This window comes from Pedobacter sp. (assembly GCF_045627485.1).
In the GTDB taxonomy this organism is placed as follows: domain Bacteria; phylum Bacteroidota; class Bacteroidia; order Sphingobacteriales; family Sphingobacteriaceae; genus Pedobacter.
Genome location: NZ_JAZQNU010000162.1, coordinates 1 through 46,000 on the forward strand (window position 1 = coordinate 1; position 46,000 = coordinate 46,000).

The 46,000-nt window shown below is 40.9% G+C and carries 38 protein-coding genes; 22 read left to right on the forward strand and 16 right to left on the reverse strand.

Going from position 1 to position 46,000, the window contains the following annotated elements:
- The coding region (locus tag ACR2F3_RS12475; RefSeq protein WP_432710305.1) for a hypothetical protein at positions 1 to 395 on the reverse strand (395 nt) is incomplete at its 3' end.
- Positions 396 to 414: 19 nt separating this feature from the next.
- Here ACR2F3_RS12475 and ACR2F3_RS12480 point away from each other — a divergent pair.
- Positions 415 to 939 carry an alanine racemase C-terminal domain-containing protein gene (locus ACR2F3_RS12480; RefSeq protein ID WP_432710306.1) on the forward strand — a complete coding sequence of 175 codons (525 nt, stop codon included), beginning with the start codon at positions 415 to 417 and terminating at the stop codon, positions 937 to 939.
- 9 nt (positions 940 to 948) lie between these two features.
- The gene (locus ACR2F3_RS12485) at positions 949 to 1,560 is read left to right on the forward strand and encodes a DUF502 domain-containing protein (protein WP_432710307.1); all 612 of its coding nucleotides are present in this window, start codon (positions 949 to 951) and stop codon (positions 1,558 to 1,560) included.
- A 21-nt stretch (positions 1,561 to 1,581) separates the two neighbouring features.
- Here ACR2F3_RS12485 and ACR2F3_RS12490 read toward each other — a convergent pair whose 3' ends face one another.
- Both ACR2F3_RS12490 and ACR2F3_RS12495 read right to left on the reverse strand, forming a co-directional pair.
- Complete coding sequence (locus ACR2F3_RS12490; RefSeq protein WP_432710308.1) at positions 1,582 to 2,289, reverse strand: TIGR00730 family Rossman fold protein; 708 nt, start codon at positions 2,287 to 2,289, stop codon at positions 1,582 to 1,584.
- Positions 2,290 to 2,307: 18 nt separating this feature from the next.
- A complete protein-coding gene (locus ACR2F3_RS12495) occupies positions 2,308 to 3,786 on the reverse strand; it encodes a sodium:solute symporter (protein ID WP_432710309.1) in 1,479 nt (492 codons plus the stop codon).
- Positions 3,787 to 3,871: 85 nt separating this feature from the next.
- Here ACR2F3_RS12495 and recR point away from each other — a divergent pair, with 85 nt between their 5' ends.
- The 6 genes from recR (at position 3,872) to trpA (ending at position 9,197) form a co-directional block, all read left to right on the forward strand.
- On the forward strand, positions 3,872 to 4,486 hold the full coding sequence (gene recR / locus ACR2F3_RS12500; protein WP_432710310.1) for a recombination mediator RecR: 615 nt from the start codon (positions 3,872 to 3,874) through the stop codon (positions 4,484 to 4,486).
- 6 nt (positions 4,487 to 4,492) lie between these two features.
- On the forward strand, positions 4,493 to 5,308 hold the full coding sequence (locus ACR2F3_RS12505) for an SDR family oxidoreductase (protein WP_432710311.1): 816 nt from the start codon (positions 4,493 to 4,495) through the stop codon (positions 5,306 to 5,308).
- Positions 5,309 to 5,577: 269 nt separating this feature from the next.
- Positions 5,578 to 6,564, forward strand: coding sequence for an anthranilate phosphoribosyltransferase (gene trpD / locus ACR2F3_RS12510; protein ID WP_432710312.1), 987 nt, complete (start codon positions 5,578 to 5,580; stop codon positions 6,562 to 6,564).
- A 4-nt stretch (positions 6,565 to 6,568) separates the two neighbouring features.
- Positions 6,569 to 7,222 carry a phosphoribosylanthranilate isomerase gene (locus ACR2F3_RS12515; protein WP_432710313.1) on the forward strand — a complete coding sequence of 218 codons (654 nt, stop codon included), beginning with the start codon at positions 6,569 to 6,571 and terminating at the stop codon, positions 7,220 to 7,222.
- Between the two features lie 10 nt (positions 7,223 to 7,232).
- The gene (trpB, locus tag ACR2F3_RS12520; RefSeq protein WP_432710314.1) at positions 7,233 to 8,414 is read left to right on the forward strand and encodes a tryptophan synthase subunit beta; all 1,182 of its coding nucleotides are present in this window, start codon (positions 7,233 to 7,235) and stop codon (positions 8,412 to 8,414) included.
- A 9-nt stretch (positions 8,415 to 8,423) separates the two neighbouring features.
- Positions 8,424 to 9,197 carry a tryptophan synthase subunit alpha gene (gene trpA, locus ACR2F3_RS12525; protein ID WP_432710315.1) on the forward strand — a complete coding sequence of 258 codons (774 nt, stop codon included), beginning with the start codon at positions 8,424 to 8,426 and terminating at the stop codon, positions 9,195 to 9,197.
- 24 nt (positions 9,198 to 9,221) lie between these two features.
- Here trpA and ACR2F3_RS12530 read toward each other — a convergent pair whose 3' ends face one another.
- Complete coding sequence (locus ACR2F3_RS12530) at positions 9,222 to 9,842, reverse strand: L-threonylcarbamoyladenylate synthase (protein ID WP_432710316.1); 621 nt, start codon at positions 9,840 to 9,842, stop codon at positions 9,222 to 9,224.
- 77 nt (positions 9,843 to 9,919) lie between these two features.
- Between ACR2F3_RS12530 and ACR2F3_RS12535 the strand changes: the two genes are divergently transcribed.
- Complete coding sequence (locus ACR2F3_RS12535; RefSeq protein WP_432710317.1) at positions 9,920 to 11,587, forward strand: FMN-binding glutamate synthase family protein; 1,668 nt, start codon at positions 9,920 to 9,922, stop codon at positions 11,585 to 11,587.
- Positions 11,588 to 11,923: 336 nt separating this feature from the next.
- Here ACR2F3_RS12535 and ACR2F3_RS12540 read toward each other — a convergent pair whose 3' ends face one another.
- From ACR2F3_RS12540 to sucC, 3 genes are all read right to left on the reverse strand, one after another.
- Entirely contained in the window at positions 11,924 to 12,505 is a 582-nt protein-coding gene (locus tag ACR2F3_RS12540; RefSeq protein WP_432710318.1) for a pentapeptide repeat-containing protein, read from the reverse strand.
- 85 nt (positions 12,506 to 12,590) lie between these two features.
- The gene (gene asnS / locus ACR2F3_RS12545) at positions 12,591 to 14,039 is read right to left on the reverse strand and encodes an asparagine--tRNA ligase (protein WP_432710319.1); all 1,449 of its coding nucleotides are present in this window, start codon (positions 14,037 to 14,039) and stop codon (positions 12,591 to 12,593) included.
- A gap of 523 nt (positions 14,040 to 14,562) precedes the next feature.
- Positions 14,563 to 15,753 carry an ADP-forming succinate--CoA ligase subunit beta gene (sucC, locus tag ACR2F3_RS12550; protein ID WP_432710342.1) on the reverse strand — a complete coding sequence of 397 codons (1,191 nt, stop codon included), beginning with the start codon at positions 15,751 to 15,753 and terminating at the stop codon, positions 14,563 to 14,565.
- A gap of 81 nt (positions 15,754 to 15,834) precedes the next feature.
- On the opposite strand from sucC, the gene ACR2F3_RS12555 reads away from it, so the two are divergent.
- Genes ACR2F3_RS12555 through ACR2F3_RS12570 form a run of 4 tightly spaced genes read left to right on the forward strand, consistent with a single transcriptional unit; the run spans position 15,835 to position 19,295 of the window.
- Positions 15,835 to 16,485: an ABC transporter ATP-binding protein gene (locus tag ACR2F3_RS12555; RefSeq protein ID WP_432710320.1), complete on the forward strand. Its 651-nt coding sequence runs from the start codon at positions 15,835 to 15,837 to the stop codon at positions 16,483 to 16,485.
- Between the two features lie 4 nt (positions 16,486 to 16,489).
- On the forward strand, positions 16,490 to 16,996 hold the full coding sequence (locus tag ACR2F3_RS12560; RefSeq protein ID WP_432710321.1) for a hypothetical protein: 507 nt from the start codon (positions 16,490 to 16,492) through the stop codon (positions 16,994 to 16,996).
- Positions 16,993 to 17,604 (forward strand): HAD family hydrolase, encoded by a 612-nt coding sequence (locus ACR2F3_RS12565; protein ID WP_432710322.1) that lies wholly within the window; start codon positions 16,993 to 16,995, stop codon positions 17,602 to 17,604. The genes ACR2F3_RS12560 and ACR2F3_RS12565 overlap by 4 nt, the downstream gene beginning before the upstream one ends.
- A 56-nt stretch (positions 17,605 to 17,660) precedes the next feature.
- A complete protein-coding gene (locus tag ACR2F3_RS12570; RefSeq protein WP_432710323.1) occupies positions 17,661 to 19,295 on the forward strand; it encodes a S41 family peptidase in 1,635 nt (544 codons plus the stop codon).
- Position 19,296: 1 nt separating this feature from the next.
- On the opposite strand, the gene ACR2F3_RS12575 is transcribed toward ACR2F3_RS12570, so the two are convergent.
- The 4 genes from ACR2F3_RS12575 to lpdA form a co-directional block, all read right to left on the reverse strand.
- The gene (locus ACR2F3_RS12575; RefSeq protein WP_432710324.1) at positions 19,297 to 20,241 is read right to left on the reverse strand and encodes a DUF4910 domain-containing protein; all 945 of its coding nucleotides are present in this window, start codon (positions 20,239 to 20,241) and stop codon (positions 19,297 to 19,299) included.
- 242 nt (positions 20,242 to 20,483) lie between these two features.
- Positions 20,484 to 21,344, reverse strand: a complete 861-nt coding sequence (locus ACR2F3_RS12580; RefSeq protein ID WP_196860249.1) for a sigma-70 family RNA polymerase sigma factor — start codon at positions 21,342 to 21,344, stop codon at positions 20,484 to 20,486.
- A gap of 308 nt (positions 21,345 to 21,652) precedes the next feature.
- Positions 21,653 to 22,492 (reverse strand): MBL fold metallo-hydrolase, encoded by an 840-nt coding sequence (locus tag ACR2F3_RS12585; protein WP_432710325.1) that lies wholly within the window; start codon positions 22,490 to 22,492, stop codon positions 21,653 to 21,655.
- A gap of 92 nt (positions 22,493 to 22,584) precedes the next feature.
- On the reverse strand, positions 22,585 to 23,973 hold the full coding sequence (lpdA, locus tag ACR2F3_RS12590; protein WP_432710326.1) for a dihydrolipoyl dehydrogenase: 1,389 nt from the start codon (positions 23,971 to 23,973) through the stop codon (positions 22,585 to 22,587).
- 238 nt (positions 23,974 to 24,211) lie between these two features.
- Between lpdA and ACR2F3_RS12595 the strand changes: the two genes are divergently transcribed.
- Positions 24,212 to 27,370, forward strand: coding sequence for a TonB-dependent receptor (locus ACR2F3_RS12595; RefSeq protein WP_432710327.1), 3,159 nt, complete (start codon positions 24,212 to 24,214; stop codon positions 27,368 to 27,370).
- Between the two features lie 154 nt (positions 27,371 to 27,524).
- On the opposite strand, the gene ACR2F3_RS12600 is transcribed toward ACR2F3_RS12595, so the two are convergent.
- Positions 27,525 to 28,706, reverse strand: coding sequence for an AIR synthase related protein (locus tag ACR2F3_RS12600; RefSeq protein ID WP_432710328.1), 1,182 nt, complete (start codon positions 28,704 to 28,706; stop codon positions 27,525 to 27,527).
- Positions 28,707 to 28,784: 78 nt separating this feature from the next.
- Positions 28,785 to 30,971 (reverse strand): glutamine synthetase III, encoded by a 2,187-nt coding sequence (locus ACR2F3_RS12605; RefSeq protein WP_432710329.1) that lies wholly within the window; start codon positions 30,969 to 30,971, stop codon positions 28,785 to 28,787.
- A 218-nt stretch (positions 30,972 to 31,189) separates the two neighbouring features.
- Here ACR2F3_RS12605 and gloA2 point away from each other — a divergent pair, with 218 nt between their 5' ends.
- From gloA2 to fbp, 4 genes are read left to right on the forward strand one after another with little or no spacing between them, the layout of a single operon-like run.
- Positions 31,190 to 31,573, forward strand: a complete 384-nt coding sequence (gene gloA2 / locus ACR2F3_RS12610; protein ID WP_432710330.1) for an SMU1112c/YaeR family gloxylase I-like metalloprotein — start codon at positions 31,190 to 31,192, stop codon at positions 31,571 to 31,573.
- Between the two features lie 3 nt (positions 31,574 to 31,576).
- Complete coding sequence (locus tag ACR2F3_RS12615) at positions 31,577 to 32,281, forward strand: tRNA1(Val) (adenine(37)-N6)-methyltransferase (protein ID WP_432710331.1); 705 nt, start codon at positions 31,577 to 31,579, stop codon at positions 32,279 to 32,281.
- A 10-nt stretch (positions 32,282 to 32,291) separates the two neighbouring features.
- Entirely contained in the window at positions 32,292 to 32,783 is a 492-nt protein-coding gene (locus tag ACR2F3_RS12620) for a metallophosphoesterase family protein (RefSeq protein WP_432710332.1), read from the forward strand.
- Positions 32,784 to 32,803: 20 nt separating this feature from the next.
- Positions 32,804 to 33,823: a class 1 fructose-bisphosphatase gene (fbp, locus tag ACR2F3_RS12625; protein ID WP_432710334.1), complete on the forward strand. Its 1,020-nt coding sequence runs from the start codon at positions 32,804 to 32,806 to the stop codon at positions 33,821 to 33,823.
- Here fbp and rnhA read toward each other — a convergent pair.
- The 3 genes from rnhA to ACR2F3_RS12640 are packed head-to-tail and all read right to left on the reverse strand — an operon-like array spanning position 33,810 to position 35,810.
- Complete coding sequence (gene rnhA / locus ACR2F3_RS12630) at positions 33,810 to 34,283, reverse strand: ribonuclease HI (protein ID WP_432710335.1); 474 nt, start codon at positions 34,281 to 34,283, stop codon at positions 33,810 to 33,812. The genes fbp and rnhA overlap by 14 nt on opposite strands.
- A gap of 47 nt (positions 34,284 to 34,330) precedes the next feature.
- A complete protein-coding gene (locus ACR2F3_RS12635; RefSeq protein WP_432710336.1) occupies positions 34,331 to 34,903 on the reverse strand; it encodes a GNAT family N-acetyltransferase in 573 nt (190 codons plus the stop codon).
- Positions 34,904 to 34,919: 16 nt separating this feature from the next.
- Complete coding sequence (locus ACR2F3_RS12640; protein WP_432710337.1) at positions 34,920 to 35,810, reverse strand: hypothetical protein; 891 nt, start codon at positions 35,808 to 35,810, stop codon at positions 34,920 to 34,922.
- 376 nt (positions 35,811 to 36,186) lie between these two features.
- Between ACR2F3_RS12640 and ACR2F3_RS12645 the strand changes: the two genes are divergently transcribed.
- From ACR2F3_RS12645 to ACR2F3_RS12660, 4 genes are all read left to right on the forward strand, one after another.
- Positions 36,187 to 38,556 carry an alpha-L-rhamnosidase C-terminal domain-containing protein gene (locus ACR2F3_RS12645; protein ID WP_432710338.1) on the forward strand — a complete coding sequence of 790 codons (2,370 nt, stop codon included), beginning with the start codon at positions 36,187 to 36,189 and terminating at the stop codon, positions 38,554 to 38,556.
- Between the two features lie 103 nt (positions 38,557 to 38,659).
- A complete protein-coding gene (locus ACR2F3_RS12650; RefSeq protein WP_432710339.1) occupies positions 38,660 to 41,746 on the forward strand; it encodes a SusC/RagA family TonB-linked outer membrane protein in 3,087 nt (1,028 codons plus the stop codon).
- Positions 41,747 to 41,757: 11 nt separating this feature from the next.
- Positions 41,758 to 43,299, forward strand: a complete 1,542-nt coding sequence (locus ACR2F3_RS12655; RefSeq protein ID WP_432710340.1) for a RagB/SusD family nutrient uptake outer membrane protein — start codon at positions 41,758 to 41,760, stop codon at positions 43,297 to 43,299.
- A gap of 9 nt (positions 43,300 to 43,308) precedes the next feature.
- Positions 43,309 to 46,000: family 78 glycoside hydrolase catalytic domain (locus tag ACR2F3_RS12660; RefSeq protein ID WP_432710341.1), on the forward strand; the 2,692-nt coding region annotated here is incomplete at its 3' end.

Genomic DNA, 46,000 nt, shown 5'->3' on the forward strand with positions numbered 1-46,000 from the left:
TTGGCTGCCCAAATTGCGAGGGCGGCTGGCCCATTGAATTTCCCGGAGCTCCAGGGTTCTGTTGTGGTGTACCGGCCAGAGGAGCATTCAATGTGTTCATTGCTGGGCTCTGATTCGGTGGCATCGGTCCCATTCCGCCAGCCTGGCCTTGCAAAGCTGCCATCTGTGCCTTTCTCGCCCTCTCTTGTGCCTGCATAGCAGCTTGTTGTTGAGCATTGAATTGCTGCCTCATCTGTGGGTTCATCATTCTCTGCTGATTTGGAGTGACCGACTGCACTGGCAGACCAGCCATATTCTGTGGCGTCGTGTTTCCTTGCTGCGATAGACTCGGCTGCATTGCCAGCTGATTGGCATCTTGTGGGTTCTGGTTCTGCTGTGCGCTTTCTTGCCATCATCGATAAATTTACAGCAACATTGGATTACCCATTTATCCGCCATATCGCTAATACAGCTGCGGTAACCCGGTTTCCAGAGGCGCAACTTGATATGGTACGCATCGGTATCGGTTTATATGGTTTCGATGCCGCCTTAAACCACAACCGGGGTTTACACACCGTGACGACCCTAAAAACAACCATTACACAAATTAAACAGGTAAAATCTACCGAAACCATTGGTTACGGTAGGCGTGGGTCACTTCCTGAAGGAGGTACCATTGCCACGGTAAAAATAGGTTACGCAGATGGTTACCGTCGCGATTTTGGTCATGGCGTAGGAAAGATGCTTGTAAATGGGAAGTTGGTGCCCACCGTTGGGTCGATCTGCATGGATATGTGCATGTTAGATGTTACCGGATTAAATGCCAAGGTAGGCGATGAGGTCATTGTTTTTAATGAACAACTGACTATTGCAGAGCTTGCCAAACAAATAAATACAATTCCTTATGAGATCTTAACAAATATCTCTCAAAGGGTTAAACGAATCTATTATTATGAGTAATTTCGCATCATGAACAGAATAGGAAGAGCACTACTAAATTACCTGATTAGAGGATTATTGATCGTCCTGCCTATTTCTTTAAGTGTTTTTATTGTGATATGGGGTGTAAGCACCATTGACAGTTGGTTAAACGTAAACAATATCCTGGGTGTAGACCCTAAAACAGGTGCAAGCCGGAATATTCCAGGGCTGGGTTTAGCCACTATGGTCGGTATCATTCTATTTGCGGGTATTATTGTTACCAACTTCGTTACTGAACCAATGTATAATTGGTTTCAAAAAGTAATGAACCGCTTACCGCTTGTTAAATACATTTATTCATCTATTAAAGATCTTACCGAAGCTTTTGTAGGAGATGAGAAGAAGTTCAACCATCCTGTATTGGTGCAGGTAGAAGGTGATTTGAAAAGAATTGGTTTCCTAACACAGGGCGACTTAAAATCGATAGGGATGCCAGGAGAGGCTGTGGTTTATTTCCCTTTTTCTTATTCCTTCGCCGGACAGGTTTACGTAGTGAGCAAAGAAAAAATATCACCATTAAATATGAGCGCCCCAGATGCGATGAAACTTGTGGTTTCTGGTGGGGTGAGTAGTTTTAAAACAAATACTATGATTAAATAATCATAGTATTTGTTTCTATCATTAAAAATTCGGCTTTAACACATATTTATCATAGAACCTGAAGATATGTTCAACTGCTTCTTCAGCAGTATCAACCAACCTGAATAAATTAAGGTCTTCCGCATGAATGTTGTGTTCTTTCTGTAACATAGTGGTGGTGATCCAGTCAACCAATCCACTCCAGTAATCTTTGCCGACTAATACAATTGGGAAACGGGCTACTTTGCCGGTTTGAATCAGGGTGATGGCCTCAAATAATTCATCCATAGTGCCCATCCCACCAGGAAGTACAATAAATCCCTGGGAGTATTTCATAAACATCACTTTTCTGATAAAAAAGTAATCAAAGTCCAATAGCTTATTGCTGTCGATATATTTATTATGAAACTGCTCAAAAGGAAGATCAATGTTTAAACCAACAGACTTTCCTCCATTTTGATGTGCACCTTTATTACCTGCTTCCATGATACCTGGACCACCACCGGTAATTACCCCATACCCACGTTCAGTAAGGCGACGGCCACATTCAACCGCCATTTCATAATAGTGGTTGGTTTCTGGAGTTCTTGCTGAACCGAAGATGGATACGCACGGACCTATCTTTGCGAGCTTTTCAAAACCTTCTACAAACTCAGCCATTATTTTAAAGATCTGCCAGGAATCTGTTACTTTAATTTCCTGCCAGTTTTTATTTTCAAAAGCACTTCTTATTTTCTCATCACTTGTCATCCCAGGTAGAATTAGTTTTTAAAATTTTGTTTGAGTGGTAGAGTCTTTCCCTGTACACCACAACATTAGAAAGGTAAGTAAACCGTTTAATATAATTAACTCAAAGCCAAGCGCATAGTTAAACCAATTCATGCTGTTGGCATCAATCAATAAACATAAAATTGGTGATACAATACAAATGTAGGGTACTAATTTGTCTTTAGCTGCTTTTTTAGTCAGCAACCCGAAACTAAATAATCCAAGTAGTGGTCCGTAGGTATAACCAGCAGCTTTAAAAATGGCGTTAACCACTGAATCGTCGTTAATTAACCTAAATATCATAATTACAATGACCATTAAAACAGAAAACCCAATGTGTACCCAATGTCTTTTGGTTACAAGGCTAGGGTCGTTTTGATCCGCTTTTTTGTCAAAATGTAAAAAGTCGATACAGAATGAAGTGGTCAGGGCTGTTAATGCAGAGTCGGTAGTTGCAAAAGTTGCAGCAGTTAGCCCTAACATAAACACAATACCAGGAATAATCGCCAAGTGGTTTAGTGCAATTTCTGGGTATAGGTAATCCGGTGTTCTCAATGCGGTAGTATCGATTCCATTTTTTTCGGCATATAAATATAGTAACGCACCTACACTTAAAAAGAAGATGTTCAAGGCAACAAATACCGCAGTAAAGGTGAACATGTTCTTTTGTGCTTCGCCAATGGTTTTCATGCTCAGGTTCTTCTGCATTAAATCCTGGTCTAATCCAGTCATGGCTATGGTAACAAAAACACCGCCAAGGAATTGTTTAAGGAAGTGTGTTTTACTTCCCATGAAGTCCTCCCAAAAGAAAATTTTTGAATAACTGCTGTCTTTAACCGCCTCGAATGTTCCAACCACATCTAGATCTAATGATTTTGCCATGAAAATGATGGAAAGCACAACGGATAATAATAAAAATAATGTTTGCAGTGTGTCTGTAATAATAATGGTTTTTAAACCACCTTTATGTGTATAAGCCCAGATTAAAGCCAGACACATAACAATAGTAACCCAGAACGGAATATTCCAGGCATCGAAAATGAATCGTTGCAAAACAATAGCCACCAGGTATAAGCGGAATGCAGAGCCTATGGTTCTGGAGACCAGAAATATAACCGCGCCCGTTTTGTAACTCCAAAAGCCAAAACGCCTCTCCAGATAGGTGTAGATGGATATGATATTTAAGCGATAGTAAAGGGGCAATAACACCGTGGCAATGATGATAAAACCAACTGCATTACCCATGATAAACTGGAAATAGCCAAAGTCACTGTTTCCTACTGCTCCTGGTACTGAAATGAAGGTAACACCTGATAGTGCTGTACCAATCATGCCAAAAGCAACGAGGTACCACTTAGAGTTTCTATTGGCAATGAAGAATGATGAATTATCTGAGTTCTTTCTGGAAGTATAATAAGCGATACAAAAAAGTACAAGGAAGTAACCTAATAAAAAGGAGAGGAGTATACTTGGGGTCATAGTTTATAATAATGAATTAGGTGCTAAAAGTAATAAAATGATATTTTAAAAGTTAAATAACCGGAGATAAATATAAATTTGTAGCATGAACTTTTCTTCAAAATTACTGGAGGATGCTGTGAATGAATTTGCTAAGTTACCTGGCGTCGGACAAAAAACAGCATTACGTTTAGTCTTGCATTTGTTGAATCAGGAGAAGGATGAGGTAAACCATTTTGGTAATTCCATAATTAAGCTGCGTGAGGAGATTAAACATTGTAATACCTGCCATAATATTTCCGATCAAGAACTTTGTGAAATCTGTCTATCTAAAAAGCGAGAGCGCGAGATTATTTGTGTGGTAGAGGATACCCGTGATGTAATGGCTATCGAGAATACCGGTCAATATTATGGGGTATATCATGTGCTAGGTGGATTAATTTCACCGATGGATGGTGTTGGTCCTTCCGATTTATTTATTGATTCACTAGTACAACGTGTGGCTACAACTCCCGTAAAAGAGGTAATTCTCGCATTGAGTGCTACTATGGAAGGTGACACGACCCTGTTTTATCTGTATAAAAGGTTAAAGGATTTTCAAATTCCAGTTACTACCATTGCTCGTGGAATAGCTTTCGGTGGCGAACTTGAATACGCCGATGAAATTACCCTGGGCCGTTCTATTGTTACCCGAGTACCTTACCAAAGTTCTATTATATAAAGCTAAATGGATTTCAAAAATAAAGTAGTGATTATCACCGGCGCATCGTCTGGTATTGGGAAAGCGCTGGCCATATCTTTCGCAGGTCGTGGCGCAACAGTGGTGTTGGCGGCACGTCATTATGTTACCCTTTGTGAAATTGCCGCATCACTTGAGCAGGAATATGGTATTAAAGCCCTAGCGGTCCAGGTAGATGTAAGTAAAGAGGAAGATTGCAAAGCTTTGATGGTTCAAGCTATACAAACATTTGGCAGGATTGATATTCTGATTAACAATGCCGGTATTTCTATGCGCGCCTTGTTTCAGGACCTTGACCTGTCTGTACTTAAAAACCTGATGGATGTTAATTTCTGGGGTACGGTTTATTGCACTAAGTACGCACTTGATGAAATCTTAAAAACCAAAGGCAGTATTATCGGTGTTTCCTCCATTGCAGGTTACCGCGGGCTGCCCGGCAGAACAGGTTATTCTGCATCAAAGTTTGCCATGAATGGTTTTATGGAATCGCTTAGGACTGAATTATTACCCACCGGGGTGCATGTAATGGTTGCCTGTCCGGGTTTTACCGCATCTAATATTCGCGTTGCAGCATTAGCCAAAGATGGATCCTCTCATGGTGAAACCAGTATGGAAGAAGGGAAAATGATGACCGCAGAGGAGGTGGCAGAAAGCATCATTGCAGGCTTGCTGGCACGGAAAAGAACCCTTATAATGACTGCACAGGGTAAACTAACAGTATGGTTGAACAAATTATTGCCTTCTCTGGCTGATAAGTTGGTTTTTAATCATTTTACCAAAGAGAAAAATGCGCTTATAAAATAAGCCGGGCTAAATACTGGTTTGGTGATTTTTTTATCCTGAATAGCTGCCGAGATGTTTGTAATTAAATAATCCCTGATTTTAATTTATTTGAAAATAGATTTGCAGCTTTCCTAAAACAATACCATATTTGTTTTAGATGATTTTAACAAACGGACTTAACAAGTGGTGGTGGCACAACGCAACAGCGTAGTGTAACCCTATTTTGTACGTTTTATTTTATTATAAAAGATGTGGGTTGCTGTAAAGGCAACCTTTTTTGTTTTACGACCATGAAGAAAATTCTAAACCACTTATTTGAGAACAAGAGTTTCAGTCGTGCTGAAGCGCAAAAGATCCTCACTTCCATAGCCCGTGGCGAATATAATAGCTCGCAGATTGCCGCCTTTATTACTGCTTATGGCATGCGGAACATTACCGTACAGGAACTTCAGGGATTTCGTGATGCCATGCTGGACTTATGTACCAAAGTGGATCTTTCGGATTACTCACTAATTGACCTTTGTGGTACGGGGGGTGATGGAAAGGATACTTTCAACATTTCTACGCTGGCCTCTTTTGTGGTAGCAGGTGTAGGACAAAAAGTAGCTAAACATGGTAATTATGGTGTTTCTTCCGGTTGTGGATCTTCAAATGTAATGGAGTACCTGGGTTACAAGTTTACAAGTGATCAGGATCAGCTAAAACGCAGCCTTGATACAGCGGGCATTTGTTTTATCCACGCGCCGTTATTTAATCCTGCCATGAAAATTGTAGCACCTATTCGTAAAGAATTAGGCGTTAAAACCTTCTTCAATATGTTAGGCCCCCTGAGCAACCCCTCACAACCGCAAAATCAACTGGTAGGTGTATTTAGCCTGGAGCTGGCGCGTTTATATGCATACCTCTATCAGGATACTTCCATAAATTACACCATATTACATGCTTTAGGTGGTTTTGACGAGGTATCCTTAACCAGTGAGGTGAAGGTGTTCAGCAAAAAAGGAGAGGCTATGTTTCAGGTAGCTGACTTTGGGTTTGAAACCATCAGCGAAGAAGCGATCAAGGGTGGAGATACAGTGGCATCCTCTGCGCAAATCTTTATGTCGATATTGAATGGTGAAGGGACTGAAGCGCAAACCAATGTTGTGCTTACCAATGCTGCCCTGGCTTTGCAAACCGTCGACAGTACTAAAACTTTTGCCGATTGTTATTATGAGGCAGAGGAGTCGTTAGTAGCCAAAAAGGCTTTAGCAAGTTTTCGCGCATTATTAAATTAAAACCATGACATTGAAGTTGAAGATATGTGGGATGCGCGACCCGGAAAATATTAAAGATGTGGTTTCCCTGAAGCCTGATTATCTCGGTTTTATATTCTATCCAGGTTCTAAACGGTTTGTTGCTGACCTGGATGTTCCCAGTATCGATGCCATTCCAGAAAATATACGGAAAACGGGGGTGTTTGTTGATGCATCGTTTGAATCGATCGCTGCAGTTGTTTCCAGCTATCGTTTGTCGGCTGTACAATTGCATGGCAGCGAAGATGCAGCTTTTGCAAGCGCCTTTAAACAAGCCTTTCCACAGGTAGAATTGATAAAAGCTTTTGGGATAGATGAGCGTTTTGATTTTGAGACATTGACCGATTTTGCGCCTGTAGTAGATTACTTTTTATTTGATACACAAAGTCTGGCGCATGGAGGTTCCGGGAAGCAATTTGACTGGAACTTGTTAAAAGGTTATACATTAAACTTGCCCTTTTTTTTGAGTGGGGGCATTGGCATCGAAAGTATTCAGGCCATAAAAGAAATTAACGATGGGCGTTTATACGCTATCGACATTAACAGTAAATTTGAGACTGCACCGGCCGTTAAGGATGTGGTCAAATTAACCGAATTCAACAATCAACTTTTTTCCGGTGCCCAGGCAAAGGGAATTTAATATAAGCACTATGAATTATTTTGTAAACGAAAAAGGATACTATGGAGATTTCGGTGGAGCCTATATTCCAGAAATGCTTTATCCAAATGTAGAGGAACTTAGACAGAACTACCTGCAGATTATCAATGATCCTTCTTTCCAGCAGGAATTCCACCAGTTGTTAAAGGATTATGTAGGCAGGCCTTCGCCATTGTACCTTGCAAAGCGTTTATCAGCCAGGTACAATGGCAATATTTTCCTAAAGCGTGAAGACCTTAATCATACTGGTGCTCATAAAATCAACAATACAATAGGTCAGATTTTATTGGCTGAACGTTTGGGTAAAAAGCGAATTATTGCAGAAACCGGAGCCGGACAGCATGGTGTGGCCACGGCAACGGTATGTGCCTTACGTGGCTTGGAATGTGTAGTTTATATGGGTGAAATTGATATTAAACGTCAGGCACCCAATGTTGCACGGATGAAAATGCTTGGTGCAAAGGTCGTTCCAGCTACATCGGGTTCTAAAACTTTAAAAGATGCGACCAATGAGGCTATGCGCGACTGGGTAAATAACCCTGTAGATACCCACTATATTATTGGTTCTGTGGTTGGCCCACATCCTTATCCTGATATGGTGGCTATATTTCAATCGATTATTTCTGAAGAAACGAAAAAGCAATTGCTCGAAAAAACCGGTAATGACCAACCAGACTATGTAATGGCATGTGTTGGTGGAGGTAGCAATGCCATTGGGATGTTCTATCATTTCCTGGATGACGAAAAGGTTAAAATTATTGCCGTTGAAGCCGCAGGTAAGGGCGTAAGTAGTGGGTTTTCGGCTGCAACCACTGCCCTTGGAAAAGAAGGAGTATTACATGGTAGCAGGAGTATCCTGATGCAAACTGATGACGGACAGGTGGTGGAGCCTTTTTCGGTTTCAGCAGGGTTGGACTATCCGGGTATAGGTCCTCAGCATGCACATTTGTTTAAGACAGGCAGGGGGCTTTATGCTTCTGTAACTGATGATGAATCTTTACAGGCGGGCCTGTTATTAACACAGCTGGAAGGAATTATTCCTGCCATTGAAAGTGCACATGCCCTGGCATATTTAGAAAAAATGACATTTAAAGGCGGCGAAAACGTGGTGGTATGCCTATCGGGTAGGGGTGATAAAGACATGGATACCTACATGAAGTACTTCGGATTATAAAGACACAAAATGAACAGAATTAATAAATTATTTGCCGAGAAAAAAAATAATATCCTATCAATATACTATACTGCCGGATTTCCCGGATTAGGAGATACTTTAGAAATTGCAGCAGCTTTGGAAAACGCTGGTGCTGACATGTTGGAAATTGGATTCCCTTATTCAGATCCTGTGGCTGATGGGCCGGTAATTCAGGCCAGCAGTAAACAAGCCTTAGATAATGGCATGACCCTGGATCTATTGTTTAGCCAATTAAAGGACTTGCGAAAAAGAATTACTATTCCAATACTATTGATGGGTTACGTAAATCCCATGCTGCAGTTTGGTGTAGAAAATTTCTGCAAAACCTGCGCAGAAGTAGGGGTAGATGGTTGCATAGTTCCCGATCTGCCTATGGTAGAATATGAAGAGTTTTATAAGGAGAGTTTTGAAAAGTATAACCTGAGCAATATCTTTCTCGTTACCCCACAAACTTCTACAGAGCGTATCCATAAAATTGATTCACTCACCACAGGGTTCATCTACCTGGTGTCTTCATCGGCCACCACAGGTAAAAATCTGCAGTTATCACAGCATACAGATGATTATTTTTCAAGAATTGCTGCTTTAAAGCTAAAGAACCCAACAATGATCGGCTTTGGAATTAACAATAAAGCTACTTTTGATAAAGCCTGTCATTACGCAAATGGTGCCATCATTGGAACTGCTTTTGTAAAGGTAATAGCAGAAGACAAGTCGCCGGAGCGAATTGGTGCCTTTATGGCGCAATTCACTGCTTCTTAATCACACAGAAGTTTGGAGGCACTGCTAAAACAGGTCTTCCAGACTTCCTTTTCCTTCACGTACTACCTCGAATTCTCCGGTAGTGCAGTCAATTACTGTCGACGCTTCATTGCCACCATAGCCGCCGTCTATAACAAGGTCAACGCGATCTTCATACTTCTCATGAATCAGTTCCGGGTCTGTAGAATACTCTAACAGTTCATCTTCATCTTTGATGGAAGCTGATAGAATTGGGTTGCCCAATTGCCGAACAATTTCCTGGGCAATGCTATTGTCGGGGACACGTATGCCGACTGTTTTCTTTTTAGAGCTTAACAGTTTCGGAACATGACCATTGGCATTTAAAATAAATGTATAAGGACCAGGCAATGCTTTCTTAAGCACCCTGAAGGTAGTAGTATCAATAGGTTTGATGTAGTCTGAAATGTTGCTCAGATCCGAACAGATGAACGAGAAGTTAGCTTTGTCTGGTTTAATGCCCTTAATCGCACAAATCTTTTCGATTGCACGCTGGTTGGTGATGTCGCAACCCAGTCCATACACGGTGTCAGTAGGATAGATAATAAGTCCGCCTTTTTTTAAAATGTCAACTGCTTGTTGTATTGCCCTAGGGTTAGGGTTTTCCGGGTATATTTTGATCAGCATATGTAAAAATATGAAAAACTTTCGTCTGTATCTAGATAAATGCCGTACTATTGTCGGTTATTTAGAAGATTAATGAGATGAGAAAAGCTTTTGTTGCAATAGCTGCATTTTTAGTGACAGCTACGGTTATGATCGGTTTAGCATGGCCCCCTTTTTTCTGGGCCTTTATATTTGTTGGTCCAATTGTTATCCTCGGGATTTACGACTTATACCAACCTAAACACAGTATTGTTAGAAACTACCCTGTTATTGGGCGTCTAAGGTATTTTGCCGAGGACCTGCGTCCAAAGGTTTATCAATACTTTGTAGAAAGTGATACCAATGGAAAACCGTTCAGCAGGTTAAGCCGTTCGTTAATATATCAACGTGCTAAAAAGGAGAACGATACTATACCTTTCGGTACCCAACTTGACGTTTATGAAAACGGTTATGAATGGTTAAGCCACAGTATTGCGGCGATAAGCCACCATGAGCTTAATGAAGATCCCAGGGTACTTATAGGAGGGCCTGAATGTTCACAGCCCTATTCTGCCAGCATCTACAACATCTCGGCGATGAGCTTTGGTTCATTAAGCCAAAATGCGATTCTAGCCTTAAATGGTGGTGCAAAAATGGGTAATTTCATGCATAACACCGGTGAAGGTGGGATAAGCGATTACCACATCGCTCCTGGTGGCGATTTGGTGTGGCAGATTGGTACAGGTTATTTCGGTTGCCGTCATCATGATGGTACGTTTAACTTCGAGGCTTTTGCCGAAAGATCAAAAATGGAACAGGTAAAAATGATTGAAATTAAACTGTCGCAAGGTGCTAAGCCTGGCCATGGTGGAATACTACCTGCATCTAAAGTAACACCGGAGATTTCTCGTATACGTTTAGTAAAAGAAGGTTTTGATGTGATTTCCCCTCCGGGGCACTCCGCATTTACAACTCCATTGGAAATGATTGCTTTTGTGAAGAAACTGAGGGCACTTTCCGGGGGTAAACCAGTTGGTATTAAATTATGTATTGGTCGTAAAAGTGAGTTCTTCGCTATTTGTAAGGCTATGGTAGAAACCAATACCTATGTAGACTTTATTACTGTTGATGGGGGAGAAGGTGGTACAGGTGCCTCACCGCAGGAGTTCTCTAATGCTGTAGGGACACCACTTCGTGAGTCGGTTGCTTTTGTATACGATGTGTTATCAGGCTTCGATATTAAAAAGCACATTAAAATCATTGCATCAGGCAAAATCACTTCAGGTTTTGACCTTGTAAAAAACATTGCCCTGGGTGCTGATTTGTGTAATACTGCACGTGGAATGATGTTCGCCCTGGGTTGTATTCAGGCGCTGGAATGTAATAGCAATACCTGTCCTACAGGTGTAGCTACGCAGGATGCAAGTTTAATGAAGGGATTGGTTGTAGATGATAAAAAAGTAAGGGTATTTAACTTTCACCGCTTAACGGTGGCCAGTGCGGTAGAACTATTGGGTGCTGCGGGTTTACGCCATCCATATCAGCTGACCCGTGCGTATATTAATCGCAGGATTTCGCCTAACATGACGCAGTCCTATATTGAAACCTTCCCTTATGCACCAGAAGGCTGTTTGTTGCAAACTCCTTATCCGATGCGTTTTGAGTTAGGTATGACACTGAGTACTTCGGCAAGTTTTGCGCCAACAGATTACAAAGTGTCTTCAGTTGACTATGCCCATGCCAATCCTTATTTAGGACAAGTAGCCTTAGGGCATCAGGATAATTAAGATTTAGAATTTTATGGAGATGCCCTCATCATTGCAAAATGATGAGGGCATCTTTTTTTAATCATGCACTTGTTTTCAGGCTAATTTTCCGTAAGTTAGGGTAATCCACAGGGTAAAGGCGCCAGTTTAACGGGGGCTCAATCTTTTCAGTCACAATCAGTTCCTTAAGTATGGCTTATAAATAAGCCATTCTCCTACTGACCTACCGTGGACCTCCTTCGCACCTTGTCTCACAAATTTGAAAGGAGGTGCATATAAAGAGCGGTGCAGGTGGCCTGGCGATGGCCTAAAACTATAAGCTCTGGTTGGGCTATAGGGAAGACTTGATTTTACTTTTTAGGGTTTAATGATCAGGTCAAACCTACCTAATAATCCTGCCAGGTTATTGGCAGCAAATTTTGCTTTTTTAACCAGATTTTGTGTAGGGTCAATATTGAAATTTACATTGGTACTGAAATCGACGCCACTTAAATTAGTAGACGAAAAAATCGCATGCAGCAAATCGCAGTTTTCTATTTTGCTCTTCGACAAATCGGTCTGTGTAAAGTTTGCACCATGTAGCCTGCAATCGACAAATACACTTTTATTCAATTTTTTATGCTCAAAGCTGGCATAGTCTAATAAGCAGCGTTCAAAAGTAACGTTAAAGCCGAAGTCGCTGGTGGGATAGAAATTAATGCCTATGAGTTTGCAATCCCTAAATAGTACGTCCTGTAATTTGGAGCCGCGTAAATCGGCGTTGCTTAAATTACAGGAAGAAAAAAGGCAGTCAGAGAAATGGTAATCAGAGAGGCTATTAAAAGTACAACCACGAAATTCGACGGATTCAAAATCATTGGGAGTAAGATTTGTGTTAGTGAAATCTGTCTTTTCAATCAGCTGCTGGTAAGACTTTTCTACTATTTTACTGTTTTTCATTGCTCGCAAAAGGGGGGGTAAGTAAAAATAAAAGCCTGTGTCAACATACGACAACAGGCTTTTATGTGATTAAGTTAGTCTGAATTTAAAATTCAGCATTTTTAGGATATCTTGGAAAAGCAATCACATCTCTGATATTTGTCATTCCTGTTACGAATAAAACCAGGCGTTCAAAGCCCAATCCGAAGCCTGCATGTGGTGCTGACCCGAAACGGCGGGTGTCAAGATACCAGTAAAGCTCATCCTGTGGTATATTCATGGCCTCCATGCGCGCTGTAAGCTTGTCTAGGCGCTCTTCACGCTGTGAGCCACCAACTATCTCTCCAATTCCAGGGAAAAGGATGTCCATAGCAGCAACGGTTTTCCGTCCTTGTTCATCCGGTTCGTTCTGGCGCATGTAGAATGATTTTATATCAGCAGGGTAGTCAGTTAAGATTACCGGTTTTTTAAAGTGTTTTTCTACCAGGAATCGCTCGTGTTCCGACTGAAGGTCTGCACCCCATTCATCAATCAGGTATTTAAATTGTTTCTTCTGGTTTGGTTTTGATGATTTCAGGATGGCGATAGCCTCTGTATAAGTTAAACGCTCAAAATCATTGTTTAAACAAAAGTTTAGCTTTTCTAGTAAGGAAAGTTCGCTGCGTTCTTGCTGAGGTTTAGTTTTTTCTTCATCCAATAAGCGGGAGTTCAAAAATTCCAATTCTTCCTTGCAATTCTTTAATGCGTAATCGATCAGATACTTCAGCATATCTTCAGCCAGCTGCATGTTGTCTTCCAGGTCTGCAAAAGCAATCTCCGGTTCAACCATCCAGAATTCGGCAAGGTGACGGGTAGTATTAGAATTTTCAGCCCTGAAAGTAGGCCCGAAGGTATATATTTGTCCGAAAGCCATGGCGGCCAATTCGCCTTCTAACTGACCAGAAACCGTTAAGTTGGTGGCACGGCCAAAGAAATCGGCAGCGTAATCCACTTTTCCGTCGTCTGTTCTCGGTGTATTATCGAAATCGAGTGTAGTCACTTTAAACATTTCGCCGGCACCTTCAGCATCTGAAGCGGTAATGATTGGGGTGTGCATATACACAAAACCTCTTTCATTGTAAAATTGATGTATAGCAAACGCAAGGGCGTGACGTACTTTAAATACCGCATTAAACGTGTTAGTTCTGAAACGCAGGTGGGCAATTTCCCGAAGAAATTCAAGACTATGCTTTTTTGGTTGTAAAGGGTATTTCTCAGGATCACTATCGCCTAATATTTCGATTGATGTTGCCTTGATGTCTATTTTTTGACCTTTCCCCAAAGATTCAACAACCACACCTTGCACGGCGATCGCAGCACCTGTAGTAATGCGTTTTAACAGTTCATCAGGTGTATTAGTAAAATCAACAACTACCTGGATGTTGCCCATACAGGATCCATCGTTTAATGCAATAAACTGGTTGTTACGAAATGTACGTACCCAACCCATCACTGTTACTTCTCTATTAAGTTCGTTGCTTTCCAGCAAGTTTTTAATTTTTTCTCTTTTAATCATGATAGTTCTTTGGAAGACTGTCAAAAATAACGATTTAGTTCTACAAAATAACAGGGCAAGCTGGTTTTTTGAATATGGATGATTTAACGTAATTGTGGAAAGTTATGGTTTTTATTTAGTGTTTTAGCTGATAAGTGGTAATATTCTGTATATTTTATTGATTTATTTATATGTTTTTGTGGTATTTATATATAAATAGTTTAAAATGGCTAAGAATTTAAAGTTAACAATGTATTTATTGGTGGATTATCTGTTTTAAAACATGAAAAATGTGTTGTTATTTCGATTTATTTGGTGTTTTTATAAAATTAGCAGCTTAAATCTGATATTTAATCAAATATATTTTACTTTGTCAGTGTAATTCCTATATTTGTATTGCTCGTTTAATTTATATTTGGTTTAAAGCCGCTGGTTTCACACACCAGCGGCTTTTTAATTTTCAGGTTAGGACATCGAAAACATAGACATAAAAAAACCGACCTCCAAATAACATGGAGGTCGGTTTTTTGTAATGGTATTTGTCTTATGCTAAAACTTTAGTTACTAAAGCAGCTGCATCTTTCAATGCAATTGCAGAATATACTTTAAGTCCAGACTCATCAATTAATTTTTTCGCTTCAACGGCATTTGTACCTTGCAAACGGCAGATAATAGGAACTGGAATATCTCCAATTTCTTTATAAGCGTCAATAACGCCTTGTGCTACACGGTCACATCTCACGATACCACCGAAAATGTTAATTAGAATAGCTTTTACATTTGGATCTTGTAAGATAATGTTAAAAGCTGCTTTTACAGTTTGTGCGTTAGCAGTTCCACCAACATCTAAAAAGTTTGCAGGCTCACCACCAGCAATTTTAATGATGTCCATGGTAGCCATTGCTAAACCAGCACCATTAACCATGCAACCAACGTTACCGTCTAATTTAACATAGTTTAAGTTCGATTCACTTGCTTGAACTTCAGTTGGATCTTCTTCCGATTTATCACGCATTGCTGCATAATCAGGATGACGGAATAAAGCGTTTTCATCTAAATCAACTTTTGCATCTACTGCAATAATTTTATCGTCAGAAGTTTTTAAAACCGGGTTAATCTCAAACATTGCCGAATCAGTATTGTCATAGGCTTTGTAAAGGGCGGTAATAAACTTCACCATTTCTTTATGCGCTACACCACTTAAGCCTAAGTTAAAAGCAATTTTACGTGCCTGAAAAGCTTGTAAGCCAACTTTAGGATCGATATCTTCTTTAAAGATTAAGTGAGGCGTTTTTTCAGCTACTTCTTCAATATCCATTCCACCTTCGGTAGAGTACATAATGATATTGCTGCCGCTTGTTCTGTTTAACAAAACACTCACGTAGAATTCTTTTGTTTCAGAAGCACCTGGATAATAAACATCCTGCGCAACTAATATTTTATTTACTTTCTTGCCTTCAGGGCCAGTTTGTGGGGTAACCAATTGCATTCCGAGAATGGCAGTCGCTCTTTCTTTAACTTCATCCAGGTTTTTGGCTAGTTTTACACCTCCACCTTTACCTCTACCTCCGGCATGGATTTGTGCTTTAATCACAACCCAGTCAGAGTTAAAGTCGGTTTGTATTTTTTTTGCAGCCTCTACAGCTTGCTCTACCGTATCGGCAACAATGCCTTCTTGTACGGCTACTCCAAAACTTTTAAGTATTTCTTTACCTTGATATTCGTGGATATTCATTTGCTGAAAAAATTTGCTCAAATCTACCATTTAGGATTGGTTTTAAAAACTTATTCTAATCTTTATTGTAAGTTTGCGTCTATGCTGAAAGCTACAGGTATAAAAAAATCTTACGGAAGCTTGCCTATTTTAAAGGGAGTAGATTTTGAAGTGAATAAAGGGGAAATAGTCAGTATCATTGGCGCCTCAGGGGCAGGGAAGAGCACTTTGCTGCATATTCTTGGTACGCTTGACCAGCCAGATGCGGGAATTATTGAGCTAAAAGGTGTCCAGGTTAATAAATTATCGGGCTCGTTGTTAAGCATATTTCGTAATCAGAATATTGGCTTTGTTTTTCAGTTCCATCACCTGTTACCTGAGTTTTCGGCACTGGAAAACATCTGTATTCCTGCATTTATTGCTAAAAAAAGTAAAAAGGCTGCAGAAACTAAGGCTTATGAACTACTCGATTTATTAGGCTTGTCTGATCGTGCACACCATAAACCCAATGAACTTTCGGGTGGTGAGCAGCAACGTATCGCTGTTGCCAGGGCACTGGTTAACGACCCAGCTATTATTCTGGCCGATGAACCTTCGGGTAACCTTGATTCTGCAAATGCCACCGCGTTACATCAGTTTTTTATCACCCTTAGGGAAAATTTTAAACAAACATTTGTCATTGTTACTCATAACACCCAGCTGGCAGAAATCAGTGATCGGGTGGTGACCATGAAAGACGGATTAATTATATAACACATTGAAAGTACTCATTACTGGAGGTAATTCCTCTGCCGTTTATAAAATTCTTAAAGCATTTGAAGGCGAACAGGTATTGTTGGCCGACTATGGTGATACACCCGCCTTTGCTGCGGGCAATTATCAATTTGTTTCATTGGGAGAGAAAAATGAAGATATTACTGCTCATCATTTGTTAAACACTTGTTTAGACCATGGCGTTGATGCCTTTTTGCCTTTACATGTATTTGAAGTGTTGGCCGTGGCCAAAGCGCTAACTTTGTTTGAAGAGTTTAATATACAGGTGCTAATTCCATCACAGGTTGAAATTCCCATGTATTTGCAGAATGAGGAAGATGTGCCCAGAGGCCAGAATTGGGCATTATTTGCAAAAGGGGAGCTGATCTATTCGCCTCAGCCCAGTGTGGAACTTACGGAAATTGGGCTTTCAAAAAAACTCAATGGTTTATTTTATGTTCCACAGGACCCTGATGGACTTACCGCAGTACTTTTCACTTTACCAGAATGAGATTTAGTAAATATACAGAGCATTACGATGCTTTCGTTTTTGAATTGGATAATGTGCTGTATCCTGAAAAGGACTTTCTATTGCAGGTTTACTATTTATTCAGCCAGTTTATGGAGTATAGCGAGCAAATTGAAGCAAATGCCATACTTAAATTTATGCAGGAAACTTATGCTGAATCGGGTCCCGAAAATTTATTTGAAAAAACAGCTAGTCAGTTTCATATCGACGAGAAATACAAACTCAATTTCGACCTGTTGCAACGAAATGTACGTCTGCCGCTTAAATTGTTGTTATTTGAACCAATTAGTCAATTCTTAAAGGAAATTGTAGCCACAGCAAAACCTATTTTCTTGTTAGTTTCTGGTAACCCAGAGGCGCAGCTCAATAAGATAAAGCAGGTGGACTGGCAAGGTTTGGAACAATACTTGACTGTCTATTTCAAGGAAGAATTAAATGATGATAATGGTAATGAAGCTTTAGTGTATCTGCTTGAACAACACCAGTTACAGGGAAAAAAGGTATTGATGATCAGTGATGGAGCTTCTGGTAAGGACATGGCACAAGCAGAGTTAAAATATCTGGCTGTTGATGAACTATTTTTACATTAAATACGTATATAATATATTACTCCCACATTAACGTTCTAATCGTAATAGTATTTAATATGATCATCTCTTTATATAAACATAAAGGCTACCTTTTTATGTTCCTAATGGGCATTGGTGTAGCAGCTACCTCCTGCAAGAAAAATGATGTCGAGACACCGGTAATTGAAAATACAAGGGCAGACCTCACCAAAGATTCGATCTTTTTCTATGCAAAAGAGGTTTACCTCTGGAATCAAAGTTTGCCAACCTATGACCAGTTCAATCCTAGAAAATATACAGGTAGAAGTACAGATCTAGAAAATTATGAAGAAGAGCTTTTCGATATCACGCAGTTTGCGGTTAATCCGGAAACCAACAGGCCATATGAGTTCGTTTCCATAAACTCAGATATACCGAAATATTCTTACATCGATGATATTACTACCCAAAATGCAGCCCAGGCTTATATTGTGAAGGCAAAAGCCGATGTGGAACTAAATGGTTCAGGTTATGATTTAGGGTTTTTATCCTTCCAGGGATATGGGAGTAATGAAGCTTACGAATTGTTCGTAACAGCTGTATTTCAGGGATCTCCAGCCGACAAAGCGGGCATTACCAGGGCTACAAGAATTACCAAAATCAATGGCACCGCCATTGGTTCTAATTTTAACGGAGAAAGTGACCTCATTTATTCACTTGTAGAACCAGAAACAACCAAAGCTACGGTCTCTGGTGTAAGGACGGATGGTACAGTTTTTAATGATGTGGAGCTTATTAAAGTGAAATATACCAGTAGCCCCATATATAAGGCCACAACGTTGACAGCAGGATCTAAGAAAATAGGTTACCTGGCGTTAGCGCGATTTTCAGATCTAATTTCTAATGCTAAAAATGGCCTGGATACCACATTTGCTAAGTTTGTTACTAATGGGGTGACAGACCTGATTATTGATCTGCGTTATAACGGAGGTGGCTATGTTAACACAGCAGAATACCTGATTAACCTGATTGCTCCCACATCAGCCACCGGTGTAATGTTTAAAGAACATTACAATGAAACTATGCAGGCAAACCAGGCTACAATTTTAAAAAACCAACCCTTGTTAGATGAAAATGATAAGGTTCAATACCATAGTGATGGCAGGCTGATTACTTATGCTGATGTAGATTATTCTCTTGCAGAAAACACCGTCGACTTTAGTAAAAAAGGCGCGCTTAACGGGGTAACGAATGTGGTATTCCTGGTTACCAGAAACACTGCTTCGGCTAGTGAACTGGTGATTAACAGCCTTAAGCCAGTAATGACCGTTAAATTAGTTGGTCAAACTACTTATGGCAAACCTGTAGGTTTCTTTCCGCTACGTCTTGAAAATAAATACGATTTATACCTGTCGATGTTTGAGACCAGAAACAAGCTGGATCAAGGAGGTTATTATACCGGTATAACCACTGATGTTGTCGATCAGGGTGGTCCTTCTACCGGTGCGGTATTTGACGATGCCACGCATGATTTTGGTAACCCCGAAGAAAATTACACCAAAAACGCAATCAAGCTCCTTGCACCTGGTGCTGTAGTTACCAGTGCCAGGGCGGTAATGAGCATTCGTGGTAAAACTGTTTCTGTTTCTTCAGCTTTAGGTTTACTCGACAAATCGAGGCCTATTAAACAATTTGTTGGAATGGTAGAAACCCGCCACAAATTAAAGAATTAACTTACTGTTTTTTCATTTGTAGCTTCTCTCTGAAGATCGCCTGAATATTTTTTTGCCGGTCAATGTTATCCACTATTTCCAGGATGGCATTGGCCGCACTGATAAAAAAATCGGCATTTATATTCTCATATTTATCGCTGGCTTTGTGGTAATCCTTATGGTCTTCCACACCGAAATAGATCCAAGGAATATTAACGGCATCAAATGCGCCCTGGTCACTTTGATAGGTCCAGTCGTCTACCTTTTGTTTAGGATTATCATGACCGAAAAGAATTCTTAAATTAGGGTTGCTCTGCACCAGGTATTTTCTTAATTCAGGATATTTGTAGGTACCACAGGCATAGATTTCACCCTTATCGCTGTGGCTAATCATATCCAGGTTAATGTTCATCCTGATCTTATCTAACTTTACCGGTGGCTCAGCCACAAAAGCAGCGGAGCCCCTCCATCCTTGTTCTCCTGCGTCGAAGGCAACGAAAATCATCGTGTAGTTAGGTTTAGCTTTTCTGTAGTGTTCTGCTATTTTAAATAAGGCAGCAACGCCCGATGCGTTATCGTCAGCACCATTAAAAACTTCTCCGTTAATCACACCAAGGTGGTCGTAGTGTGCTGAGATGACCAGCGTTTGCTCGCTCTTGCCTGGTATATAAGCCACCAGGTTGGTACCCTGCACCATTTTACCCTGTTCATCTTTATAATTAAAAGTTTGCTCAAATCCATTAAGGGAACTGAAGGCCTGAAGGCCAATTTCATGATATCTCTCGGTTATATATTTACGGGCTAATTCAGCTCCGGGCGTACCGGTTTTACGGCCTTGATAAGCATCAGAGGACAACTCTTTCACATCACTAAGCAATTGTGAAGAATTTTGTGGCTGGTTATTAGAATTTCTGACAGATTTGCAACTGAATAATAAGGCCAGAGGCAACAATAAGTAAATTCTCATGATGGGCTATAAGTTAGTTTATGACATTAGTGTGATCTAAGATATCATTTATTTACGATTACACCACGTGCAATCAGAAATTAGCATTAAGGAGTAATTGTCAGGTATCAAAGAATTTTGTTAGTTCAAGCATTAAAAGAAGATTTGGTAAGAATGCTTCAGAAATAGAAAAGATTGGGCGAGTACCCAATCTTTTCAAAATAATATCTTGATGTCTTACGAAAGACACTAATATTGTACGACTATCCCAGGTATGATTTAAGAATCTTACTTCTGGAGGTATGACGTAAACGTTGTAAAGCTTTATCTTTAATCTGACGAACACGTTCGCGGGTTAAATTAAACTTCTCACCAATTTCCTCTAATGATAGGGGATGGTTAGTGCTTAATCCAAAAAACAACACAATGATTTCACGTTCTCTTTCTGTTAAGGTAGATAATGAACGTTTAATCTCTTCAGAAAGCGACTCATTGATCAGGCTGCTGTCTGTGTTGGGTTCATGATTCTCTAATACATCAAGCAAGGTGTTTTCCTCACCCTGAACAAATGGTGCATCCATAGATACATGGCGACCAGAGTTACTCAGTGTGTCAGAGATTTTATCCACTGTAGTTTCCAACATGTCTGCTAACTCTTCTGGTGAAGGTTCGCGTTCATATTCCTGCTCCAGTTTAGAAAAGGCTTTACTAATTTTACTTAACGAACCAACCTGGTTTAAAGGAAGACGCACAATACGACTTTGCTCGGCAATAGCCTGTAGAATCGACTGACGAATCCACCAAACCGCATAAGATATAAACTTGAAACCTTTGGTTTCATCAAAACGCTTGGCGGCTTTAATTAAACCGAGGTTACCCTCGTTAATTAAATCACCCAGGGTTAAGCCTTGATTCTGGTATTGCTTAGCTACAGAAACTACGAAACGTAAGTTTGTTTTGGTCAAACGTTCCAATGCCGCTTGGTCACCCTCGCGAATTTTCCTCGCTAATATTACTTCTTCTTCGGCGGTTATTAAATCCACTTTACCAATCTCGTGCAGGTACTTGTCTAATGACTGACTTTCCCGATTGGTAATGGATTGTGTGATTTTGAGTTGTCTCATTTATGTGCTTTGGTACTCGTTATGTGTTATGACGTGCAAAAGTAAGAATTTAAAAGGTATTTTAATACATAAAAACCTGAAAACGTTACACTTTACACAGCTTATTTCTGTTTAAATGAACAACAAAAATTATTCCAAGAATGTTTTGATAATACCGCTGATTTCCTATAAAAATTAGGTATTTTTCCTTGATAATCAGGGTAATTACCTGCCTATAATCGGCATTTACCTTGCAATTTCGGAACGAAAAATATTTGTCTTTAGTGTGTCATTTGTCAAAAACTTCAGCTAAACCTTCTTAAATAGCTTTAAAGATCGCTAAGTTTAAAAGTCTCTTTCAACCGTACGCCCTTTTCTGTTTGCTGAACAGTACAGCATTCATTTACCGGGTCGTGCTCCAGGTACAGGATATAATTTTGATCCGCTGCTTCTGTCAGGAAAGCCTTTTTCTCTGTGAGCGTTTTTAGCGGAAACATGTCATAGGCCATTACATAAGGAATTGGCAGATGTCCCACAGAGGGTAATAAATCAGCCATATACACAATCGTTTGTCCTTTGTATTGTATTTGGGGCAACATCATGGCATCTGTATGGCCATAGGCAAAACGAATCGTAATTCCGTTATGAAATGAAACACCATCCTCATCGGCTACGAACTTCAACTGCCCACTTTCCTGAATCGGCAGAATATTCTCCTTTAAAAAGGATGCTTTCTCCCTGTCATTAGGGTTCACTGCCCAGTCCCAATGCTGTTCATTACTCCAATAGGTTGCGTTTTTAAACGCCGGCACTAATTTGTCAGCTTCCCTGACAATTGATCCGCCACAGTGGTCGAAATGTAAATGTGTCAGGAAAACATCTGTAATATCGTCGCGGCTGAAGCCTTTAGCGGCTAAAGATTTATCCAGGCTATCGTCGCCATGCAGATGGTAATGACTTAGAAATTTCGAATCCTGTTTGTCGCCAATGCCGTTATCCACCAAAATTAACCGGTTACCATCTTCAATCAGCAGGCAGCGCATGGCCCAGGTACAAAGATTAAGGTCATCTGCAGGATTAGTTTTCTGCCAGATTTGTTTAGGCACTACGCCAAACATGGCACCTCCGTCTAATTTGAATAGCCCCGTTTCTATGGTGTGTAAGTTCATACTACTGCTGGTTTATAAAGGTCAAATGTAAATGTAAAACAAAAAACCCGCTGAACAAGTCAGCAGGTTTTTAAAATGGGTATATCTTAAGCTTATAAATGGATTACTTCGCCGTATGCATCAGCAGTAGCTTCCATAATCGCCTCACTCATGGTAGGGTGAGGGTGAACAGCTTTTAGCATTTCTAGGCCTGTAGTTTCCAATTTACGGGCAACCACAATTTCGGCAATCATTTCGGTAACGTTAGCACCAATCATGTGTGCACCTAACAATTCGCCATATTTAGCGTCGTATATCATTTTAATAAAACCATCTTTGGCACCGGCAGCACTTGCTTTACCCGAAGCAGAGAATGGGAATTTACCGATCTTTAATTCATAACCGGCAGCTTTAGCCGCTTTCTCGGTATAGCCAACGGAAGCAATTTCCGGTGTGCAGTACGTACAACCCGGAATGTTATTATAATCTAAAGGTTCTGGTGAATGACCAGCAATTTTTTCTACACAAATAATACCTTCTGCAGAAGCTACGTGTGCAAGGGCTTGTCCGGAAACAATATCACCAATTGCATAGTAACCTTTAACGTTTGTGTTGTAGAAAGCATCAACCACTACTTTACCTTTTTCTGTTTTAATGCCTGTTTCTTCCAGACCGATATTTTCGATGTTTGCAACTACACCTGCAGCAGATAATACGATATCGCATTCCAGGGTTTGCATGCCGGAAGCAGTTTTTACCTGTACTTTACAACCCGCACCGCTGGTGTCTACAGATTCAACGCTAGATGAAGTCATCACGTCGATACCTGCTTTTTTGAAACTGCGCAATAATTGTTTAGAGATATCTTCATCTTCTACCGGAACGATGTTATCCATAAATTCCACTACAGTAACTTTCGTACCCATAGTTGCATAGAAATAAGCAAACTCTACTCCAATAGCACCTGAACCTACAATTACCATTGATTTAGGTTGCTCTGGTAAAACCATTGCCTGGCGGTAGCCAATTACTTTTTTACCATCCTGTTTAAGGCTAGGTAATTCCTTTGACCGTCCACCGGTAGCAAGGATTATATTTTTAGCAGATAACTCTTTTTGAGAACCATCAGCCATACTAATCGCAACTTTGTTACCAGGTTTAACCTTGGCGGTACCCATGATTACATCAATTTTGTTCTTCTTCATTAAGAATTGAACACCTTTACTCATGCCTTCAGCAACACCGCGACTGCGTTTTACAACAGCAGCAAAGTCAGCTTCTGCACCGGCTGTTTTAATACCGTAATCTGCAGCATGGTTAATATATTCGAAAACCTGGGCACTTTTCAGTAAAGCTTTAGTTGGTATACAACCCCAGTTAAGGCAGATTCCGCCTAAAGATTCGCGTTCTACAATGGCGGTTTTTAAACCCAGTTGAGAAGCTCTTATTGCAGCTACATATCCACCGGGACCGCTGCCTATTACTATTAAATCGTAGTTCATATCTTTAAAAGGAATAACTTAATACGCACCAAAATTAAAAAAAATGTTGGTTATCTAGGCCTCAATCTATTTATTCTTCTCATGCTTTACAACAGGCTATAGGTCAAACATCTAAAAATTCTAAGGAGTTTACAATAATTTAACTTTGAAAAATAAAAGTGTGGTATATAAATAATTATCTTTGCGCCAAAATTATTAGTCACCACCACAAAAATTCACAAAAGTTCATCAAAAAAGCATGAAAAAAAATCTACTATTAAAAGTTTTGGTTGTCGTTATCACCTTCCTGGGGTCGTTTTCTGGTGCTCAGGCACAGACTACAACTTCCACACTGGTTGGGGTTGTTAAAGATGCTAGCGCTGGTTTGCCAGGTGCAAGTGTTAAAGCTGTGCATGGTCCAACTGGAACAAATTATGGCGTAATGACCAACGCTGACGGACGTTTTACCATTCCCAACATGAGAAGCGGTGGTCCATATACTGTTGTTGTTAGTTATGTAGGACTTGGCCAGGAAACATTCGAAAACATTTTCCTGAAATTAGGGGAGTCTTTCGTCTTAAATACAACCCTTTCTGACGCTGGACAGGAACTAAGCGAAGTTCAGATCGTTTCAAAAAAAGATGCAACTTTCAACAGTAAACGTACAGGTGCTGCTACAAATGTTGGTAAAGAGCAAATTGAAAATATGCCATCTTTATCGCGTTCATTACAGGATTTCACACGTTTAACGCCTCAGGCAAATGGTAATTCATTTGGTGGTGCAAGTAACAAGTTTAACAACATCTCTATTGACGGTGCTGTAAATAACGATGTGTTCGGTTTAACTTCATCTGGTACGCCAGGAGGACAAGCTTCTACACAGCCAATCTCTTTAGATGCGATCCAGGAGATACAGATCGTTGTTGCTCCTTATGATGTAACTAACGGCAACTCTACAGGTGGTACTGTAAATGCAGTAACCAGATCAGGAACAAACACGGTAGAAGGATCTGCTTATTTTTTCGGTCGTAACCAGAATACCATTGGTAAAAGTATAGATGGCTTAAAAACTAAGGCCGGTGATTTTTATAATACTACTTATGGTGTGCGTTTAGGTGCGCCAATAATTAAAAATAAATTATTCTTTTTCGTAAGTGCAGAATTAGGTAGAATTAGGACTCCTTCAACATTCAATGCCGGCGAACCAGGTGGTGTATTAAGTGTTGTTGATGCAGATCTAATTAAAAATACCATGTTATCGCGTTATGGCTATGATGTAGGTAATTATGGAGTGTTTGATCAACAAACAAACAGTGATAAATTATTTGCACGTATTGACTGGAACATTAATGATAAAAACCAGTTGACTTTGCGTCATAATTATATAAATGCTTTTGATGATAAAATAACCAGAAGTGGATCAGCTTTCGCATTTTCTAATAATGGTTACCGATTTACTGATAAACAAAATAATACAGTATTGGAATTAAGAAGTGCGATTAACCAATCGTTATCAAACAACTTAATTATAGGATATTCAAGAGTAAGAGACAGACGTGCCTTTAACGGTGATTTGTTCCCTCAAATCAGAATCAATAACTTTAATGGTAGCTCTTCTCAGTCGGTAGTTTTTGGATCAGAGGCTAGCTCAACTGCTAATGAGTTAGACCAGGATATTTTTGAATTTACTGATAACTTCAAAATCCTGGCTGGTAAACATACATTCACAATTGGTACACATAATGAGTTTTTTAAATTTAGAAACTTGTTTATGAATAACTTCGCTGGAAGTTATGCGTATAGCAACTTGAATGATTTCATTAACGGTGCAAATCCAACTACGGCAGCATCGACTTATTCAATAGTTCCGGGTGATAATGCACCAGCGGCTAAATTTGATGCAGCGCAGTTAGGTTTCTATGTCCAAGATGAGATTGAAGCATTCCAAGGGTTTAGATTAACTGCTGGTTTAAGAGTTGATATGCCTTTATTCTTTGATAACCCACCTGCAAATCCATTGGTTGCAAGTACCTTTCCTAACCAAAGAACTGATCAAACACCTAGCGGACAGCTTCTTGTTTCTCCACGTTTAAGCTTTAACTGGGATCTTACTGGTGACAGAAGTATTCAGTTAAGAGGTGGTACTGCATTATTATCGTCGCGTGCGCCTTTTGTATGGCTGTCTAATGCATTTACTAACAATGGTATGTTAACGGCGCAAATTAACGCTACTAACGGTGCAGGTACTTTTATTCCTGATCCATCAAATCAACAAGCGGCTGGTGGAACTGTAGGCACAACCTATGAAGTTAACTTAACTGATCCCAAACTAAGGTTGCCTCAGGTTTTCAAAACCAATTTGGCATTTGATTTCAAATTGCCAGGCGGAGTATTTGCTACCTTAGAAGGTATCTATTCTAAGACAGTAAACAATATTCTTTACCAAAATTTAAACTTACAGCCGGCTAATGGTACAATCAATACGTCATTAACAAATGGTGCTGATAACCGTCCAAGATTTGCTTATCCAACAACAGCAGGGAAAGTAAATACAAAATTCACAAACGTATATTACTTAACGAATTCAAACCAAGGTGAAACATACTCTCTAACGGCACAATTGTCTAAAGCCTTTGATTTTGGCTTAAGTTTATCTGGTGCTTATACCTATGGAAAATCTACCGATGTGAATTCAGGTGGTAGTAGTACAGCAAGTTCAAACTTCAACTTTAACCAGATTGTGTTAGATCCGAATGATCCACAGTTATCATTCTCAAACTTTGATCTTCGTCACCGCGTGATTGGAAGTTTAAACTACGTGGCCAGATACGGAAAGAACAAAGCATCAGCAACTACATTCTCGTTGTTTTATGCAGGTAGATCAGGCTCTCCATTCACTTACCTTTACTTTGGCGACTTAAATCAAGATGGTAATAACCAAAATGATTTATTATTCGTGCCACGTACCATTAATGATATCAAATTGGCGCCATTAACCTCAAATCAGGTTACTACGTCTATTCAAGATCAATGGAACGCTCTAGACGCCTTTATCTCTAACGATAAGTACCTTAGTTCACGAAGAGGACAATATGCAGAACGTAACGGCGCTAGAATGCCTTGGCAACATCAATTCGATCTTAGAATTATGCAAGATTTAGGAACCGTATTTAAAGGTTCTAAAAATGCATTGCAACTTTCTTTGGATGTTATCAATGTAGGTAACTTGCTTAACAATGCATGGGGAAGATCATACTTCTTAGGTAATAATGCTTCAACGCTAATCAACTACAATTACAATGCTGCAACTGGAGGTAACTATACTTTCAGAGCACCAGCAGAAAATGTTGCTTACCAAGCATCAGCATTTGATTCAAGATGGCAAGCTCAAATTGGTATCAGATACTTGTTTAACTAATAGCTATTTCTAAACAAAAATCCTGATCATAATTTATGATCAGGATTTTTTGTTTCAAGATATTCCATATTGATGTTGAATAACCACATAAAAACCGCTACCTGTGCAGGAGCGGTTTTTTTTATGTGGTTGTCAGCCAGTAGCTGTTCAATGATTAGTTATAGATAAAAGTTCCTTTATCACTGGTGATGGTTACCTGCTTTTGTGCAGCAGTTTCTACGCGGCCAATGATCTGGGCGTCGATATTAAAGCTCTGAGATATCGCAATAATGTCTTCTGCAATCTCTGCAGGAACATAAAGCTCCATGCGGTGGCCCATGTTAAATACTTTATACATTTCTTTCCAGTCGGTACCAGATTGTTCCTGAATTAATTGGAATAGGGGTGGTACCGGGAACATGTTGTCTTTAATCACATGCACATCGTCGTTAACGAAATGCAATACTTTAGTTTGAGCGCCACCACTGCAGTGAACCAGGCCATGAATCTGTTTGCGGTAAGCAGCTAATACTTTTTTAATTACCGGGGCATAGGTGCGTGTAGGCGATAAAACCAGCTTGCCAGCGGTTACCTGTGTGTTTTCATCAATTTGTACCGGATCTGTTAATCCCTTGCCACCTGAAAACACAAGGTCAAAAGGTACGGCAGGATCATAGCTTTCAGGGTATTGATGTGCCACAGCTTTGTTAAATACATCGTGACGGGCAGAGGTTAGTCCGTTAGAACCCATACCGCCATTATACTCTTTTTCATAAGTGGCCTGTCCTGATGACGATAAACCAACGATCACATCATCGGCCTGGATGTTGTGGTTGCTGATCACGTCTTCGCGTTTTAAACGGCAGGTAACTGTAGAGTCTACAATAATGGTTCTTACCAGGTCGCCTACATCAGCGGTTTCGCCTCCCGTTGAGTATATGGAAATTCCTTGTTCGCGCAGTTCAGCCAGAATTTCTTCTGTACCATTAATTACTGCCGCGATTACTTCACCAGGAATAAGGTTCTTATTTCTGCCTATGGTAGAAGAAAGCAATATGTTTTCTGTAGCACCTACACATATCAAATCGTCGATATTCATGATGATAGCATCCTGTGCAATGCCTTTCCATACCGAGATATCACCGGTTTCTTTCCAGTATATATATGCCAATGAGGACTTTGTACCCGCGCCATCGGCATGCATGATGTTGCAGTAGTCCTCGTCATTTCCTAATATGTCAGGGATGATTTTACAAAATGCTTGTGGGAAAATACCTTTGTCAATATTTTTGATGGCCTGGTGCACATCTTCTTTCGAAGCAGAAACGCCGCGTTGGTTATACCTGTTATCACTCATGTTGTTGCAAAGATATGAAAACAAAAAAAAACCTCTGCTTTTTAGGGCAGAAGTTTCATAGTATAACCAAAATATATATTATTTTAAGAATAATAATTCTCTGAATTTAGGCAAAGGCCAAACGTCATCGTCAACAATCTGTTCTAACTTATCAGCATGGTAACGGATGGTGTCAAAATAGCTCTTCACATTTTCGTCGTAAGCAATTGCTTTTTCACGCGAATCTTCAATGTTATTAGTCACCTTACGTTCTTCAAGCATGGCATCGATACTTGTTTTAACAATTCTCAAGTGCTCTGATACTTTATTAATAATGGCCGTTGGGGTTTCCAATGCATCTTTGCTTAAACCTAATTCTTTAAGTCCTTTTGCATTTTCCAATAAAGTGTTCTGGTAAGAAATGGTTGCAGGGATTACCATAGTGTTTGCTATTTCGCCCATTACCCTGGCTTCAATCTGAAGTTTTTTGTAATAGCTTTCTAACAAGATCTCATGACGGGCATGAAGTTCACGTGCACTGAAAATATTTGTTCTGGTAAATAGTTCGATAGATTTCTCGCTAACGTAAGCATCAAGTGCTTTTGGCGTAGTTTTGATGTTCGATAATCCACGTTTTACAGCTTCATCTTCCCATTCCTGGCTGTAGCCATTACCTTCAAAACGGATATCTTTTGATTCTTTAAGGTATCTTTTGATCACGGTTAATAAAGCCACATCTTTTTTGTCGCCTTTTTTAATCAGTTTATCAACTTCAACTTTAAATTTAGTCAATTGATCAGCAACAATGGCGTTTAATACAGTCATTGGTGATGCCGAATTTTCTGATGAACCAACAGCTCTCAATTCAAACTTGTTGCCGGTGAAAGCAAAAGGAGAGGTACGGTTCCGATCGGTTGTATCGAAATTAATTTGTGGTATTTTAGGGATACCTAACCATAAAGAGTCTTCGCTTTTTACTTTTTTAATGATGCTGCGTGAAGTTTCGATCTCGTCTAATACATCATTTAATTGTGATCCTAAAAAGATAGAGATAATTGCAGGCGGAGCCTCGTTAGCACCTAAACGGTGATCATTGCTTACAGAAGCAATACTTGCTCTTAATAGGTCTGCGTGCTCATGTACCGCTTTAATGGTGTTTACAAAAAACGCTAAGAACATCAGGTTGTTTTTAGGCGTTTTTCCTGGCGATAATAGATTTTTACCAGTGTCTGTAATTAACGACCAGTTGTTGTGTTTACCAGAACCATTAATGCCTGCATAAGGTTTCTCATGCAATAAAACTTTGAAATTATGTCTTTTGGCTACTTTTTCCATCAAATCCATTAATAGTTGGTTATGATCGATAGCCAGGTTGATTTCTTCGTAAATTGGTGCACATTCAAACTGCATAGGTGCCACCTCATTATGACGGGTTTTTAAAGGAATACCCAATTTTAACGCTTCGTTTTCGAAGTCTACCATATACGTGAATACACGCTCAGGAATCGAACCGAAGTAATGATCTTCTAATTGCTGTCCTTTTGCAGACATATGACCGAATAAAGTGCGGCCGGTTAAAGCTAAATCCGGACGCGCATTATAATAGGCAAGATCTACTAAAAAATATTCTTGTTCGATACCTAAAGAGGCATTTACCTTAGTGATGCTTTTATCGAAATACTGACAAACATCTACAGCTGCTTTATCAAGTGCATTTAAAGCTTTTAATAAAGGTGCTTTATAGTCCAAGGCTTCGCCGGTATAAGAAACAAATACAGTAGGAATGCACAAAGTTTTGCCTGCTTTACTCTCCATAATGAAAGCAGGAGAAGAAGGGTCCCATGCAGTATAACCACGTGCTTCAAACGTATTGCGGATACCACCATTAGGGAAGCTTGATGCATCAGGTTCTTGCTGAACTAAAGCACTGCCTGAAAATTTTTCAATTGCACCGTCACCTGATGGTTCGAAAAATGAATCATGTTTTTCAGCAGTTGTTCCAGTTAATGGCTGAAACCAGTGTGTATAGTGAGTTACGCCTTTTACCATTGCCCAAGTTTTCATTGCTGTGGCAATGTGATTGGCGTCATCTTGATTAATTAACTCGCCTTGGTTAATGGCTAAATTTAATTTTTCAAAAACTTCTGGTGATAAGAAATCTTTCATTTTTTTCTTATCAAACACATTACAGCCAAAAAACTCCGAAATTTTAGTAGATGGGGCGGAAACCTCGGGAGAAATTCTGGATTGTGCCTCTTTTAATGCAATTGTTCTTAAAGTTCTCATTTATTCGTTTAAAATTTGATCAAAAATAAAGTATATTATTAAGAAATCGTAATTTTTAAATATAAAATACGAAACTAAACTAGGATTGTGGTTCAATTTTGGGTGGTATTCTTAAAAATATGCGGTTTATGACGGTTTTTTTATCAGAAGTCATTTTCTTTTTTATTTGTCGTAATTGTATTTAGTGGTGCTGAGCAGGTTTTTTTTACCTTAGATTTATGTTTAGTAAAATACACCATGTCGCTATTATCTGTAGTGATTATGCGCGCAGCAAAGCGTTTTATGTTAACGTACTGGAATTGAAGATAGTGCGTGAAGTTTATCGGGAAGAGCGACTTTCATACAAATTAGACCTTGCTATAAACGACCATTATCAGATTGAATTGTTTTCTTTTGATCAGGTTCCTGTTCGTCCTTCGCGCCCCGAAGCAGCAGGTTTACGGCACCTGGCCTTTGAGGTTGATAATTTGGATGTGGTGATTGACAGACTAATTTTAAAGGGTGTTGTTACAGAGCCAATACGAATAGACGAGTTTACAGGTAAACGTTTTACATTTTTTGCAGACCCAGATGGCCTGCCATTAGAATTATACGAGCAATAGGCTATGGGAAGTTTATTTAAGTTTAAACAATTTGAGGTAGAGCAGGCAGATTGCGCCATGCGTATTAATACAGACGGTGTTTTATTAGGCGCCATCCTTCAACACCCGCAACCCGGCAAGATATTGGATATCGGTACGGGAACCGGGGTTATAGCCATGATGCTTGCCCAACGCTTTTCGCAGGCTATGGTAACAGCAGTGGAAATTGACGGGCCAGCAGCGTTACGTGCAGCAAGTAATTTCTCACAGAGCCCTTTTGCCGCCCAATTAGAAATTAAGCATGGCGATATTACTCACTTTCAAACTGCAGTCCGATATGATTTAATTGTGTCAAATCCTCCGTATTTCGTGAATGACCTGAAAAATGCTGAAGATAGAAAAAGAATTGCCAGGCATGCTGGTGAGGACTTTTTTGAAGGACTCCTTCGCAAGGTAGCTGGGATATTAGCGGAGAATGGAAAGTTCTGGGTGATTCTTCCGGTTAAACAAGCACAGGAACTGGTTACTAACGCGGTGTTATTTAAGTTGTATCCACATCGAATTATACATGTGCATTCCGACGCTTCCAAACCTGGATTTCGGCAGATCATTTGTTTTGGCTTTGGTAACGAGCCATTGCAGCAGGAAAAATTATATATATATATAGCAGAGGGTGTTTATACTCAGGCCTACAAAGACCTGTTGAAAGACTTCTTTCTGGCTTTTTAATTTAACGACTTTGAAAAAAATAGGACTACTCTCTGATACACATGGTTTTTTAGACGATGCGGTTTTCAAACATTTTGATACCTGCGACGAAATCTGGCATGCCGGTGATTTCGGCGCGGATGTGGCCGATAAACTGGCCGCTTTTAAACCGTTAAAAGGGGTGTATGGAAATATAGATGGTAAAGAGATCCGGGCGGCGTTCCCTGAACACCTCCGTTTTCAGTGTGAGCAAGTTGATGTATGGATGACACACATTGGTGGTTACCCAGGTCGTTATGCGCCTCAGGTGAAACCAGAAATATACACTAACCCGCCAATGCTGTTCATTACCGGGCACTCACACATCTTAAAGGTAATGTATGACGAAAAAATTAAATGTTTGCATATAAATCCCGGTGCGGCAGGTAAATCGGGCTGGCATAAAGTGAGGACTTTAATTCGATTTAGTATTACAGACGAAAAAATACATACCTTAGAAGCTATAGAAATAGGTAAAAGATAACGTAAAATATACACTAAGATATGGCGGGAATTAAAACATTAGGGCAGTTCATTATTGAAAAACAAGCAGATTTTCCCTATGCAAAGGGTGAGCTTTCCCGATTACTCAGAGACATCGGTATTGCCGCAAAAATAGTTAACAGGGAGGTGAACAAAGCGGGTTTAGTTGATATTTTAGGGGATGCCGGTACCACAAATATCCAGGGCGAGGGCCAGAAAAAACTGGATGTGTTTGCTAACCTACAATTTATTTCGGCATTAACCAGCGGAGGTGAATGTTGTATTGTCGCTACGGAGGAAGAAGATGAATTTGTACCCATTGACTCACCGGTATCTAAAAATGCAAAATACATTGTATGTATTGATCCACTTGACGGTTCCTCGAATATCGATTGTAATGTTGCGGTAGGAACTATCTTCTCTATTTACAGGCGTAAATCTGTTGATGGTATGGCTACACTCGACGATGTACTGCAAAAGGGTACACAACAGGTGGCTGCTGGTTATGTAATTTATGGTTCGTCGACCATGTTGGTGTATACCACTGGTAAAGGAGTGAACGGATTTACACTGGATCCATCAATTGGTGAGTTTTGTTTATCCCATCCGAATATGCGCATTCCTGCCGAAGGAACAATCTATTCCATCAATGAAGGGAATTATGGTCACTTTCCCTTAGGCGTGAAAAAATATATTAAGTATGCTCAGGTGGAAGATCCTGCAACAAACAGACCCTATACTTCGCGGTACATTGGTTCTATGGTGGCTGATATTCACCGAAACCTTATTAAAGGTGGTATTTACCTCTATCCAACTACGGCGAGTTCGCCGAATGGTAAACTGCGGTTATTGTATGAATGTAATCCAATGGCCTTTATTGTAGAACAGGCAGGTGGTGTCGCTTCCGATGGTTATAACCGTATACTGGATATCCAACCTACGGCGCTTCACCAGCGCGTAGCGATATTTATAGGCTCAGAGAAAATGGTAAGAACAGCAGAAAAAATGATGTTAGAAAACGAAGTGATTAAAGCAGACTAGGTTTACTACGTTCTGCTTCAAAAGGGGCATCTATAGCCAGGGCACTGGTTTGTTTACTGGCAGCTACGGCAAGTTGGTCGCATCGCTCATTCTCCGGATGGCTGTTATGCCCCTTTATCCATACAAACTTAACCTGATGTTGTTTATAAACGTCTAGAAAACGAAGCCAGAGGTCTTTATTTTTCTTTCCTTTAAAGCCAGTTTTCACCCATCCGAATACCCATTTCTTTTCTACAGCATCTACTACATACTTGGAATCAGAGTAAACAGTTACGTCCTTTCCAGGCATTTTGATGGCTTTCAGTCCTTCAATCACAGCGAGCAGCTCCATACGGTTGTTGGTGGTTAAACGAAATCCCCCGCTTAATTCCTTATAATGGTTTCCTGCCCGCAAGATTACACCGTAACCTCCAGGACCTGGATTTCCACTTGCTGCACCGTCTGTATAGATATTGATCATATTGCTGATTGAAGCACAAAAGTAGGAAATTAATTAGTGGCTACCGGTTATTTTACGCCGGAGGTTGTGGAGTCCTTGTTAATCAGTGAATAAATAACATCATCCAGGAAAACACCATTCCAAAATGTTTTCTCTTTAAAATGGGCTTCTTTAACAAAGTTGTTTTTTTGCAACAACCGCTCAGAGGCTGTGTTTTCAGGGTCGATCAAGGCTTCTAAAGAATGAAATTTCAGATTCTCAAAAGCGTAGTTAATTACTGTTTTCAAAGCCTCGTCCATAATGCCCTGCTGGTGGTATTCCGGATTAAGAATATAACCAACTTCTGTTCTGAAATTCTCGGGTTGCATACGTATTAGACAAATCATCCCAATCAACTTATCGTCGGAGGCAAGGGTAATGGCCCAATTGATAGCTGTATTTTCATCCACTCCTTTGTTTATCACATTGATGTGGTCAAGGGCATCCTGTTGAGTTACAGCCAATGGGCGTGGGATATAACGCATCACTTCAGGATTAGACCGTATAGCAAACACCTCCTTCACATCATCAGGCCTAATTTTCCTTAGCCGCAAGCGGTTGGACTGTAAAATGGGGAAGGGGCTAAAATTGATTTTCATCATTAAGTGAAATTAAGATTTATTTCTGATAATGTGCCAATACTGCAGCCGCAACTTTTTTCTGGCCGCTTGCATTGATATGAAGTTGATCTTCATAATCTTCAGTAGTCATCATGTTAATGTCCTGGATCATGGTGATGTCGTTTTGCTTAGCAAATTCGATAATTTTTTGGCCTAAACTGTTATACTTACCTTCTTTTAGTTCGGGAATACTTGCGTGCAGAAAGAGTATAAATGGGATATCTTTTTTTGCAGTATAATCTTTAAAATTTCCAAAACCGGAATTGAAAGGAGCGCCCTCAGGAATATGATCGATTACGGAAGCTTGTATGTTTTTTTTTAACGTCATACGGGGGATAAGGTAGCGATCCAGTAATTCGTAAATGGCAAATGAATACTGTTTATCGGGATGACTTTTGGAAACCCCTACAATTTTTTCGAAAGTCATGTTGTCAAAGGCGTCGTGTGAGCTAACAAAGAGATAGATTTTTTTTGCCTGGAAGTCCCCGTTTTTTTTCAAATACGCGAAGCAGTTATCCGGCCCCCAGCTACCAGCCGAAACATTTAAAAACTGCACTTTTTGATGATAGAGGGTGGACAGGCTATTGCTTAACAAAGTGGTGGCTAAATCATCATGGTCGCCACGGTTTATGATGGAATCTCCGAAACCAAGGATGTGAATGCAGGAAGAATCGATCGGATTACTCCTCATCGAATATTCGTTATAATGGTAGTTTTTTCTAAACCGCTGGGTGTGTTGATTGGCCAGGTTAATGTATTCAATGTCAGGATCACTTTTCATTAAGACCTCATGGCAAAAGCCAAAGTAATTTCTTAAAACTAATTCTGTTGACACCATTAACGGTAGTAATAGTGCTGTAAAAAGTAAAATGCGCTTTTTCGTTTTCATATTTATATTTACATCTTTAATTTTGGTTATTTAAGCTTTCTTTTAAAGACGAGTATTAAATTGTTTCCTTATATGTGTAACTGATAATATTATTAGACTAAGGTGCCGCATGCCATAAGTTGACCTATTATTAATATAATTAACCGTTAACATAATTGCGTGTTGTTTTATATAGCCAATATCCGACAATGGAGGTAGTAGTAACAGTGTAAATGTTGGGAGATACGATGAGCAAATGCTTCGATTTATTGCTCGGCAGAAAATTACATTGAGGAATAAAAAAATTTGGCATCCTGCGCTTACTGCCATGACAGCGCAGGACGGTTGCATGCTTTTCATTGTATATATTGAAACACTTGGTTTTAAATATATTAATATGAAAAGAGGTTTACTTATTTTATGCTGTTGTCTTTTGGCGATAACCGCACCCGCACAGGAAAAGCAAATCAATCCAGAACTATTAAACAGGCAGTGGCCATCCCGATGGATCAGCCATCCCGAAGGTCCACAACGGGATTATGGGGTATTCCATTTCAGGAAAGTCTTTCAGATTACAAGCGTTCCGAAGAACTTCGTGATACACGTTTCTGCTGACAATCGCTATCGGCTTTTTGTAAATGGGAAAGCAGTTTCTATGGGGCCGGCAAGAGGTGACCTCTATAATTGGTATTATGAAACAGTAGACATCGCACCACATTTAAAAGCCGGTGATAATGTTATCGCCGCGAAAGTCTGGAACATGGGTGTACATGCTCCAGTTGCCCAGGTATCCAATCAGACCGCCCTAGTGGTGCAAGGAGATACTAAAGAAGCTTCCCTTGTAAATACAAATAATACCTGGAAAGTGTTGCTCGACCCGGCATACACCCCTTGTTCAACTGATAACGGGCCGAGATTGCGTGCATATATGGTGATTGGTCCTGGTGATAAGGTTGAAGGCGCGCAGTATCCATGGGGTTGGGAATCTCTTCACTTCGATGATGGTAACTGGGTAAATGCAGGAGCCATTGCTTCACCAGCACCTTTTGGTAAAGGCACCGATAATCAGTGGACGTTGGTGCCTAGGAACATCCCACAAATGGAGGAGACACAGCAACGCATATTGAAGGTTCGCCGTGCGGAAGGTATCGCAAAAGATGAAGGCTTTTTGACGGGGAAAAAGGCGCTAACAATCCCAGCGAATAAGAAGGTGAGCATCTTGCTCGACCAAACCTTCAATACCATAGCCTATCCAGAACTTTTGCTGAGCAAGGGTAAGGGGGCATCGGTTAAGATGACTTTCGCCGAAGCCCTGGTTGATGAACAAGGGAATAAGAAAAACCGAGATCAGGTAGAGGGAATGCATATTATCGGTAATTACGACATCTTCGTAACGGATGGTGGCGAAAAGCGACTTTTCCGCCCTCTTTGGATGCGCACATATCGGTATGTGCAGCTGGACATTGAAACGAAAGACGAGGTACTTCAGATCGATGATATATATGGGATGTACACCGGTTATCCTTTTGAAGAGACTGCTAAATTCAGCAGTAGTGATGCTTCTTTAAAAAACCTTTGGGATGTAGGCTGGAGAACGGCACGTTTATGTGCTGGAGAAACATACTATGACTGTCCTTATTATGAGCAGTTGCAGTATGAAGCGGATACACGTATTCAAGCATTAATCTCATTATATGTTTCTGGTGATGACCGTTTAGCAAGGAAAGCTATTCTAGATTTTTACCATTCGATGGTACCTGAAGGACTTACACAAGGTAGATATCCAAGTAACCGCCTGCAAGTCATTCCACCATTCTCTTTGTGGTGGGTGTCGATGATTTACGATTATTCCATGCACCGTGATGATAAAGCATTTACAGCAGAATTTCTGACCGGCATTTCCAGTGTACTTACCTGGTACGAAAAACATCTGGATCCTGAAAAGGGTATCCTCGGCCCGATGCCATGGTGGAATTTCGTGGATTATACCCATGTATTTCCAAACGGTGTTCCTGATGGCGCAGATAATGGTAATTCGTCCGTCATCACCTTGCAGTATGTATATACTCTGCAACAAGCAGCCAAGATTTTTGAATTTCATGGCAAAAGCCAACAGGCACAACAGTACAGCGACCTAGCTACAAAGATTGCAAGGCGTACTTTTGAGTTGTGTTATGATGAGTCAAAAGGGTATATGGCGAATACACCGGAGTTCAAAGCTTACAGTCAGCACGCCAATATTATGGCAGTTTTGACGGATGCCATTCCGAAGGCTGAACAGCAGTCGCTTATGAAAAGGGTTGTTGCTGACACTACCCTTGGGCCGGCAACTTTCTACTACCGCTTTTACCTAAACCAAGCGCTTAAAGCGGCGGATCTTGCAGATCTGTATTACGGTCAGCTGACGCCTTGGCGTGATATGCTGAAAATGGGGCTGACCACCTTTGCGGAAAAACCTGAACCAGCGAGATCAGATTGCCATGCCTGGAGTGCTAGTCCGAACTACGATTTTCTGGCAACCATCTGCGGTATCATGCCAGCAGATATTGGGTTTTCATCTGTCTTAATAAAACCTGCTTTAGGGGAGTTAAGCTTTGCAAATGGCTCCATGCCACATCCAATGGGTACGATACAAGTAGATTTAAAAAGAAAGGGTAAGTCAGGTTTGAAGGCTAAGGTAAATCTTCCTGTTAATCTGACGGGTAATCTGGTCTGGAATGGTAAGACTATTCCATTGAAAGGCGGTAGCCAGGAGATCGACTTATAAAGAATGTGGCCGTAGTCTGGTCGTCTTTTGATTTCCACAGGACAGTACGGGTTGCCGCTATTTTCTTAATATTTTAACTTACATAATAACCAAATATATCATCATGAACGGATTTAATTTATCAATTTTTGGTAGGATCAAATATGTACTGATTTTATCATTGCTGTTGATTGTGTCGCTGGCCTATGGGCAGACGCAGTTCAATGTAAGTGGCAAGGTGACGGATAAGGACACAACACTACCAGGTGTTACAGTTCAGGTAAAAGGAACCTCCAGGGTGGCCTCTACCAATCAAAACGGAGCCTTTTCAATTGCTGCAACACAAGGGGAGGTACTAGTATTCCGTCTGATCGGATATGATACAAAAGAGGTTACTGTTACCTCCACAGCACCGATCGATGTTGTTCTTACCAGCTCAAATAATGACTTGAATGAAGTTGTTGTTATTGGCTACGGTACGCAAACCAGGAAAGATATTACAGGTGCCATTTCAAATCTTTCGGCGAAAGAGATGAAAGACGTTCCCGTCGGACAGTTTACACAGAAGCTTCAGGGACGGATCCCAGGCGTTCAAATCAGTCAGACTACCGGCCGTCCGGGACAGGGAATGGCCGTTAGGATCAGGGGTTCTGCATCTATGAATGCAGGGAATGGTCCGCTGTATGTTGTAGATGGCCAGCCGATTGCTGGTGACATCAACAACATCAATCCGGATGAAATCGAGTCGTTTTCTGTACTTAAAGATGCTTCTGCCACTGCACTATACGGTTCAAGAGCAGCGAACGGTGTGGTGCTGATCACCACGAAAAAAGGTACTGGAACACAAGGTGTAAATGTTTCATTTTCAGCCTACGGTGGTTTACAGTACGTACCAGAGCGAGGCCGTCCAGACGTGATGAATGCTACAGAATTCGCACAATGGCAAAAGAACTACTACGAAGATAAAATTAAGTATGAGAATTGGGTGAATCCAGCAAGCGGCCTTGCGGAGATTCCTGCGGAGTATCAGAATCCTTCACAATATGGGGAGGGTACAAATTGGTATGATGTGCTGCTTGACCAGGGCGCACCAATTCAGAATTACTCTCTTTCGGTAACATCAAACACCGAGAAATACAGCACTGCCGTAACTGCCGGTTATTTTAACCAGCAAGGGGTTCTGCTGAATACCGGTTATCAGCGCTTCTCCTTCCGTTCGAACAATGAGTTCAGGCCGAACGATCGCATCACGTTGGGTTTCAATGTTGCGCCAACTTTACAGCTGGATCATAATACACTGGTAAATACGGACGGGCAGCGTCAGGTGATTGATGGTGCTTTTATCACCAGCCCGATTTCTCCAGCCATCAATCCGGATGGAAGTTTGCCACTGACGACCAATACCTTTGGTATGTTTCCAAATCCAAACTGGTATCGTGTGTTGAGGGAGAAAATGGACAACTTCAAGCGTATCCGTACCCTGGGTAATGTGTATGGAGAGGTTAAAATCCTGGATGGACTGGTTTTTAAAACCCGTGGTGACTTTGACCTGGAGTCAAGAACACAGCAGAACTTTGTTTCATCCACTTCTGGAGGTGGTTTATTTGTGGCACCCCCTCAACGTGCCACAGGTGCTTATAATACACAGAATTATTATTCCTGGTTGAATGAAAACCTGTTGACCTATAAGAAGTCAGTTGGCGAACACAACTTTGATGTACTAGTAGGTTATACCTCTCAGAAATTCAGACAGGAAAATAGCGGTATCAATAAAACGGATTTTCCTAGTGACCAGATTCCTTGGTTGAATGCAGGGGCAACGGTAACCGGTGCAGGAAGTAGCACCTCTGCATGGTCTCTGCAATCGGTAATAGGACGTTTAAACTATAACTTTAAAGGCAAGTATTTACTTTCTGCCGCTCTAAGGCGCGACGGCTCGTCCAGGTTTGGTAGTGAAAACAAATGGGGTTCTTTTCCATCGGTTTCTGTAGGCTGGATCGTTAGTGACGAAGAATTCTTGAAAGGGAGCGAGAAGATCTCCTTCTTGAAATTACGTGGTAGTTACGGTTTAGTGGGTAACAACAATATTGGCAACTATACATCTATTGCCATGATGAACCCAACAAATTATGTCTTCAACAGTTCACTGGTACAAGGACTATCCATCAGTTCGCTGGGTAATCCGTTGTTGAGCTGGGAAACCACCAAGCAATGGGATTTTGGTTTCGAATTAGGTTTATTCCAGAATCGGGTAAACATTGTCTACGACTACTACAATAAGGAAACAGACGGTATGCTTTATCCTGTGGAGCTTCCACGTGCATCGGGCTTCAGTTCCATCTGGACCAATGTTGGAGCGTTCAAATTCTGGGGGCATGAAATTGGCATAAGCACCAAGAATCTGACCGGTGAATTTACCTGGAACACGGATTTGAACGTTACCTTCAACCGTAACAAAGTGTTGCAATTGGGAACCAACGACACCCCCATTGGCGGTTATACAGAGCAGGCTGACTTTAACCGTACTGCCGTAGGAATGCCAATCGGCCAATTCTACGGTTATATTTTCGATGGGGTATACATGACACAGCAGGAGTTTGACACGCAGCCAAAACATAAGTCATCACAAATTGGAACAACCAGGATGAAAGACATCAATGGAGACGGCGTAATTGACCTGAACGATCGCACTTTCATAGGTGATCCAAATCCTGATTTTCTATTCGGATTGTCAAATAATTTCAGCTACAAGAACTGGGATTTGAGTTTAATGATTGCGGGATCGGTGGGTGGAAAAACCATGAATGCGACCTATGAGAACACGGAAAACCTAGATGCAGTATTTAACGTGAGAAAAGTTGTATTAGGGGGCTGGCGTTCTCCGGAAAACCCTGGAAACGGTGAAGTGCCAAGAACACTTGCCGGAACTACAGAGCTATTCCGTTTTACAAATTCACGATGGGTGTATAACTCCTCATACGTATCATTGAGGAACGTCACTTTTGGGTACAACTTTAAAATGCCCGACAGTAAGTACCTGAAAGGTGTACGACTATATGCAAGTATTCAGGAAGCCCTGATGTTAACTAAATATCCGGGACTGAACCCGGAGGTGAGTACCAGTGGTGTTAACCCCTTAAGTTTGGGCATCGATCAAACTGCATATCCGGTACCAAGGACTTTCACTTTTGGCTTGAATGTTAACTTCTAATTCTGAAAATCATGAAAACAAAAATATTATATACAGCCGCGTTAATCCTGATGATCCTAACGGGTTGTAAAAAGGACTTTTTAAATCTTACGCCTGATTCGGAAGCGAATGCAGAGGATTTTTACAAGACAGCAGAACAGTTTCAGCAGGCGGTAAATGGCGTATATGAGCCTTTAAGAGCGACTGTTGGTGAAAGTGGGTTTATCATGGGCGAAATGCGCTCGGATAATACCCACTATGATTATTATGCGCCGGATAGAGGTATTCACATCATCCGGAGAGAAAATATAGATGACTTTCTGGATGACTCCCAGAACCAATGGACAAACGGCTACTACAACACTTGTTATGTGGGTATAGCGAGAGCGAACACCATCCTTACCCGTATTGAAAATGCCGAGTTTGATCAGGCCACAAAAGACCAGATCATTGGAGAAACAAAGTTCCTGAGGGCTTATTACTATTTCAACCTGGTGCGCTATTTTGGTGGCGTACCGTTGTTCCTTACCGAAGTACAAAAAGAAGCGGATGCTTTTTTAGCGCGATCTACACCTGATGAGGTTTATACACAGATCATCAGTGATGCCAAGGATGCTGTGGAAAAGCTACCGGCACCTACGTTTCCTCAGAACGGCCGTGCAACAAAGGGTTCTGCAGCCACATTACTGGCTGAAATTCACATGACACGTAAAGATTTTGCTGCTGCGGAGCCACTATTGAGATCGGTAACGACAATGGGCTACAACCTGCTTCCAACCTATGCCGATGCATTCCAGTTGGGGAACAAAAACAGCAAAGAGTCGGTCTTCGAAATACAGTTTATGATGGGTGATCAAGGCCAGCAAAGTATGTTCAGCTACTGGTTTATACCCAAAGCTGCAAACGTAGAGCTGATAACTGGCGTCGCTTCAAACACACTAAACTATGGTGGCTGGAATGTGCCGACAGAGGATATGCTGAATACCTATGAAGCAGGTGACAGCAGAAAAGATGCTTCGATTGGCATTGCTGAAGGGATAATTGCTAGTGATGGCAGTTTTGTGATCCAGGCCTCAAAAAGTATTCAGAATTACGTTGTTCCTGCAGGTAAGATAGCCAAGCCTTTTGTGAAAAAGTATCTACATCCGCATAGCCGTGAGCGTAATACAGATGATAACTGGCCAGTTTACCGCTATTCGAATGTGCTATTGATGCTTGCAGAGTGCCTGAATGAAATGGGCAACCCTGGCGATGCATTAACTTATCTCAATCAGGTACGTAAACGTGCAGGTGCAACACTTCCAAATATTGCAGAAACCAGTAAGACTGCATTGGCAGCTATCATCGGACATGAAAGAAGGGTGGAGCTTGCATTTGAAAATCACCGCTGGCATGACCTGGTAAGAACTGGAAAGGCGATCGAGGTCATTACGGCACATGGAGTCCAAATGAAAGCGACCTACAGCTTTATTTCACCAAATGCCTATAATGTTACACCCGACAAATTGATTTTCCCAATACCCTATCTGGAGTTGCAACTAAACAGTGCATTGACACAAAACCCCGGTTATTAAATTGATATTATGAGGTGGACTTTAATGTTATTTTGCTGCCTGCTTGCTCCAGTATCTTTGCGAGCGGGCGCACAACCAACCAAACTAAGCGTTGAGAACAAAGTTGGTATTGTAGTTATAGATACGCATCAGCCTGTATTTGGCTGGAACATTACTGCGGACACGCGGGGATATAAACAAGCCGCATGGCAATTGCAGGTCTCAACTGACCTCCAGTTGTTAAAGTCAGGTAAGGCTGATGTCTGGGACTCCAGGAAAGTTTCAGGTAATGCACAACATTTTATAAGGTATGAGGGCGCCGTATTGAAAACGGCTACCCCTTATTACTGGCGGGTGCGGATCTGGTCGTCCGATGGTATTGTATCTGATTGGAGTGAACCCTCAAGCTTTATCTCAGCGATACTGGATAAAACAAAGTGGGATGGTACTAAATGGATTGCCTATGAGGTGCTCGACCCTGCACTAAAGGTTTTTCCAGGGATACACATGAATGGAGATCATTTAGGGGAAATGGCCTTACAACGAGCCGTAATCCCAATCTTTCGAAAGCCTTTTACGGTAACGAAAAAGCTGAAGTCTGCATTCCTTTTTGTCTCCGGTTTGGGGCACTATGAAGCAATATTAAACGGTGAGAAGGTAGGCGAGGATTTTCTTGCGCCGGGCTGGACCAATTATGATAAACGCGTGCTCTATAATGCCTATGATGTAACCGCTCAGGTAAGCAAAGGCGAGAATGTTATCGGTGCAATAGTTGGAACTGGATTCCGTTATATCAATCGGGAGCGCTATCGAAAAATGGTTATTGCTGAGGCCTTGCCCATGCTCAGGATGATGTTGGTGATTCGGTATGACGACGGCAGTACAGCAGAAATTAAGACTGATGAGAGCTGGAAAACCACTAGTTCGGCAATTACCTTCAGTAGTATATATGGTGGCGAAGATTATGATGCCAATCTGGAAACACCCGCCTGGACCACCAAAGACTTTATCCCTTCCAAATGGAAGCCTGTGTTGGTTACTGATGGGCCGAAAGGGGAGATGTTCATTCAGACAGATTACCCTTTAAGGGTGATGCAAAGTTTCGGGGTTAAGGATGTAAAAAAGCTTGAAAAAAACAAGTTTCTATACGATTTTGGTCAAAATGCCTCCGGTATCGTCCGACTGGAGGTTAAAGGCTCACAGGGTGATAAGATCAAAATTACCCCTGCAGAAGTGCTCGACGAAAATGGTCTTCCTTATCAGGATGCATCTGGTGGGCCGTATTATTTCAATTATACCCTCAATGGGGAGGGTTTGGAAAGCTGGACACCAAGATTTAGTTACTATGGATTCCGGTATGCCATGGTAGAAGTTGAAAGTGAAAATACATGGAGCGATGATGGGTTGAATATTCAATTGTTGCACACCAGGAACAGTTCTCCCACTGTTGGCTCATTTGAATGCTCCAATCCCTTGTTTAACCAGATTGATGACTTGATCAAGTGGGGCATAAAAAGTAACATGGCGAGTGTGGCTACCGATTGTCCGCATCGGGAAAAGCTTGGATGGCTGGAACAGACCCATCTTATCGGCTCCTCATTAAAGTACAATTACGACATTCTGAACTTATACAATAAGGTGATTGATGATATGATTGAGGGGCAGCTGCCAAATGGCCTGGTTCCAGATATCGTACCGGAATATGTGCCTTTTGAAGGTGGCTTCAGGGATTCCCCGGAATGGGGTAGTGCTTCTATTATCATACCCTGGTACTTGTATCAATGGTACGGTGATGCTTCGATACTGAAGAAGTCTTATCCCATGATGAAGCGGTATCTCGGTTATCTTGGAACAAAGGCTGACCAGCACATCCTCTCACATGGGCTGGGCGACTGGTTTGATCTGGGTCCCAAAGATCCTGGTGTTTCGCAGCTTACGCCGATTGCGTTAACGGCGACCGCAACTTATTTCTATGATGCAAAATTACTATCTGGCATTGCGGCGGCTATTGGCGAACAACAAGATGCAGCGCGGTATGCAGAGCTGGCGGTTGCGATCAAAGGCGCTTTTAATGGAAAGTTTCTGGATGAAAAAACTGGTGTGTATTCTACTGGAAGTCAGACTTCCTATGCAATGCCAATGTACATGGGGCTGGTAGATGAAAGTCTAAAAGATAAAGTGTCTGCAAATCTCAGTAATTCAATTTTGGCATCCAATAAGGCGCTTACAGCAGGAGATGTTGGTTACAGGTATCTCTTGCGCGCGCTTGAGGCAAATGGCGGTTCTCAACTAATTTATGAGATGAATAATCGTGATGATGTGCCTGGCTACGGTTACCAGATTAAACATGGTGCCACTGCGCTTACAGAATCATGGGCAGCATTGAAATATGTATCGAACAACCATATGATGCTAGGGCATTTGATGGAATGGCTTTATAGTGGATTGGCAGGAATTAAGCAACAGCCCGGAGATTTTGGGTTTAAGCGGATCCTGATTGAGCCGGAGATGGTGGAAGGACTGGACTGGGTAAATGCAAGTTATCAATCTATAAATGGCGACATCAAGGTTCAATGGAAAAAGGCAGGTAATCAAGTGCACTTAAATTTGACCATCCCTGCCAATACCTCAACACAGGTGCTTTTGCCAACTGCTGATCTGGAGGGAATACGCGAAAATGGCAAGGCTATCGGTACAGACCCTCATGTTAAGGCTGTGGGTA

What these genes read in the sequence shown, in the direction of transcription:
- ACR2F3_RS12555 (WP_432710320.1), top strand. Translation starts at nt 15,835, where the DNA reads ATGCTGAAAGCTACAGGTATAAAAAAATCTTACGGAAGCTTGCCTATT.
- recR (WP_432710310.1), top strand. Translation starts at nt 3,872, where the DNA reads ATGAACTTTTCTTCAAAATTACTGGAGGATGCTGTGAATGAATTTGCT.
- ACR2F3_RS12585 (WP_432710325.1), bottom strand. Translation starts at nt 22,492, where the DNA reads ATGAACTTACACACCATAGAAACGGGGCTATTCAAATTAGACGGAGGT.
- ACR2F3_RS12490 (WP_432710308.1), bottom strand. Translation starts at nt 2,289, where the DNA reads ATGACAAGTGATGAGAAAATAAGAAGTGCTTTTGAAAATAAAAACTGG.
- ACR2F3_RS12485 (WP_432710307.1), top strand. Translation starts at nt 949, where the DNA reads ATGAACAGAATAGGAAGAGCACTACTAAATTACCTGATTAGAGGATTA.
- trpB (WP_432710314.1), top strand. Translation starts at nt 7,233, where the DNA reads ATGAATTATTTTGTAAACGAAAAAGGATACTATGGAGATTTCGGTGGA.
- ACR2F3_RS12505 (WP_432710311.1), top strand. Translation starts at nt 4,493, where the DNA reads ATGGATTTCAAAAATAAAGTAGTGATTATCACCGGCGCATCGTCTGGT.
- lpdA (WP_432710326.1), bottom strand. Translation starts at nt 23,973, where the DNA reads ATGAACTACGATTTAATAGTAATAGGCAGCGGTCCCGGTGGATATGTA.
- ACR2F3_RS12570 (WP_432710323.1), top strand. Translation starts at nt 17,661, where the DNA reads ATGATCATCTCTTTATATAAACATAAAGGCTACCTTTTTATGTTCCTA.
- ACR2F3_RS12535 (WP_432710317.1), top strand. Translation starts at nt 9,920, where the DNA reads ATGAGAAAAGCTTTTGTTGCAATAGCTGCATTTTTAGTGACAGCTACG.
- ACR2F3_RS12615 (WP_432710331.1), top strand. Translation starts at nt 31,577, where the DNA reads ATGGGAAGTTTATTTAAGTTTAAACAATTTGAGGTAGAGCAGGCAGAT.
- ACR2F3_RS12650 (WP_432710339.1), top strand. Translation starts at nt 38,660, where the DNA reads ATGAACGGATTTAATTTATCAATTTTTGGTAGGATCAAATATGTACTG.
- ACR2F3_RS12605 (WP_432710329.1), bottom strand. Translation starts at nt 30,971, where the DNA reads ATGAGAACTTTAAGAACAATTGCATTAAAAGAGGCACAATCCAGAATT.
- ACR2F3_RS12530 (WP_432710316.1), bottom strand. Translation starts at nt 9,842, where the DNA reads ATGCTGATCAAAATATACCCGGAAAACCCTAACCCTAGGGCAATACAA.
- ACR2F3_RS12540 (WP_432710318.1), bottom strand. Translation starts at nt 12,505, where the DNA reads ATGAAAAACAGTAAAATAGTAGAAAAGTCTTACCAGCAGCTGATTGAA.
- trpA (WP_432710315.1), top strand. Translation starts at nt 8,424, where the DNA reads ATGAACAGAATTAATAAATTATTTGCCGAGAAAAAAAATAATATCCTA.
- ACR2F3_RS12565 (WP_432710322.1), top strand. Translation starts at nt 16,993, where the DNA reads ATGAGATTTAGTAAATATACAGAGCATTACGATGCTTTCGTTTTTGAA.
- gloA2 (WP_432710330.1), top strand. Translation starts at nt 31,190, where the DNA reads ATGTTTAGTAAAATACACCATGTCGCTATTATCTGTAGTGATTATGCG.
- ACR2F3_RS12655 (WP_432710340.1), top strand. Translation starts at nt 41,758, where the DNA reads ATGAAAACAAAAATATTATATACAGCCGCGTTAATCCTGATGATCCTA.
- ACR2F3_RS12580 (WP_196860249.1), bottom strand. Translation starts at nt 21,344, where the DNA reads ATGAGACAACTCAAAATCACACAATCCATTACCAATCGGGAAAGTCAG.
- ACR2F3_RS12640 (WP_432710337.1), bottom strand. Translation starts at nt 35,810, where the DNA reads ATGAAAACGAAAAAGCGCATTTTACTTTTTACAGCACTATTACTACCG.
- asnS (WP_432710319.1), bottom strand. Translation starts at nt 14,039, where the DNA reads ATGATTAAAAGAGAAAAAATTAAAAACTTGCTGGAAAGCAACGAACTT.
- ACR2F3_RS12595 (WP_432710327.1), top strand. Translation starts at nt 24,212, where the DNA reads ATGAAAAAAAATCTACTATTAAAAGTTTTGGTTGTCGTTATCACCTTC.
- ACR2F3_RS12645 (WP_432710338.1), top strand. Translation starts at nt 36,187, where the DNA reads ATGAAAAGAGGTTTACTTATTTTATGCTGTTGTCTTTTGGCGATAACC.
- ACR2F3_RS12600 (WP_432710328.1), bottom strand. Translation starts at nt 28,706, where the DNA reads ATGAGTGATAACAGGTATAACCAACGCGGCGTTTCTGCTTCGAAAGAA.
- sucC (WP_432710342.1), bottom strand. Translation starts at nt 15,753, where the DNA reads ATGAATATCCACGAATATCAAGGTAAAGAAATACTTAAAAGTTTTGGA.
- trpD (WP_432710312.1), top strand. Translation starts at nt 5,578, where the DNA reads ATGAAGAAAATTCTAAACCACTTATTTGAGAACAAGAGTTTCAGTCGT.
- ACR2F3_RS12635 (WP_432710336.1), bottom strand. Translation starts at nt 34,903, where the DNA reads ATGATGAAAATCAATTTTAGCCCCTTCCCCATTTTACAGTCCAACCGC.
- fbp (WP_432710334.1), top strand. Translation starts at nt 32,804, where the DNA reads ATGGCGGGAATTAAAACATTAGGGCAGTTCATTATTGAAAAACAAGCA.
- ACR2F3_RS12515 (WP_432710313.1), top strand. Translation starts at nt 6,569, where the DNA reads ATGACATTGAAGTTGAAGATATGTGGGATGCGCGACCCGGAAAATATT.
- rnhA (WP_432710335.1), bottom strand. Translation starts at nt 34,283, where the DNA reads ATGATCAATATCTATACAGACGGTGCAGCAAGTGGAAATCCAGGTCCT.
- ACR2F3_RS12575 (WP_432710324.1), bottom strand. Translation starts at nt 20,241, where the DNA reads ATGAGAATTTACTTATTGTTGCCTCTGGCCTTATTATTCAGTTGCAAA.
- ACR2F3_RS12495 (WP_432710309.1), bottom strand. Translation starts at nt 3,786, where the DNA reads ATGACCCCAAGTATACTCCTCTCCTTTTTATTAGGTTACTTCCTTGTA.